The sequence below is a fragment of the Acinetobacter sp. SwsAc5 genome (assembly GCF_013391485.1).
Taxonomy (GTDB): Bacteria; Pseudomonadota; Gammaproteobacteria; order Pseudomonadales; family Moraxellaceae; genus Acinetobacter; species Acinetobacter towneri.
In genome coordinates this window covers 1-57,671 of sequence record NZ_JACAXD010000012.1, presented here as the reverse complement: position 1 = coordinate 57,671, position 57,671 = coordinate 1, and the positions used below count along the sequence as shown (strand labels likewise).

Sequence of the window (57,671 nt, the reverse complement as noted above, 5' to 3'; positions counted from 1 at the left end):
GATGAGCCAGTGTTCAGCATTTGGGTCGATCTGAAATTGAGTGTGGATTTGACGTGCAGCAAGAGTCAAACGCTTTTGTTTACGACGTTTTAAATACAACATCCAGCCTGTGATGAAAAATAGTGGCATCATCAAGGCAGAAAGCATTGCCAAAAATTGATAAACAGGCCCAAAGAAACTACCGCGATGCACAGGCAGCATACTGCTCATGATTTTTTCATTAAGCCGTTTGTCTACATATAATTCAAGTTGAGTAATACGTGCTTGTTGATAATCAAAAGTTGCCCTATTGCGGGCACGTTCATGTTGTGGAATGGCATCGACAAAGTTGATTTCAATTTCACTATTGGCATGTTTAGGCACATTAAAAGTGATGCTGGAATAATCCTGTCCCAATTGCTGCGGGAAATGCTGCCATGCCTGAGTCAATGCAAGATTGATTTGTGCCTGATCCAGTGTATTTTGTTTGGCTGGTTTTGTGGTATTTGGGCGATGTTCCGCAGTCTGCATTTGCGCAGCTTGATGGAGTGCTTGAGCATTTGAATTTACAGGTTTGTTGCGTCCATCTGCTTGCAATTGCGCTTGTGGTCTTTCCACACCCATGACTTTAAACATGCCATTGCGCCACCACTCATACGACCAATACAGTCCTGTGCATGCCAAAACTAGATAGAAAATCACGACCCACGTGCCCACTACGGCATGTAAGTCCCAAATAAAATTACGTCCTTTTAATTGAGGTTTGAGCGCAAACCATTGTTTAAATGAATGGCGTTTCGGCCAGCGTAGGTAAATGCCACTTAACACAAAGAACAACAACATGAGGGTACATGCGGCTGTAATTTGTTTACCAATAGGCCCTACGGTTAAGTTGCGGTGTAATTGCTGAATAAACTGGAAAAATTCACGTCCCCGAATTTCAGGCAACACTGCTGCCGAGTAAGGATTAATCAGGATATTTTGTCCACGTTTTGCACCTTCTTTCGCAATATTGATGGTTGAAGATGCAGCTGGGTCTTTTGCAACGGTGATGCTATTAATTTTATAGTCAGGTTGGGTACGCTGAAAATGTTGATAAATTTCTGCAGGGCTTAGTTTGGCTTTCTGCTCAACTTGTACCTGATAACTGTTCGGATTCATCCATTTTAGAATTTCTTGTTCGTAGGAATAAATCGCACCTGTCACGCCCATGAGTGACAAGATCAGTCCTGCAGTAATACCAAGGAACCAGTGAATTTGGAAAAAGGCTTTCTTCAGCATAAGCGTTGGTTGTTGAGTATGAATTGTGATGCAGAATAATGCAGAGATGAAGTTAATGCAAATGCTATTTATTCTCATTATCGTTCATTGTTTTAATTTTAAGCAAAAAAAACCTCCATCACAGGGGATAGAGGTTTATTTTTAAATAGGGATATTTAGATTTGCTTGGCTTCGCCTGCAGCTTCAGTCAAATGCTTGCGAATGGTGTTGAACGAAAAGTTCTTGCTGTCCATACGCTTAGGCAGAATATAAGCACCTTGCTGACCTTTTACTTTGAAGTTCATCAAGATAAACTCAGGGGTATTGTACCATTCATACACATCTTTCCAGCCAATTGCACCCACGCCTTCTTGAGCGCCCATTTGCTGACGCATCACGATACCGTGCGGCTGTACGCCTAAACGAATCCCTTTAATTTCTTGAACAGGAAATTCATTCATTTTTCGCTTAACGTACCATTCCAAGCCGTATTTACGCACGAGCAGGTAGAGCACCACACAGACAATGGCAACCCAGCAGAAAATTGTCGAATAATTTTTTAATAGCAGAATGCCTAAAATGGAAAGGGCAACAATCACACCCATAATAATCCATGCTTTCATGCCAATTTTATTGGTACTGCGCCAAATTACCAGTTGTGCGTGACGTTGTTCTTCTTCAGAAACTTCGTAGATCACAGGCTGTAGGGTATAGGCGTATAAACTTTTCGCGGTCATAGTGAAACTAACAAATTTAAAACTATAAAAAGTTTAGCATTAATTGCTGTCATGCAGTGAGTATATTGTCGCAAAATCATGCTAAGGTCGGTGAATACTTGTGCAGCTTAGGGCGAATAAGTAGGCACTGACCGTTTGCAGGATTGTTTATAAAGACGCCAGTTCAGTTGCGTCCTGATCATGTTCGTGGCTTAAACTTTGTTTTAAGCGACTTAATTGTTGCAAGATACTCATCATCAAAGATAATTGCTGCAAAATAATTAATGATTTTTGATCTTCTTCTTTGTTTTGGCTTAAACGCTGACGAATGGTTTGCAACATGTTGTGTGCACTTAAATCTGGCGTTTCATCTTTCAGTAAAGCACCTTGAATATCGTCCATTGCTTGATCGAGCAGCTGCAAGACTTCCTGATCGTCAATTTTGTCACGATGCGCACCAAGTGCAGCAATATAGCTAATAAAGGTGTGATTTAGACACAAGAACTCAAAGGCTTGAGCTTTTTGATTGGGGTCAAAATCAGGTTCGGTGGCGAGTGTTGAAATCAGTGAAGCAACTTCTGCATCGGTATTATGAGCAGCACGGCGCACGACACGATAATTCAAACCGTTGTTGCGTCCATTTTTATATTGTTCAATCACTTCTGCCAAATAGCCACATTGCGCGGTGAGTGAGCGGCGAATCGTGCGTGATAAACGACGGAATTTCCAATCGGGGAAGATAAAACTCACGCCAAACCATGCTAGCGCACAACCAATTAAGGTATCGACCATACGTGGCACAGCTGCGGCATAGCCCAAACCTTCTAGGTTAAAATTCATCAGCGCCAAAATGGTCATAAAGGCAGTGGCTTGTGCATATTGTTTACTGCGCAATTCAAAGAACAACATGCCACTAATCACTAAAACCAGTAATTGCCCTTCAACGGACGGTACAAAATATAAAATGGTGTAGCCGACTACAATCCCTGCTAACGTCCCAATAATACGCAAACGTAAACGCCGTTTGGTGGTGTTAAAGTTAGGCTGCATCACAAACAGGGCGGTCAGTAAAATCCAGTAGCCATATTGAATGTTGGTGACTTGCACAAAAATATAGCCAATCAACAGCACAATCGACAAACGAATGGCGTGGCGGAACAAAACCGATTCGGGGGTTAAATGCTGCTTAATCCGAATGACAATATCATCCCAACTTTTTAAGTCATCATCTTTCAGTTGCTGTTCAATATGTTTGGATTTATCCAGTTTAATATTACGTTCGGTTTCAAGGTTACGCAGTTGAGCATCAATTGATTTCAGGTTTTGGTATAAGGCAAACAGTGCATTAATCCAGACTTGGTCATATTGCTGTTCACTGCGCAGTTTTTCTAAAGACTGTTTAAGATTTTCAAAAGCATGTTTAAAACGCTTGTTATGCACATAAGGTTTACGGTGCAAAATGCTTTCGCTTAAATCTTTACAGGCTTTGCCCTGAATCGACAAAATGCGTTGGAAGCGAAATAAAATATCGCTGTGCTGAAATATTTTCGCCAGTTTTTGATAATCAATATGTGCAGAGTCGGCACGTTCGTGAATGTCTTGTGCGACAAAGTAATACTGTAAGCTACGTCGGGTATCTTTTTGCCCGCGGTCACCTTTTAAACGGGTCAGTAAAGCGGTTTTTAAGTCGTTAAAAATCGCAATTAATTTGCCATTTTCAAGTGATAAATCAATGATACTTTGTTGATAACTCGGTGCAGTCATATCCACATCAAATAGATTTGATTTGGCAAATAAAAAATCACCCAAAGAAGAATAACTGAGTGAAAGTTTGTCTTGTAAGGCACGAACAGGGAACAGTAAAAAGCTGATGGTCGAAATTAAGCCGTACCAAATTGCGCCCGAAACCAAAAGCAGCGGCTGCATGTACCAGTCATCAAATAGGTTGACGCCAAGCATGGAATAGACTGACACCACCAAACAGCCATAAGAAATGGTGGCATAACGTCGTCCAAGCGAACCGAGCAAAATTAAGACAATACACGACAGGATTAAGCCTGTAGCAAATAAAATAGGGTGTGGAAATAAAAACTGAATTGAAGTGGCGGTAACAAAGAAACCAATATAAGTATAGAGCTGATTGACAATACGCACCGAAAAACGGTCATCAATATCACTCAAACCTGCGGCAAGCACACCTAAAGTTAAAGGAATAGTGGCAAGCTGCATCCCCATAAAATAGGGAACAAAAGCAGTTCCCGCAAATGCAATGAGCATGCGGATGTTATACATAAATGTGGTGTTATAAGTCGCTTGTTTGAGCTTTATCAGCCAAGGTTTCAACATCGTTCCTTTAAGTAAACTTTTCTGTCTAAACAGAGATTTATGCTGCGAAATGAAAGGTTGCGTACATTGTAACTGTAGATGAGATATTTAGAGTGTTTAATATGTGAAAATTCATCTTTGATCACAACAAATCATACTATGGAGCGTGTAAGCTTGTCTGTACATCTGTCATTTCATCATAAAATATGAGCATATCGAAAACGCTGCCAAGTTCAAGCAGTACGCCACCATCTGCGCAACAACCCAACATGCGGCAATATTCGACTGCGTGGATTTTATTGTTGGCGTTATTGACTTCGCTTGGGCCTTTATCGATTGATATGTATTTGCCTGCCTTGCCCGTTATGGCAAGCGAGTTTGGCGTATCGACCCAAATGGTTGCAAACAGTTTACCAGCCTACTTTTTAGGTTTGGCTTTGGGGCAACTGATTTATGGGCCGCTGAGTGATCGGATTGGGCGTAAGCCGCCTTTATATTTTGGCTTAGCACTGTTTTCACTCGCCAGTATGTTGTGCGTGTTTGCACAAAATGAATGGGGACTGATTGCTGCACGTATTTTGCAGGCTTTGGGTGGCTGTGTAGGTGTGGTAATTGCACGAGCAGCTATTCGTGATCGCTTAGATTTGCAAACATCCGCTCAAGCTTTTTCGAGCATGATGATTGTGATGACCATTGCGCCCATTATCGCGCCTACGCTGGGGGCATGGGTACTTAGATGGATGAATTGGCAAGCTATTTTTGTAGTGCTGACCTGCGTTGGAGTTATTTGCTGTTTATGTGTGCACTTCTTTTTTAAAGAAACTTTGGCCAAAGAACGCCGTTTAAATTTGAATTTTCAGCAAGTCCTGACCTTATATTTCGCAATTTTAAAAGATCGTGATTTTCGTTTTCCAATGTTGGCAGGCTGTCTGACAGGTGGGGCATTGTTTTGTTATATCAGCGGTTCAAGTGCAGTCATGATGGATCAATATGGCTTGAGTGAAACGGCTTTTGCTTATGTGTTTGGTGCCAATGCGATTGGTATTATGTTGTTTTCGGCTTTGAATAAAAAAATCAGTGGCAAATTGGGTGTGCTGCAACGCTTAAAATTAGGCAGCATCATTCAACTGAGTGGTGCGGTCATTCTACTGCTTGCAGGTAGTTTGGGGTATGCACCTTTGGCATTGGTGATGGTCGGTTTATTTCTTGCCGTGTCTGGGATTGGTTTTACAGGCCCGAATGCCATGGCACTAGCTATGGCAAAACAAGGCGCACGTGCAGGAACAGCCAGTGCGGTCATGGGCAGTGTGCAATTCTTTTGTGGCTTGATTGGTGGAGTGTTACTCAACTTTTTAACAGGCAGTGCTTTGCTGAATATGGCTGTATTAATGCTGCTATTTATTGGGTTTGGGATGTTTGCCGTTTTTCATATTTTGCAACCTCAATCAGATTGAGTTGGGGTCAATACTTTTTCAAATGGTGATTTTTTTCGAAAAAATCGGGCTTTTTAACAGAACTGAAATATATACAATAGTCTAATGGTGGTGTAAATACTTGAATAATCAACCTATTTAAGGTGTTGAATTTTATATGGTTTAATTGTTTGAATCTGTAATTATGATTAATTGTGATTTCTTATTCGGGAAAACTGATTTTAATAAACGTCATAACTTGATAGATTGAAGCCTGTAATAAATGACACAAATTGTAATATTTTAAATATTTGGGTGTCTTGGACTATTTGGCAAAAGTGTTTTGATTTTTAAGCCATTTTTATAATTCGATGTGAAATCGATAGATGACGAACAAAATCATCATGCACGGATGCAGCGTTGTTTTATTTTGGAGAGATAAATGAGTCAATTACTCAACGGTCAATTTATGATCAAAGGTTTAGCTATCGCCGTTACAACATTAATGGTAGGTACTGCACACGCAGCAAAAACTGAGCAACAACAAATTCAAGAACTTCGTCAAGAAGTTGAAGCGTTAAAATCGTTAATTCAGCAACAACAGCAAGTACAACAACAGCAGCAAACTCAAATTGCCCAAGTACAACAGGCGAAGCCTGCTGCACCCGCAAGTGCATTAAGCAGCTTAAAGTCTAAATCAGGCGCAGATGTTTCTATTTATGGTTTTGTACGTGGTGATGCAAACTATGTTATTAAAGGTGCGGATAATGACTTTAACTCAGTACATACAAGTAAAGAAGAAGCAAGTGACAAATTACGTGCTACAGCAAAAGTAACCCGCTTAGGTTTAGACTTTAATACACCTGTTGGTGACAACAAAGTAGGCGGTAAAGTTGAGGTTGACTTTGCAAGCGGATCTGACAACTTGCGTATCCGTCATGCTTATTTAACTTTCAATGACTGGTTATTTGGTCAAACGACTTCAAGCTTTGCTTCAGTACATGCGCCAGAAATGATTGACTTTAGTACGAACATTGGTGGATCAGGTGGTTCTGCACGTGTGCCACAAGTACGTTATAGCCAAAAATTAGCGCCAGCAACTCAGTTATTTGTTTCTGCTGAAGAAGGTAATAGTAAGGCGACTAAAGATGGAGATTTGAGCTATCGTTTACCGGTTTTAACAGCAAAAGTGACTCAAGGTTTTGCTGAAGGTAAAGGTTTGGCTTCTGCACGCGCATTGGTTGAACATTATAAATCAGATGAAGCAAATGATGACAAAACAGGTTGGGGTGCAGCTCTAGGTGCGAATTACCAAGTTGCAGAGCCGCTTAAAGTATCTGCTGATGTTGCATATATGAAAGGCAACAGCAACCATCTATATGGCAGTAATTCAGCATATTCAGTTGTAGGTAATAGTATTGAACAAAACGAAGCAGTTGCTGTACAAGTGGGTGCAACCTATAATTTCTCACCTAAACTACGTTCAACTTTAGCCTACGGTGCTTTATTTGCCGATGATGGTACAGACTATGCGCGTATAAATGATGATGCTAATGAGAAAGTACAACAAGCGTGGATTAACTTTATCTATTCACCTGTAAAACCAGTCGATTTAGGTATTGAATATATCAATGGTGAGCGTGAAACTTTCAAAGGTCAAAAATTCAGTGATGACCGTGTAGGCTTTATGGCACGTTATAGCTTCTAAGTCACTCCTTTTGAGTACAATCCAAAACAGAGCTTAATTTTAAGCTCTGTTTTTTTATTTTGAAAATTTATGTTATTCACTCAATAACTTAAATTTTATTCACTTTTATAAAATGCTTTAACTTTCACTTATAGCTGAAAACAATCATTAAAATTTTTAGAAAAAACCGCAGAAAATAGCAGCTTTTTGTCAAAAAAAATGCATAATGATCGACCTTTAATCTTGCTGTTTTTTATCAAGTGGTTGAATATCTTTATCGGAAGGTATTTATCCACCTCAGATATTTTGGAGCTTATACGAGATTACCTCTCAGTGTTAAGCCGATTCAGTTGTTTGCACTCGAAGTCACCCCGAAAGTGAAAATACTGTCTTTTGTCTTTCTTTTCTTCTGTTCTAGGCAAACGCAGATGATAACGCTTGAGTGAAACCAAAGGATGGGTTGGCTGAGCGAAATGCATACCTCTTAAACTTCGGTCAAATACGATACTGTTTACATACTTTGTATTGCGGCATTTTTTAGTTGATTTAGAGTCATAGTGATGCAAATGCTTTGGTTTGCATAGACAGCTCTTCATCATATTAAAAACAATCTGCAATCACTATATGGATATTGCCATGGAATTTACTTTTAATGCGTTTTATACGCTGATTGCTGCGGTCATCGTCCTGCTCTTAGGGCGACTTTTAGTCAATAAAATTGATTTTTTAAAACGCTATAATATTCCTGAACCTGTTGCAGGTGGTTTGGTTGCCGCTATTGTTTCATTGTTGGTGAATCAATTTTGGGGTTATAGCATTACCACCAGTAGCGCATTGCAAACTAGCTTTATGCTTATTTTCTTCGCCTCGATTGGTTTAAGCGCGAACTTCACAAAATTGCGTCAGGGCGGAATCGGTTTAATTATTTTCTTGATTGCAATTTCCACATTTATTGTGTTGCAAAACATTGTCGGCATTAGTCTTGCAACATTGTTAGGTATTGATCCACTAATTGGTTTAATTGCAGGATCGATTACTTTAACTGGCGGTCATGGTACAGCAGGTGCGTGGGGTGAAATTTTAGAAACCCAATATGGTATTCAAGGTGCTTTGGCACTGGGCATGGCAAGTGCGACCTTTGGTTTAATTATTGGTGGTTTAATTGGTGGTCCACTGGCTAAAACTTTAATCAACCGTCATCAATTGGCTGTACCACGTACCGACGAACAAATTGAAAAACGCGATAATACGCCTGCGGATCAAGATTCCAATGAGTTTATTCCATTTGAATATCCGCATCAGGTTCGTTTAATTACAGCAGATAATGCAATTACTACTTTGGGTTTATTTGCTGGATGTTTGGCATTTGCCGAATTTATGACAGGCGCTGCCAAAGGCACGATGTTTGAATTACCAACTTTCGTTTGGGCATTGGCGGGCGGTGTGGTTCTGCGTAATGTCTTAGAAAGTATTTTTAAAGTTAATATTTTTGACCGTGCGATTGATGTGTTTGGGAATGCATCTTTATCGTTATATTTGGCGATGGCGTTGTTGTCACTCAAACTATGGCAATTGGCCGATTTGGCAGGTCCGTTGATGGTGATTTTAGGTGCGCAAGCACTCACAATGGCGTTATATGCAGCTTTTGTGACCTTCCGTCTTATGGGGAAAAACTACGATGCAGCCGTGTTGGCAGCAGGACACTGTGGTTTTGGGATGGGGGCAACGCCAACAGCAGTCGCCAATATGCAGGCCATTACCAATATGTATGGTCCATCTTATAAAGCGTTCTTGATTGTGCCGCTGTGTGGTGCATTCTTTGTCGATTTAATTAACGTTGCGGTGATTCAATCTATTCTAAAATTCTTTGGTGGCTAAGCTCCAAAGCATTCAGGCTTGATTCAGTCATCCACAAAAAATGCCAGTTCAATTGAACTGGCATTTTTATTTGATCTGTAGCATTTTTCATTTAAGCCATGAAATGCAAAAATGCTGTATAGACCAGAAAACTACCAATTAAACTGAGCCAAATAGGTAGTTTGGATTTTAATAATCCAATCACCAAAACAATAAACAGCAGATCAGCAATACTCAAAATATGACGCTGTGCCATTTCGAGCACCATATACAGCAGCAAACCGACTACAGCTGCATTAATACCTGTTACCGCATGACGGATATAGGCTTGCTGCATTAACCAAGACCAATAAGGCAAGGTCGCAAATACCAAAAAGAAAGACGGCAGAAAAATCGCCAACGTGGCTAAAGTCGCATTCAGCAGCGTTGATTCTGTCATTGGAATCAAACTGCCCAAATATGTTGCAAAGCTGAACAGTGGGCCAGGCACCAATTGCGCCATGGCATAACCCAAATCGAACTGTTCTGCACTGACTAAGCCTGTGCTAACAAAATCTTGATGCAATAAAGGCAAAATGACATGCCCACCGCCAAAGACCAAAGATGCGGCTTGATAGAAACTTAAATTAGCTGCATAGAGTAAATGAGGTTGTAGCCAGTTTAGACCTGACAGCACAATAAAGGGTGCAACAAAAAGTACTGCCCAAAATACAGCATAACGACGATGTTTGAGTAAATGTGCCGCAGTAAAATGCGTATCTGTCGCCGTTGTATTGGTGGATGATTGTGCAGCAGTTGGTGCTGCGCGTTTCGCCATCCAAATGCCAAAACAAGCTGCAATCAGAATCACTAAAACTTGATTGAAGCTCAATGGCACCAGATAAATAAATAGGGCAGAAGCAAACATTAAGGCATATTGCCAAACCGTTTTACAAAAACTACGCAACATTTGCCAAAATGCCCAAGCCACCACGGCCAATACGATCAGTTGAATACTGTGAAAGCTATTTGACGACAGTACATCTAAATATTGATGTCCCAAAACTGCAAACAAAGCCATAAACAACGCTGAAGGTAGGGTGAAACCCAACCAAGCTAGGACTGCACCCCAATAGCCTTTTTGCAAATAACCAATCGCTAACCCCACCTGACTACTAGTTGGGCCAGGTAAGAGTTGTGCAAGTGCGACAATTTGTGAATACTGGGATTCATCTAGCCATTTCAGTTGTTGCACAAAACGCTGATGGAAAAACACCAAATGCGCTGCAGGCCCACCAAAAGACAGACAACCTAATTGCAGAAAAATCCAGAATAATAAGGAATAAGAAGGTGGTTGCATATTATTTTAGATAGATTCAAATTGTGCGCCACTGTAGTGGCTAGACGTGACAGTTTAACGAATTACTACAAGGATCGGTTAAAATAATAGATAGACTATGGGCGCTCATGCAAGGTAAAAACAGAGAGCATAACTGTTGACGTTAAGAGGGTTGCTGTATCAAGTAGGCTGATCAACCTTGACACGATTGATGGTGAAATATCGACTGAAACCTATGGATTCAAGAAGGTCATTATGAAAATTGGGTATGTATCTCTTACAGCATTACTGATGGTGGGATGTCAGGTGGTGCCATCGCAGCAGCAATTTTCGACTCAAACTTTGCGTGAGTCGCAGCCCGTGGTTGAAGCAGAGTCGCGCCTGAATCAAATTGATTTTCGTCAGTTAAAACAACAAAAAAAACGTCCAATTGTTGCATTGGTTTTGGGCAGTGGTGGTGCTCGTGGTTATGCACATATTGGAGTAATTGAAGTACTTGAGCAGTACGGTATTCATCCTGATTTTATTGTGGGCAGCAGCGCAGGCAGCATTGTCGGTTCAATTTATGCCAGTGGTAAAAATGCACAGCAATTACGTGAAATTGCCATGAATATGAAAGCCAATGATGTGCGGGATGTGACTTTAGATTTAAAAGGCTTTTTTGATGGTAAAAAAGTTGAAAATTATGTCAATGCACAAGTCGATCAACTCCGTTTGGAGCAATTTAAAATCCCGATGTACGTGGTGGCGACTGAATTAAAAGAAGGCAAAAAAGTCGTATTTAATTATGGCAATACGGGGCAGGCAGTGCGTGCGTCAGTGTCTATCCCAAGTATGTTTGTACCTACTAAAATTGCAGAACATGAATATGTCGATGGTGGTTTAGTGAGCCCTGTACCTGTCAAGGTTGCACGCGATTTAGGGGCAGATATTGTGATTGCCGTGAATATTTTGGCGCAGCCTATTCATACTGAAACCAGTAATGTGTGGGGATTGTTTAACCAAAATATTAATATTATGCAAAAGCATTTGGCCAATGAAGAATTGAAACTGGCAGATGTGGTCATTCAACCCGATTTACGTGAAAAAGCCCATATTTTTGATGTAAAAGGGCGCGAAGCGACTATGCTGGCAGGTGCAGAAGCAACCGCAGCGCAATTAAATAAAATTGATCAGGTCTATCAACAGCATCATTATGCGCATGGGCATAGAATTGTAGACTATAAAGTGAGTAATACTTTTGGGCTTTATGGACAGTTTAAATAGCTGTCCAGATCCTTCATTTAGGTCAATTCAATGAAATCAACAGATTTAACTTAAGTCTAATTAGGTGCTTGATAAAAATAACTTTAATGTTAGATTTCTTAGATTTATTCTTTGTAAGTATTTGATATTATAGTTTAAAAATAAAGATACCCTAAAGATATCTAAATACTGAGATGAGGTATTTAGACTTAAAATCAATTTTTTAGCGTGTTCTTTCGCACTGTTTCCATTTATTCTATGCAGCATTTACTGAATTAGTTTTTTAAGCAGTTTACCAATTGAACATGCTTCCAAGACAGCCTAACTTTTGTGCTTCAGGACTTTAAAACTTTATAAAAAATCGAGGGGATACTTCATGCACGGCTTTGAAATTGGACAGCAGGTGAAACTTGCTACTATGGAGCAAGTTATTTTTACAGTGACGATGATTAATCCAGATGGTTCTTATGTGATTGAAGCTGCACTGAGTACTGAACAAACTTTGACTTATAGCAATGTGTCGCAGGAAATGCTGCGCTTGGCTTAAATGTCGCAGCGAAGTTTGAAAATTTACGGGGAAATTGAACTTTTTTTGTGTAAATTCGCCGAAATTTGCTTGAATAATCCATTGAATAAAAGATTTTAGATTGTTTTTTGAACACTTGAATCAGGGGGATTCACGTAATATTCAATTTGAACAAATATTCTAAAAAATTAGAAATGGATTAAAAAATAACAGCTTGGGAGTCTTAGTGTTAGTCTTATAATTTTAAATAAATGTTATCATAAACAATATAAATAATAATGATGCAGTTGTTGCCGAAATGAACATTCAAACTTTTATAAACGCGATATAATAATACGCTCATATCTTACTGTCTTTAAAAGAGTCTAGAGAACGCGATGTCACCATTAGATCAAATTGCCCCAGTGTTAGATGACCAGTCAGAATTAACCATGACCGTGTTAATGACACCCGACATGGCAAATTTCTCAGGGAATGTACATGGTGGAACAATTTTAAAACTATTAGACCAAGTGGCGTATGCATGTGCGAGCCGCTATTCTGGTAGTTATGTGGTGACCCTTTCGGTTGATAAAGTGAACTTTAAAGAGCCGATTCATGTGGGTGAATTGGTGACTTTCCTTGCTAGTGTGAACCATGTCGGTCGTACTTCAATGGAAATTGGGATTCGTGTAGAAGCACAAAATATTCAAAAGCGTACAGTGCGCCATACCAACAGCTGTTACTTCACTATGGTTGCAGTCGATGAAAATGGTAAACCAAAACAAATCCCTGCGTTGAAATTAGACAATGACTGGAAGCGTTGCCGTTTTGAAGCAGCAGAGCAACGTAAAGTTGCACGTTTGCAAGAAAATCATCATCCATCTTGCAGCATTTATAAGAAAACTGAACAAAACTAAGTTTTCATCAAATTTAGCTGAAAACCTGTTTGCAATTGTAGACAGGTTTTTTTGTGCCTATTTTTTAATTTTGTCCAAGGCAATATTGATTAGTTATGCAGATAAACAAAAACTGAGTAAACCGAGAGAGTGGCGGAAAACTCAGTTTTTGTATTCGATTTACATTTTTAAATGTATCTAAGTTTTAAGGCTGTTGCGTCGATGCAGCAGGGGTTTCAGTGCTTGCTTCAGATGCAGGTTGTGCAGCAGCTTGTTCTGAAGCTGGTTCAGCCACAGTTTCCTGCGTTGAAACAACCACTTTTTCCTGTTCTGTTGCTGTCGATTCAGCCTTTGCAGCAAAAGTAGTTGCAGTGGCAAAAGCAAAAGTTGAAGCGAGTAAAATTTGTGTCAATTTCATGGTTTGGCACCCTTATTTAAAGTTTTTCATGAGTAGTAGGGAGTGCTCAGCACAAGCATTAAGTAAAAAAACTTATTGCGGCTAAAGTGTTCAAGTCAGTCATCACCTGATTTGAACGGGCTGAACAGGAACTCATGCTAAAGAGCCAAAGCTATGGGATCAATGCTTGCAACAAAGCAAAACAATGACGGTTACTTGAACCGCACAATGATGATGAATAGGTCGTAGTTTGGTAATTTTTGTTTTAAATATGCAGTCAAATCCAATCAAAATGGCTGTGTTTTTCGCAATAAAATTGCGTGGTTGGCAATAAAACATAACATCAAGCGGCTAAAACTCGTGTATTTCCCCAAATAAGTTGCAGATCATCACGTAATAAATGTAAGCGAATTTTTCAAATCATGATGGTGATAGATGTGCTGAAATGAATAAATTTCAGTGTGTTTAGATTCAGATTGAACTAATCGCTAAACTTGCTTAGCATGCTTGAGTTGTTTGAAATTCAATAAAGTGAGCTTATTTTGAAATTAATTGCACCACAAAAAGCAGTCCCGACGCATATTATTTCTGGTTTTCTCGGTGCAGGAAAAACCACCTTATTGAAACAGTTACTCAGCCAAAAACCAGAACATGAAGTTTGGGCGGTGCTGATGAATGAATTTGGACAAATCGGGGTCGATCAACAACTCTTACCTCAGCAACAGGGTTATCAAGTCAAAGAATTATTGGGCGGTTGCTTATGTTGTAGCAGCCAATTGCCTATGCAAATTGCTTTGTCGCGTTTATTGTCCGAAGCGAAGCCTGACCGTTTATTCATCGAGCCGACAGGTTTGGGGCATCCTGCGCAACTCTTGGAACAACTGACCGAACCACATTGGCATACGCATTTATCGATGCGCGCCTTGGTGACGGTAGTAGATGGTTCGCGTTTGCATGATCAGGCGTGGACGCAGCAAAACCTGTATGCCGATCAGCTCAAAGCTGCACAAATTATTGTGGTGTCACATGCAGACCAAATGCAGGCGGCAGATGAGCAAGCCCTCATACAACTACAACAGGAATATCAAGCCTACGCGCAAAAATGGTTGAAAGCAGAACAGGGTCATCTGGCTTTGACCGAAATGGATATACCGTATGTCGGTACACAGCGTAAAATTCAGCCGTTGCTAAAATTGCAACAGAAGGTCAGCTCTACAAATCTGCAAGAGTCTGCAGAAATCAAACAATTGCCATATCACTATGTCGAAACTGCACAAGGATATGCAGTCGCAGGTTGGAAATTGCCTAAACGTTGGCAATTCGACTTTTATCCCTTATTAGATTTACTCTGTGAACAGCAAAATTGGCTGCGTATTAAAGGAATTTTTTATACCAATCAGGGTTGGAAAAGTTTCAACTTCAATCCGCAGCAATTTAATTATCAATCTACCGATGAAGGCATAGACAATCGGTTGGAAATTATTTATCAAAGCGAGCGTGATTGGGAAAAATTTGAGGCTGAACTATTGGCGTATCGGGTCGATGCTGCTGCGGTTCTAGACTGAAATCTATACGTTATCGGGCAAACGATACAGCAAAATCACAGAAAATCCATTATGCTTAGTGGCAAATTTAAACATAGTTTTAGGAATAGACAATGGCGCTGAAAGCGACAATTTATAAGGCAGATTTGAACATTGCCAATATGGATGTGCATCAATACGGTGACTATCAGCTCACCATGGCATTGCATCCTTCTGAAACTATTGAGCGATTGATGGTGCGTATTTTGGCATTCGCACGTTATGCAGATGAAGCTTTGGAATTTACCAAAGATTTATTTGAAACCGATGAGCCTGCTTTGTGGGAAAAAGACTTAACAGGGCAGTTAATTAAGTGGATTGAAGTCGGTTGCCCAGATGAAGACAAAGTCAAAAAAGCCAGTTCGCGTTGTAAGCAAGTTGCGATTATTGCTTATGGTTCATCGGTAGATGAATGGTACAAACGTAACAGTAAAATCAAAACTTTAAATAATGTTGAAGTGTGGCAACTATCGCCAGCGAGTATCGAAGCCGTTCAAGCTTTATGCGAACGTACCATGCAATTGCAGTTGAATGTAATGGATGGCGAATGGACATTGATTGGCGATCAGGCACAGGCTCAGATTGAGTGGACACAGTTGCAATAACACTTGCACGAGCTGGAAATTATCTTAAACATCGAAGTGTAAATATTTGGAGATGAACATGAGTGCAGAATTAGAAATTATTGATTTGGTGGTGGGTGAGGGGAAAGAAGCGGTTAAAGGCGCTTTAATTACTACGCATTACACAGGCTGGTTGGAAGATGGCACCAAGTTTGATTCATCCTTAGACCGTGGTAACTATTTTGAAACCGTGATTGGTACAGGTCGTGTCATTAAAGGCTGGGATCAAGGCATCATGGGGATGAAAGTGGGTGGTAAACGCAAACTGATCGTACCTGCGCATTTGGCTTATGGTGAGCGCAAAATGGGCAATATCATTCCTGCTAATTCTAATTTGATTTTTGAAATTGAATTGTATGATGTGAAAACACGCGATCAATAAACACCTTTCAACTTAGCCAAACCGCTAGAATTTAAGTCATTCATCCGATGCCGATGCCAGTAAGGTCTAGCATAAATGACTTAATTTTTTACTTCAAATTTAGTGCAAGAACGATTAGATTAAAAAACAAGCACAATAGGACTTTTGCATTTTTGAATTTCACTCGGATGTGGCACAAGTGTGCATTACTCTTCTTAATTTTACTGTGCAGTGTACTCACACCACCGCGTGTGTTGGCGCAGTATGAGTCTGCACCTGAATCTTACTATCTACATCAACAACTGCTCAATTCTGTTCAATTTACTGAAGATCAATCGAGTATTTTGACTGGGCGATGGTTGTTTTATCCGCAACAATTGATTCAAGAACCCAGTGCGGTACTGGCATCGAATACCGTTGAATTGCCTGCTTCATTTGAAGATTTAATGGGCAATGCCAATACTTACGGCACTTTTATTGGGCACTTTCAAATTCCAAAAGAATTTCTAGGCAGACGTATTGCGATTTGGATTCCCAACCAATATGGCGCCTATCGGGTATTTTTAAATGGCGATCCACTGGTGCGTGTTGGCACAGTCGGTGCAGATGCGAGTAGTCACCAAACCGAAAATGCCCCACGAATTGCATATTTTGTTCCTGAAAGTGAATATTTTACCCTGACCATTCAAGCGTCTAGCTTTCAGAGCTTGCAAGGTGGTTTAAAAAATCCAATGAAAATTGGTTTAAGTCGCACCATCAATCAACAGTATCAGCGTTTGATGATGAGTATTGCCGTGATTTGTGGGGCAGTACTTGGTATTGGTTTGTTTACCTTGATGTTTTCGGCATTTAGTCTTGCAAATGGTGGAAAGACCAAGCGTATTTTTATTTTCGGCATTTTTATTGTTTTTCTGGCATTACACAATTTATTTTCTGCACCCTATGCCTATACCACTTTCCTGAATTTAAGTTGGTCTTGGGGAATAAGACTCGAATATTTATTTAGTTTTTTAGCGATTTTATTTTTCCTGAGTTATATGTTTTTGCTCAGTTCGCGCTATTTGCATCGTTGGGTATATAGCGCGGCAATGCTGTTATTGAGCTTTAATATTGGGGTGACGCTGTGGGCAGAACCCACTATTTTTCAGCAATTGGCATTTTATAGTTCATTTTTCTTTGTTTTGATTTTGGCAAATTTTGCTTATGGATTTTATCAAACCCTGCGTTCAGGAGAGGATTATTCCAAAATTAATTTTTGGGCAGTAATTATTCTATGTGGCACATTTATTCATGATTTTTTATTAATGCTGAATCTGGTCAATTCCATTCATTTATCTTTTATTTCGACCAGTGTTTATGCATTGCTTATCATGTTTCAGCAGGCACGAAATTATGCCTACCATAACTTGCGCATTGAACGCTTGAACCAAAAACTGATTCATTTAAACAGCTCGTTAGATTTAAAAGTGCAGGAACGCACTGAACAACTCAGTCTTTTGAATGAAAAACTGGAAATACAGATTAAAACCGATGCATTAACAGGGGCATATAATCGCCGTGCATTAAATGAAGAAATTCAGCGTTTGTATTTTGAAACCTTGCAAAATAAGCGACATATTTTGGTCTTTGCGATGCTCGATGTCGATTATTTTAAAAAATACAATGATCATTATGGGCACTTAAAAGGCGATCAAATTCTGCAAAACCTAGTTAAAGTTTTACAAGATACTTTGCCTAAAAATGCGTTTGTGGCACGTTATGGGGGTGAAGAATTTGCCATTTTACTGCACGATATTCCGCAACCTGCGATTGCACCACTCATGCAAAAGGTCTTGCAGGCTGTGCGTGATGCAGCTTTTGAGCATGTAGCACGAGAAGACCATAAACAATATGTGACTTTAAGTATCGGTGTAGCGTGGATGACTCGCGCACAAGCGTATACGCACGTGGATGATTTTATGAAAGCTGCAGATGCGCATTTGTATCAAGCCAAACATGCAGGACGCGATCAGGTAGTAATTCAAACTTAATATGTTGACGCTACTCTACATGGCTTAAAGATAGCTCTGAATTTTTTGTTGAAGTTGTACGACAGAAACATTGCCCGACAGTCGTTCAACAATTTGCCCATCTTTAAAAATCAGAGTGGTCGGTAAACCAAAGACTTGATAACGCAAAGTTAAAATTGGAGATTGATCGACATTCACTTTGCCAAATTTTACCGAAGCATCAAAAAGTTGGGCAAGCTGCTCAAAAAATGGTGCATTTTGAACACAAGGCGTACACCACGTCGCATAAAAACGAATCACCGCAACGCCTGTTTCATATTCAAACTCACGGTAATTATTTTCGTTGTATTCCACAATTTCTGACATCACATACTCTTTAATCATAAATAAAAATTTAATCACGCATGAAACACCACGGCATGCGAATTATACCTAAGTTAATCTGGGTTTTAATGCTTTGCTGTTTTATGTTCAAATAGTCAGAATTCATATCAGCATCAAACAATCAGGGATTTGCCATGACACAAAACACAATGCAGCAGATTATTATTACAGAACCAGGTGGCCCAGAAAAATTAGCCTATGAAATGGTTGCAATACCTGAGCCACAAGCCAATGAGGTTTTGGTCAAAGTACATGCTTTTGGTTTGAATCGTCCTGATATTTTACAGCGTCAGGGTCTGTATCCTATGCCTAAAGGCGTGACGCCAGTGCCAGGTTTAGAAGTAGCAGGTGAAGTAGTTGCTGTGGGTGCAGATGTTAGCCAATTTAAAGTTGGTGATGCAGTGTGTGGCTTAACCAATGGTGGTGGTTATGCAGAATATTGTGTTGTACCAGAAAGCCAGACTTTGACAATTCCAACAGGTGTCAGTTTTGTACAAGCCGCTGCGATACCTGAAACATTTTTTACTGTGTGGGCCAATGTATTCCAAATGGGTAAAGCCAAAGCAGGTGAAACGGCGCTGATTCATGGTGGAACCAGTGGTATTGGTACAACTGCTTTAATGCTGTGCAATGCCTTAGGTTTAAAAACCTTTGCAACCGTAGGCTCAGATGAAAAAGTACAGGCAATTTCACACCTCACCACAGCGATTAATTACAAGACACAAGATTTTGAACAAGTGATTAATGCAGCGACAGACAATGCCGGGGTCGATATCATTTTAGATATTGTTGGTGCGCCGTATTTGGAACGTAATTTAAACTTATTACGTCGTGATGGTCGCTTGGTGTATATCGCATTCTTAGGTGGTGCAAAAGCCAAAGAAGTAAAACTTGGTCAAATTATGATGAAGCGTCTTACCATTACGGGTTCGACCATGCGCGCCCGCAATACTGCAGAAAAAGCTGAAATTACCAAAGGCTTGCAAGAGATTGTTTGGCCATTGTTAGCAAAAGGCGAATGTTTGCCAATGATTTATAAAACTTTCCAGTTTGATCAAATTCAACAAGCACATGCCGAAATGGATACAGGTGAGCATGTGGGCAAAGTAGTGGTGGAAGTGATTTAAAAACTCAAAATTTTAAATCAGCCCGCATAAAAAACTGACCGAGTGTCAGTTTTTTTATGCATATTTTTATAGAAGATTTTAACAAAGATTTTTTGAATCTTTTTTAGCAATTATTTTAATCATAATTACATAAATATTCCTTTAAACTACAATTTAACACAATAAAATTTTTCCAAATAGTCAAATATTAAGGAGGTGTAGGACACACCCTGTCAATAATAGAGCTTATCTTTATATTCATTGAATTCATTCTCAAGATAACAAAACGGTTCATGTAAAATAATTTGATAGAGAGAGCAGGCTTATGAAAATTTTATCTGCATATACGCCAAAACACAGTCTACGTGCATTAAAACGGTTACACAAAAATATTGTTCGTCAGCAAATCAATGTTCGGAACTTAAATAAAATGTATCATGCGATGCTACATTTAGAACGCTATATTGACCGCCTCGATCATGATAAACGCGAAAACTTGTATTAAGTGTAAAGAGCAACCTGTTAATTATTTTTTACTAAAAAGTACAAGTGAGTTGAAAAGTTAAACCTGTTATTTATTGGATTATTCATTTGAAATAACGGGTTTTAAATAGACGGTAAAATTCAGGAGAAAAACTAAGGGAACAATAAGAAATTTAAAATAAACAAGGATGATCAAAGCTGAAAGATCAATTTTAAACTGCTGCACTGTAATAGGTGCAGCACTGCCTTGTGTGAACAATTGCTTCGGAATGTGTCGAGCTTTTAGCTAAATTGTGCGAAAATAGCGTTTTGCTATTTTTGTCCAAGGGCAGTACATGATTGACCAATCTCCTGAATCATTAAGTGATATCGAAATACTCGACATTTTGCAGTCTATGAAAAGTGATGAGCTAGACACAGAGGCAAAAGAAATTATCCGTAATGGTGGGAAAGCAGGTCGTCAGGAAGCGCATAAAGCAGCGTTGGTGGCACTGAATCAGTCATTCGAAAGCAAATTTGTAGAAGCAGTAAGTTTGGCTTTGCAGTTAAACGAAGCGCAAATGAAAAAAATCCGTTATAAAAAAGACCGTGTACGTATTTTAAAAGCACGTGGCATTGATTATTTAGCCATTGATGGCACAGAAACTGCACAAGTATTGGCTCAGGTTGCACAAGCGATTGTGCGTGAAGATGCTGTGGTAACGCATGATTTGCACAATATTTTCCCTTTCTGGAAAGAAGGTTGGCCAATGGTGCAATTCGACAATGTCTATAAAATTTTAGCTGAAGATATTGCGATTCATTATCAAGCAGTATTGGATGAGTTGATCAGTAAGTATTAAGTAAATACTCAGCTAAATTTCAGAAGTATCAGTTCAGATTTAAAAAAAGCACCACTTCATTTTGATGTGGTGCTTTTTTGTGAATGCGAGAAAATGTAGATGCAATCAGGCTGAACGAATACAAGGAATCTCACTATCCATCTGCTTCAGTGTTGTTTTGTATTTCCTGCGTTTCTACAATTCGTGTCACTAAAAGTTGGTCAATTTTAAAATGATCGACGTCGACCACTTCAAATTTATAACCATCAAAAAGTACAGAGTCGGCAGGACGCGGGATTTTACGTAGCTTATACATCATAAAACCTGCAATGGTTTCATAATTTTCATCATCTGGCATTTCATCAATTTGCAGCGCGTGTTTAATGTCTTCAATTGGTGTACTGCCATCAATCAGCCAAGAATTGTTATCACGTTTAATGATTTGCTGATCTTCTTCAATAGGTGTTACCCAATCGCCCATCACAGTAATCATAATATCAGACAGGGTAATTACGCCCACAACCAACGCATATTCATTAATGACTACGGCAAATTTTTCTTTGGTAGAGCGGAAACGGTCTAAGACTTCAGACAGCGTGAGTGTATCTGGAATGGTTAATACATTACGGATGGTGCTTTCATTTAGTTGTAGTAAAGATTGATTATTGAGGATTCTGACCAAAATATCTTTGGCATCAACATAGCCAATAACATCATCAATATTTTCGCTACAGACCAAAAATTTGGAATAAGGATATTCTGCAAGTTTTTGACGAATACTGGCTTCAGATTCCTTTAGGGTAAAAAACACCACATTTTCACGTGTAGTCATACTCGAAGGCACGTTACGTTCTTCAAGTTCAAACACGTTTTCAATAAAGTGATGTTCCTGCTTTTGTAAAACACCTGCTTGAGCGCCTGCATCCATGACTGCAGAAATATCATCAAATGTAATATTGTCTTCGCGCGTGGTATTTACTTTAAATAAACGGAACAGCACGTTGGCAATCGCATTAATCATCCATGCCAAAGGCTTGCATATCCGAATAAAAATTTGAATCGGATTAATCACCGATACCGCAATTTTTTCAGGTGCGATCATTGCCAAACGCTTAGGCATTAGGTCGGCAAATAAAATAAACAGCGAAGTCACTAAGGTAAATGACAAGGCAAAACTAAGCGTTTCAGCCCATGGTCCTTGATAGAAGCGCACAACTAAGTTGTAAAAATAAGGACGGAATGCGCCTTCACCTAAAATACCACCTAAAATGGCAACTGCATTTAAGCCAATTTGTGAGGCAGCAAAAAAATCAGCTGAGTTTTCTTGTAGGTCTAAAACTTTTTGGGCACGTTCATCGCCTGATTCGGCTAGAATTTTCAGTTTAACTTTACGTGCACCAGCCAACGCAATTTCAGTCAGCGATAAAAAACCAGCTCCGACAATGAGGATGAGGATAATAACAATATTCTGGAAGAGGCTCACGAATCCACCTGTGGATTATATTATTTTAAATATAACAATTTGAATCTTTATTAAATCATGATTAAACAATGAGGAATATCGAAATATTCCTCATCTGAGTATAAGCGTTTGTGCCAATAAGTTCAGTGAATTTTTAATTAATAGGCTGAAAATTGAGAGTTATTCAGTAAAAACTCACGGTTTTCTTCTTCAATCATTTGGCGCGCTACATATAAAATCAATTGGCGTAACCAACGGTGTGCAGGGTGATGATGTAACAACGGACACCATGCCATCTTTAATTCAAATTCTGGAATATAAAATGGTGGGTCTTTAATCAGTAAACTTTGGCTTTTGGCTTGTAAGCGCGCAATACGTGTAGGTAAGGTTGCGACTAAATCTACATTAGACGCGAGTAGTGCAGGCATTTGATAATGACGGGTAAACACCGAAATTTTACGTTTTTGTCCAATACGCTCTAAAGCTTGATCAATCCAACCCAGTCCCGCTTGTTTCTCTGGATTCACACCAAAACCAACGCCCATACCTGTTTTAGAAACCCAAATATGTTGTGCATCTAAGTAGCTTTTTAAATTCAGGTTATTGGCAGCAGGGTGTTTGTGATTGAGCAGGCAAGAAAAACTATCACGCCAAACTAAAACCTGATGGAAACTTTGTGGAATTTCATTAAAACGGTTAATCGCCAAATCGACTTTACCTTGTTCCATGTCGCGATAAGACACATCACTCGGGGTTAAAAAGTCTAATACCACATTAGGTGCTTCAGAGCGTAAAGCTTTAACCAAGCGTGGGACTAATGTGGCTTCTGCGTAATCGGAGGTCATAATCCGAAATACACGATTTGAAGTATAAGGGCGGAACTCAGTACGCGGCTCCAAAATCATAGAAAGGTCAGATAAGGCATCGCGGATACGCGGTTGTAATTCTAAGGCACGTTCAGTTGGCGTCATGCCTTCAGAAGAACGAATCAGCAGGGGATCATTAAATAAATTGCGCAAACGACGTAAAATGTTACTCATCGCAGGTTGGGTAACGCCCAATTGTTCTGCAGCACGGGTTACATTTTTTTCACGAAGTAAGACGTCAAGATAAATTAATAGATTAAGATCAACCCGCTCCAGATTCATAAAATAAATACCGAAAATAAAATCACTAAATTATTGGAATTATGCCATAAGCCGTAAGGCTTGTGTATAAATTATGATGAAAAAATCGACGAGATAAATAGCAAAAAATCTGAATAAAAACAGCCAGCCCCATCATTATTTCCTAAAGAAATGTAGGTTGCCTAGTACTGCATCTATACTTTTTAATCTTAAATGCAAAAACACTTAAAAGCATTGGCAGAACTGATAGCACATTCTATTTTGTATGAAACTTATGCACTTACATTGCGCTGAAAAGCAGCAAAATTTTGCTAAAAAATGGCAGAAATCGCCAATGCAAGCATTTTTTATGAAATGCAAGACTTAAGTCTAATGCAGAAAATATCGGCACAGAGATGAATTTGTAAGCAAAGATATTTGATTAATTTTCTAAATAAGGTTTTTAAAATCAATATGTTGTGTTTTTATTGTTTTTGTGAATTAAGACTTTGATCTATACATTTTTTTAAAAAATACCGAGAATTACACGAGAATATTGGATTAATTCATTCAGTCACTCTACTCTGTATTCATCGTAACGAAGTGCTCTAAATCTGAGCAATCAAGCATAAGCGCGATTTAGCCTTCGATTGATAAATCCTAAATAATATTACAGGGTACAATATCATGACTACATACCAAACAGCGATTGATGCAATCCGCGAATTAAAAGCAAAATTCGGCAACACTTGGGCAGACATCAGTCCTGAAGATGCTGCGCGTATGCAAATGCAAAACCGTTTCAAAACTGGTTTAGATATTGCTAAATATACAGCTGCGATTATGCGTCGTGATATGGCTGCTTATGATGCTGATTCAAGCAAATACACTCAATCTTTAGGTTGCTGGCACGGTTTTGTTGCGCAACAAAAAATGATTGCGAACAAAAAATACTTCGGTACTACTGAACGCCGTTATATCTACCTTTCTGGTTGGATGGTTGCTGCACTTCGTTCAGAATTCGGTCCACTTCCTGACCAATCTATGCACGAAAAAACTTCTGTTCCTGCATTGATCGAAGAAATCTACACATTCTTACGTCAAGCTGACGCGAAAGAATTAAACGATTTGTTCCGCGCACTTAAAAAAGCACAAGACGCTGGTGATACTGCTAAAGCTGCTGAAATCACTGCTCAAATCGACAACTTTGAAACTCACGTTGTGCCAATCATTGCGGACATCGACGCTGGTTTCGGTAACGAAGAAGCAACTTACTTATTAGCTAAGAAAATGATCGAAGCGGGTGCATGTGCACTTCAAATCGAAAACCAAGTTTCTGACGCGAAACAATGTGGTCACCAAGCTGGTAAAGTAACTGTTCCACACGAAGACTTCATCGCTAAAATCCACGCGTTACGTTATGCGTTCTTAGAAATGGGTCTTGACGACGGTATCATCGTTGCACGTACTGACTCTGAAGGTGCTGACTTAACTCAAAAAATCCCAGTAGTTAAAGAGCCAGGCGACATCGCTTCTCAATACATCAGCTACTTAGACACTCAAGAAATTGACATCTCTGAAGCGAAAGAAGACGAAATCCTAATCAAGCGTGATGGTAAATTACATCGTCCTAAGCGTTTAGCTTCTGGTTTGTACCAGTTCCGTGAAGGCACTCAAATTGACCGCGTGGTACTTGACTGTGTAACTAGCTTACAAAACGGTGCTGACCTTCTTTGGATCGAAACTGCGACTCCAAACGTAGCTGAAATCGCTCACATGGTTAACCGTGTTAAAGAAGTTGTTCCAAATGCGAAACTTGTTTATAACAACTCTCCATCGTTCAACTGGACTTTAAACTTCCGTCAACAAGCTTACGACCGTTGGGTTGCTGAAGGTAAAGACGTTTCTGCATACGACCGTGCTAAGTTAATGAGCGCTGAGTACGACAACACTGAATTAGCTGCTGAAGCTGACGAAAAAGTACGTACATTCCAAGCAGACGCTTCTCGTGAAGCAGGTGTGTTCCACCACTTGATCACACTTCCGACTTACCACACTGCTGCGCTTTCTACTCATGAGCTTGCAGAAGGTTACTTCGGTTCTGAAGGTATGTTGGCTTATGTTGCTGGTGTACAACGTAAAGAAATCCGTGGTGGTATCGCTTGCGTTAAACACCAAGCAATGGCTGGTTCTGACATCGGTGACGATCACAAAGAAATCTTCTCTGGTGACAACGCGCTTAAAGCAGCGGACGAAGCTAAAAACACAATGAACCAATTCAACGCGTAATCGCTTGATGGTTTAAAAGAAAACCCTGCATCTGCAGGGTTTTTTTATGGCGATAAAAATAATCAAAGAATGCTGAAACACTTTTAAGAAACATCTTTAAAGAGATGTTTCTTTATTTATGAACAGTCAGCAGTTTGAACTTATTTAATTTTGATCACATCTGCCTGTACAGAAGTAGGGTAATGGAAAGACACCTTAATCCATTGTTTTTGTTGTGCGGGAATAGGCTCTAAAAACTGTCGATCGACTACCGCAGTATATTCCTGATACTGCTGATCGACCAAAATTAAATCATTGGCATGTAATTGCAATGCTTGATTAGATTGATTGTGAATTGCTAGAAAATAATCGTGTGCCATCACAGGGTCGTTTAACTCTTTGACCTCAACATTTTGTACGTGTTCGGCCTGAATATCGACATGCTTCAGCGCATTACTGACTTTTATACTTTCTACAGGATGTAGGAAAACCTGGGTTTCAATTTTCGGCTGATTTTTTATATTTCTTTGTTTGTATAAATTGAATTTAAGCCCGTGAGTTGTAAGCTGAATGCGCGCGTAAGCTTCTACATTTTCTGTGTGGAGCAACCATTCATCAATAGTAGTTTGAGATGGATGTTGATTCTGTTTTTCTCGCTGTTTGTTGTCTTGAGCAGCTTGAATCGTTCCCGCCACTTGGTTTTCGCGCTGGCGCTGTTTCGAGCGTTTAATGTCGCTGAGTTGAAAGGTTTGATCATCATTCAGGCGTAAATGAATCACATGCTGTTCACAGTTGTCACAAGGCAATAAGGCTCTAAAGTTACCTGTAGCTTGTCCTGTCCATGAAGTTGCTGAATTTTGAACTTCAGTTTTGGGCGTAATTTGTGGCTCAGAAGGCAAAGCGGATTGATATTCCCTGCTTGGATCAGTTGATCCGCAAGCTACTAAAAATAAGCTAAGTGTACTGAGTGCAATCGGATAACGATTCAGCATAAATGTTCTAAACTTCAAACTTGTCTTGCTGCCACCTTAAGCTTTCACCTTGTATCTGAAAAGCTAATTCGCCTTATATTTAATGAAAATTTGTAGCAAATCATAACAAGTTCGTGTTTTAACGTTTTAAATTTTACTTCAAGGATTACATCGGATTAGACCTTGAAACTCATCAAACTACGCGTAAATTCATATATTTACAATTTTTAAATCTGCTTAAATCTGGTAATAAATGGATGTAAAAACAGTATGATGTTGCATGGAATAAGAAAATTGAGATGAGTGCAGGGAATTTTTATACATTTATAAAGTATTTGTTTATTTATTAATCGTTTTAGACTTTTATATTTGGTGATGCTTGCTAGAATTCGCACACTTTATTTGGGGTATGCGGTTGTGTTTGAAAAGTTAGCTGAGCGAAGCTTAAATTTAATGGGTTGGGAAATCGACAATCATTGTCCGTTGGAATTAGACCAATATGTGATGATTGCAGCACCGCATACCAGTAATTGGGATGCCTTATATGCACGCTTAGGGCTTAAAGCTTTGGGCGTCAATGTTCGCCTGACCATTAAAGACAGCTATATGAAATTGCCGTTTGGGCCGTTTGTCCGTGCCATGGGTGGTATTGGTATCGACCGTCGTCCGAAAGCACCAGGCGAACCACGACCAAGTATGGTTCAGCTCATGACGGACTTATTTAAAACCCATCCTAAATTGGTGATGTTGGTGACGCCAGAAGCCACACGTGCGCGTCAAGAACAATGGAAAACAGGTTTTTATCATGTTGCGCTAAATGCAGGTGTGCCAATTGCTTTGGCGTATATGGATTACGCAAAAAAGAAAACGGGTGTGGGAAAAATTGTGCATCCAACCGGCGATTTTGAAAAAGATATGGCTGAAATCATGGCATTTTATGCGCAGGTTCAAGCAAAATTTCCTGAAAGTTTTAGTGTCGATACACGTTACTATTCAGAATAAGCACACTATTTCAGTGTAATAATCTATCAAAACTAAAAGACAGGGGATTATCCCTGTCTTGCTTTAAAACGTGGATTGGATTTGCAAATCACAAATAATTTGCCACGACGTTTCACAATTTGACAATCGGCACGCGATTTTGCACTTTTTAAAGATGAACGAACTTTCATGAAGATAAACACTACAATATGTAATGTTATAATATTACATTAATAGATGACTCTTGAAAAGTGTCGATAGTCATAAAATTACCGCGTATCTTTTAAGGAGAAAATTTAAACAACAATCTTTTGGTATAAGCCCGCACGTACAGTTCCCGCTTTGCTCTCTTTAACTTTTTGCCAAGTCTGCGGTAATTTTAACAGGTTTAAATCACGATCTGCTTCAACATAAATCAGACCTTGTGCCGCAATGAGTGGATCAGCCAACCCTGCCAATTCTTCCCATAAATCTAAACTATAAGGCGGGTCTAAAAATACCAAATCAAACTGATCTTTTAGTGTCGCCAAAGCATGTTGTGCGGTAGAAACTTTTAATTGTGCTTTGCTTTTATTGACGCGTAATAATTCTAAATTTTGCTGTAAAAACTGTGCTTGTGTACGGTTTGGCTCAATCATGACCACGTGTGCCGCACCGCGAGACAGGGCTTCAAAAGCTAAAGCGCCCGAACCTGAACAGAGGTCTAACACTTTGGCGTTTTGCACATCCCACATTAGCCAGTTGAATAAGGTTTCGCGCACTCGGTCGGGCGTAGGGCGTAATCCCTCAATTGAAGCAAAAGCCAACTGACGACGTTTCCATTCTCCACCAATAATGCGTAGTTGATTTTTCATGGCTTAGTCGCTCTCAATTGGGTTAGTGGGTACAACTGCTGTTGGCGCAGTTGCAGGTGGATTGGTTGGAGCTGAACTCGGAGTAGTTTGCGAAGGATTTGGGTTGAGCGCAGGGTGATTGGTTGCTGTATTCGGATTATTCACGTTATTCGTATTTGGTGCAGTAGATGAAGGGACTTCACCACTTGGCAATTCACTTGGTTTTAAACCTGCAGTCATTAAGCCACCACTCACTTGTGCGGCAGATGGACGAATTGGCTTTTTATTTTTATTCAGTAACCAATAGTCTAAAATTGGACGCGCCAAAGCCGTTGCTGCAGAACCACCGCGACCATTTTCTAGAATGATGGCAATTGCGATTTCAGGGTTTTCGGCAGGAGCGAAGCCAACAAATAAACCGTGGTCAAGCTGACGGTCGGTCAATAAGGCTTCGTTATAGCGTTTACCTTGCGCAATACTTTTAACCTGTGCTGTACCTGTTTTACCTGCAACTGAATATTGCAAGCCGCCTTTAATCCCTTTACCTGTACCTGATTGAATCACATCAACCATGGCATCACGCATTTTAATCCAGTCTTCTTCTGTGCCGTTAAAGTCAATTTTTCCGTTGGTACCATTGTGAACTTTAAATGGTTTCGCGCCACGACTTTCACGTAACACGTGCGGTGTGACTTTAAATCCTTTGTTGGCGGTGATGGCGGTGGCCATTGCTAATTGCAATGGTGTCGAGGTAAATGCACCCTGACCAATACTGACGGAAATTGTTTCACCTTTCATCCATTTGGCTTTGCGCGTACGCATTTTCCAGTCCGGGTTTGGGTAGAGTCCTGTGCTTTCACTTGGTAAATCGACCCCAGTTTTTTCACTAAAGCCAAATTGACGCATCCAGTCGTTCATTTTTTCAATGCCCATGCGATACGACAATACATAGAAGTAGGTATCACACGACACGACTTGAGCTTTGTGCATATCGACAATGCCATGCCCAGTTTTTTTATGGTCACGGAAACGGTGGCTGTCGCCTGGTAAAGTGAAATAACCATAATCCTGAATGGCGGTTTTCCAGTCGACATAGCCATAATGAATACCGCCTAAACCAAACATCGGCTTAATGGTAGAACCCGGTGGATAAACACCTTGTACTGCACGGTTATAGAGTGGTTGATCTAAATTATCGCGTAAGGCAGAGTAGTCGGTATGGCTAATACCTGTGACAAATAAGTTAGGGTTAAAACTCGGACTGGAGACTAAAGCTAAAATTTCACCTGTACGTGGGTCAAGTGCCACAATTGCACCACGGCGTTCTGCCAGTTGTTCAGAGGCGACCACTTGCAAGCCATAATCCAATGACAAAAACAAATCATTGCCACGTACAGGGTCTTTACGTCCTAAATTGCGCAGCACATTACCATGTGCATCGGCTTCTACAGATTCGTTGCCGGGTACGCCATGTAGCAAGTGCTCATACGATTTCTCCACCCCAATTTTGCCAATCAAGTTGGTGCCTGCATAAGCATCTTTGTCAATTTCTTTCAGTTCTTTGTCGTTAATGCGCCCGACATAACCAATCACGTGCGCAAATAAGTCACCATGCGGATAGTAACGTGTCATCTGGGTTTCAATATTGACCCCAGGGAACTGAAATTTAACTTCACTAAAACGGGCAATATCCGATTCATTTAAATTCAGCTTGATCGATACACGTTCAGTTTTACGTGAAGTTTTAATCCGACTTTTAAAGCGATCGATATCTTCTTCTGTCAGTTGTAAAACAGGTGTCAGTCGCGCAATGGTATCGTCAATATCTTCAACATCTGCACGGCTTAAAGTGGCTGAGAACACAGGGTAGTTATCTGCCAATAACACACCATTGCGGTCATAAATATAACCACGTGCAGGTGCGAGTGGTTGTAGCCGAATTCGGTTTTTATCTGATGCAGTCGCAAATTCATCGTAGCCGCTAATTTGTAAAAAGGCATAACGAGCCACCAACAGCAGCAAGAAAAAAACCACAACACCCACCGAAAAAAAGATGCGATTGCGAAAAATACGCTTCTCTTGCTGAGCATTTTTTAACGGATAGTGTTGTTTCATACAAAAATTGGCTTAACAAAAATGAGGGAGAACGAATTTGGACTATTCTAACGCATCTATTGGCAATTTTGAGTAACCATGTTTGACTGAATTGCCCGATTTAACCTAGAAGATGGGCGCAATCTTAATTTTTGACTTTAGCGACATCAAAATTGTAATTTGCTGTATATAAGAATCCTGACAATTCTGCTAGAGTCAAAACACGAAAACAGGATTGTTTTTAAAATTAAAACAAATGGACACTGGTGACAATAATGACAAAAGTCTATTCTTTCGTGGCATTACTTGCCTTTTCAAGTTTTAGCTTTGCTGGGAACACTACTTTTTTACCTGAAGCAAAAATTAGCGCAGATAGCGCAAAAACCTGGAATGTAGGGGCGGGTATTACCCAAAAATTACTGCATTTGAATGGTGAATGGGTCAATCCTTATGGCATTGCCTATCTAAAAGCGGGGGCTTTTTTAAATGGTGACCATGAAGTCGGTGGGCAAACAGGTTTTCGTTACCCATACCACCTCACAGGTAAAGACAAAAATGGTTATTATATTGGCGCTTACGCAGGACACCTAGAATCTAAATGGGTGGATGGTGAAGAAAAAGCGCGTTTAGGTGCAGGCATTGATCTGGCTTATGTATTACTGAGCCCTGAACGCATCAGTAGCTTTAGTGTTGGCATTGGCGCAGGTGAAAAATTGGAAGATCGACAAGGGCGAGTGATTGCGGAAACTGAGCCTAGACTACAATTTTCCTATACGCTCAGTATGGGATTGTAGTCAGAATAGTGACTTTTAACTACTTTAGAATCTTGTAATTAGAACTAAATATGGAAAAAATGCATGCTTGAGTACGTCAATCAGTTGTGGCAAACCTTTTTGAATCGTCCAGATTTTTGGGCCGTGCTCAGTATTATTCCTGTGACTGCTTTTGTGACTTGGGCGCACGTGTGGATGGCACTAAAAATGGTGTTCTATCCAATTAGCTTTTGGGGCTTTCACCTTGGGCCTATTCCTGTGGGATGGCAGGGGATTGTACCGCGTAAAGCAGGGCGTATTTCAGGCATCATTACCGATAACACATTGTCAAAATTAGGTTCATTGCGTGAGTTTCTCAATGCTATGGACCCTGACGATATGGCGCGTATTATTGGTGAGCAAGTGGGTTTTGAACTTGAGCACTTAATTGATGAGGTCATGTTAGACCGCAATGCTGTGCTTTGGGAAAACCTACCGTATTCGATTAAACGCCGTATTTACGCACAGGCGCATAAACAATTGCCAGGTGTGCTGCGTGAATTGGTGACTGAACTGACCTTGAATGTTGAATCCTTGGTGGATATGCGTGAAATGGTGGTCAGCCAAATGGAAGGTGATCGCCGCTTAATGGTGCGTATGTTCCTAAAAGTCGGTCAAAAAGAAATTAACTTTATTTGGCATATCAGTGCATTGATTGGGATGTTCTTTGGTATTTTCCAAATGATTGTTTGGTTTCTTGTACCATGGCACTGGACGGTTCCATTTTGGGCGGCAATTTGGGGCTTCTTGACCAACTGGATTGCGATTTGGATGGTATTTAACCCAGTCGAACCACATTACGTGAAATATCCGCAGTTCTTTAAATTGACTGAAAATCGTCAATTTCCATGGATTAAGCCAGTGATTCCACGCATTGGGACTTATAATATTCAGGGTGCGTTCATGAAACGCCAAGAAGAAGTCTCGGATGTGTTTGCAACGGTAGTCACAGAAGATCTGATTACGTTAAAATCGATTATGACTGAAATGATGTATGGCAGTAAAAAAGACAAAACCCGCCGTATTGTCAAACGCCACATCAACGAAATTATGGAAACACCATTGGTTCGTACCTCTTTACAGTTGTCTTTGGGGCCAAAAGAGTATGCCAAACTCAAGACTGACTTGATTGATCGTTCGATTGAAATTACGATGGTGCCTGTATGCGACCCTGCCTTTAATGCGAGCCGTGCACAGAAAATTTATCAAATGTTCAGAGATCGTATTCGTGAACTGACGCCAAAAGAATTCCAGAATCTCTTGCGTCCTGCCTTTCAGGAAGATGAGTGGATTTTAATTGTCTTGGGTGGTGTAACTGGTTTTATTGCTGGTTTAATACATTTGTTTGTCGCTTTCTTATAAGAGGATGCTGGCTGCGTAAAGGGCGATGGCTCTGATATGCAACGAGTGTCAAATACATTGTTAAAATGAGGATGTTTTTTTATGCGCATTATCTTACTCGGACCACCTGGAGCAGGTAAAGGTACACAAGCTCAGTTGATCTGTAAGCGCTACAATATCCCACAAATTTCAACCGGTGATATGCTCCGTGCTGCAATTCGTGAAGGTACTGAATTAGGTCTACAAGCCAAAAGCGTCATGGACGGTGGCGGTTTGGTATCTGATGAACTGATCATTGGCTTAGTGAAAGAGCGTATTGCGCAGCCAGATTGCGTGAATGGTTGTATTTTTGATGGTTTCCCTCGCACTATTCCACAAGCTGAAGCCTTGGAAAGCGAAGGCATCAATATCGACCACGTGATTGAAATTGATGTTGCAGACGAAGAAATCGTACAACGTTTGTCTGGTCGTCGTCAGCACCCTGCATCTGGTCGTATTTATCACCTTGTTTACAATCCACCAAAAGTGGAAGGTAAAGATGACGAAACTGGCGAAGATTTGGTTCAACGTCCAGATGACCAAGAAGAAACTATTCGTAAACGTTTAAAAGCGTATCACTCAGAAACTGAGCAATTGGTTGGCTTCTATCAAGGTCGTGCTGCTTCTGGTGAAAATGCACCAAGCTATAACAAATTGAATGGTCTTCGTCCAATTGAAGAAGTTCAAGCAGATTTGTTTACTATTTTAGACCAAGCAAAATAAGTCTAGGTCTTAGACCAAGTCTGTTTAAAAGAAAATAAAATCGTTTAAACAGGCTGCTTGTTTTGACTTTAAAAGAGTCCTGATTCATATTAGGGCTCTTTTTATTTGTTTCAGTTTGGGAGAGTGCTTTGCAACATGCTGCTGTGATCATCATGTTATTGGCAAGTATTGCCGTTTTAGGCTTTCTTGTTTTTGTGAGCTATAAGTTGTTGCGCAACACACAAGCTCAGAATTCGGCTGAAAAAAAATCAGGCAAGCACTATCAATTGCATCCGAAACTTAAACAACAGCAAGAGCAACAACGTCAGTCTGAAGATTCTCAGGATAAATAAATCATCTCTGCACAATCTTGTGCATAGATTGCACAGTTATCCACACGATTTTGGATAATCCACATTGCTTTGATGATCTAGCTTGTCTTCAATAAGTTTAGATCACTTTGCAAAACTCTACCGAAGCACTTACTTAGATATGGGCGCGTGATGAATTTCATGCAGCGTAGTATGACGATGTGCACCAAATTCAAAGCGATCAGGCCAGTTACACACATCTGACACCACACATTCAGCGCATTTAGGCTTACGCGCAATACAACAATAACGGCCATGTAAAATTAGCCAGTGATGCGAGTCAATTAAAAATTCTTTAGGAATGACTTTAATTAAACGGTGTTCGACTTCTAAAACATTTTTACCTACAGCTAAACCTGTACGGTTACCTAAGCGGAAAATATGCGTATCGACCGCCATAGTAGGCTGTCCAAATGCGGTATTTAACACTACATTGGCCGTTTTGCGTCCCACGCCGGGCAAGGCTTCTAAATCGGCACGATTATCAGGCACGATGCTGCCGTGTTTTTCGATGAGAATTTTGCAGGTTTTAATGACATTTTCTGCTTTGGAATTATACAGCCCGATGGTTTTAATATATTCTTTTAAACCTTCCACACCTAAGGCATAAATCGCTTCGGGAGTATTGGCAACAGGAAACAGTTTGTCGGTGGCTTTATTGACGCTGACATCGGTCGCTTGTGCAGATAAGGTCACCGCTATCAGCAATTCAAATGGATTGGAAAAATTCAGTTCAGTGGTCGGATTTGGGCGTTGTTCACGTAAGCGCTCAAAAAAAGTCTGAATTTGCTTTTTGGTCATATTTTTAGACGGCTTTTCTTTGAGCGTGGTGCTTTTGGCAGTCGTTGTTTTAACCGCTTTATTGGTCAGACGTGTATTTCTTTCGGGCATGTTTATGCTCCTAATTCACGTAACTGTTGTTGTAAATTGGTTAGTAATAGCCGTTTTTTCTCATCGTCACGCACACTGAGTTGTTTTTCGAGTTTTTTAATTTGTGTGCGTAATTTTGCCAGTTCGATGGTGGTTTGTGCATCGGCAGTGGAAATCTGTTCATTTTTTTGCACAGGCAATTCAATCACAGGCACAGCAGCATCGGCTTGTGCAGAAAATTGAGCAAACAGTTCGGTATCAATTTCTGCACGTACCACAGGGCCTTTACGGTGCAGACGACGTTGTTCTTCACGTTGTATGTGGGCGTAGTAGCGTTGGCGTAAATCATTCTGTTCTGCCACTCGTGCGCTATCAGAAAGCAGGGGTTGTGTATCTTCTACCAAGTCAATGCAATCGACAGGGCAAGGTGGAATACACAATTCACAGCCAGTACATAAATCAGTCAAAATGCTGTGCATGAGTTTGCCTGAGCCTAAAATGGCATCGACAGGGCAGGCATTAATACATTTGGTACAACCAATGCACTCATCTTCACGAATTAGCGCTTTCATACGCTGTGGGCGTCCATCTGCCTGCACAGGCCAAACACTGGCTTCTGCGGTCAATACAGGGCGTTGCAGTAAGTTTGCTAGTGCATCTGCAACAGGTTGTCCACCGGGTACGCATTTATTGGCCGCTTCGCCTTCTGCAATCGCTTTGGCGTAGGGTAAACAGCCATCACGGTGACCACATAAGCCACATTGAGTTTGAGGGAGTAGCGCATCAATATTTTGAATCAGAGCAATTTGCGAATTCATGGACAAACCAATGCCACTTTAAACAGCAGCAGAAAAACGGAAGATAAGGCTAGGGGGAAATTCTAGGTCGATGATTTTAGCACGATTTTTGCTTTTAGGCTTGTGCGCAAATTAAGAACAACAATTGCTAGCTTTTTGGGCAAAAATGCTCAAAACTATGAATTAATTTGTTACATTAACTTATAGGCTTAACACGCTAAAAAATAAGTTAAATTTATGAAAATACAAATGTTTTAAAGTTTTTTGAAAAAAACTATTGTAGATTGTTAACAAAAGATATTTAATATTTTGCGCCAAAATATATCATTGATTGAAATTTTGACCAATTTTGATCCATTTTCTGCTGAGGATTAAGCGTTGAAATACAACAGCCTTAACGAATTCCTAGATTACGTTAAAACACGTGATGCACATCAACCAGAGTTTCTACAAGCTGTAGAAGAAGTAATGACCAGCCTTTGGCCGTTCATTGAAAAGAACCCTCAATATGCAGCACATGGTTTGCTTGAGCGTTTGGTTGAGCCTGAGCGTGCAATTCAGTTCCGCGTTTCTTGGGTAGATGACCAAGGTCAAACCCACGTAAACCGTGCATTCCGTGTACAGTACAACTCAGCAATTGGTCCATTTAAAGGTGGTATGCGTTTCCACCCATCAGTGAACCTTTCAATTTTAAAATTCTTAGGTTTTGAACAAACCTTTAAAAATGCTTTGACCACATTGCCAATGGGCGGTGGTAAAGGTGGTTCAGACTTTGACCCTAAAGGTAAGTCTGAAGGCGAAATTATGCGTTTCTGCCAAGCCTTAATGATCGAGTTATATCGTCATTTAGGTTCTAACACGGATATTCCTGCGGGTGATATTGGTGTAGGCGGTCGTGAAGTGGGTTACATGGCGGGTATGATGAAGAAGCTCAGCAATGACACTTCATGTGTATTCACAGGTAAAGGCTTGTCTTTCGGTGGTTCTTTGGCGCGTCCAGAAGCTACAGGTTACGGTACTGTGTATTTCGCTGAGGAAATGCTCAAGACTCGTGGCGATTGCTTTAAAGATAAAGTCGTTGCGATTTCTGGTTCAGGCAACGTTGCACAATTTGCTGCAGACAAAGCAATGTACTTGGGTGCGAAAGTAGTTTCACTTTCTGACTCGAATGGTACTGTGTACGTGAAAGAAGGTTTCACGCCAGAATTACTTGCTGAAGTGATGGAACTTAAAAACGTAAAACGTGGTCGTATTTCTGAATTTGCGTCTAAGCACGGTTTTGAATACCTTGAAGGTCAACGTCCTTGGGGTATTAAATGTGATATCGCGCTTCCATGTGCGACTCAAAACGAACTTGATGCGAATGATGCAGCAGCGCTTCTTGCAAACGGCGTAATCTGTGTTGCTGAAGGTGCGAACATGCCTTCTACACTTGAAGCAGTTGAGAAATTCGTTGAAGCGAAAATTCTTTATGCGCCAGGTAAAGCATCTAACGCTGGTGGTGTAGCAACTTCTGGTCTGGAAATGTCTCAAAACGCATTGCGTTTAGGCTGGACTTTCGAAGAAGTTGATGAGCGCTTACACGCAATCATGAAAGAAATTCACCGCAACTGCGTAAAATTCGGTACGAAAGAAGACGGTACCGTGAACTATGTAGACGGCGCAAACATCGCTGGCTTCGTAAAAGTTGCTGATGCAATGCTTTCTCAAGGCGTATTCTAAGTCTGACTGAGTTTAAGCTTGAAAAAAAACCGAGGTGAATGCCTCGGTTTTTTTATATTGCGATTTTATCGTTATAGAGTGCCTTTGACTGCTTCACGCTCTACGGTCATGTCGAATACATAGGCATATTTAGACTGGTCAGCTGCCGGATTTTTAATTTCATAACGTTTTACCCGAATAATCTGACGCTCATTCGATGAATGCTGAAAACCTTCGATCTGATCGTAAAATAAAGTCCAGTCTTTATCGACCTGAGTCTTTAAGCCTTTTTCATCATATTTGATTTCTTTCACCTGTAAGCAGGTTTGCTGAGCTACACCCGTACAGGCTTTAGTCTGTGACGAAACTTCCAGGAAAATGGTTTCTGCCTGACCTTGGTATTTGGTTTCCGGTGTCATTTTTCCGGTAAAGACATATTTTTGACCATCAGCTGCAGTAATACTCAGTTTTGGCTGATTGGCATCATTTAGATCCAGACTAAACGGAATATTACGCTTTTGCAGAAGCTGGCTGATAAAACGTTCCTGTTCCATTAATGGTGCATCACATGCCATCATGGTGCCCATCATGTCACCCGTACTCAGGGTATTATCTTTAACAGTCCAGCTCGTGCCAAGGCCATTACAGCCAGAAGCTACACTTAGTCTGCCTCGTTGATCAAAGCTCAGAACAATCGGGCGTTGCAGCCCACGATCAAGTTCCCAGGTATAAGCGGGCAAAATTTGTGTAGGCGTTTTTAATGTGGTGGATAGAGTAGAAATAGCCGGATCTCCTGAAGTGGCAGGAAGATGTGAAGATTGACATGCAGTTAAAGCCAAAGGGAGCAGGGCAAGCGCAAAAATACTGAATTTCATTGGTTTATATTCTATGTGCTAAAGTTTCAACGTGATTATAATCAAGAGATTAACAAAAAATATGGATACAAATCGTAGCTTTTGCTAACAAAATGTATCCAAATTAAAAAGTCAGATTTTAAATAAGCGGAGCTATCGGTTAGTCAAAACGATAAATATCCATACCGAGTGAACCCATGCTAAAGCTGCTATGTACAATGTTAAATCGATCTCCCGTACCCATTGCAAAAAACAGCGGTGCAAAGTGTTCTAGGGTTGGGTGATTACGTGCTACATGTGGCAATTGTTGCCAATCTAGTACTGCATCATAATTGCGATGACTTAAATGCTGCACCACACGATTACGGAAACTAAATGCCCATTTAGGCACAGCCGCATTGGGTGTATTCCATGATAATTCACGTAAGTTATGGGTGATACTGCCTGAGCCAATCAGTAAAATTTGCTGTTCACGTAATGGCGCTAAACTTTGCCCAATGTGATAAATCTGTTCGGCGCTCATATTCATGGGCAAAGAAATGGTAATCACTGGAATATTGGCATCGGGATACATGTGTAGTAATGGCATCCATACGCCATGATCATGCGGGCGTGTGCTGTTGGCATGGGCAGCAAAGCCCGCATCAGCCAAACGCTGCAAAATATCTTCTGCCAGTTCAGGTAAGCCAGGTGCAGGGTAGCGCAGGGCGTACAAGGCTTCAGGAAAACCACGGAAGTCATGCCATGTTTCAGGGCGAATACCTGTGTTGACCTCCAGTGCATTACTTTCCCAATGCGCCGACATCACCACAATGGCTTGCGGTGTTGGCAAATTTTCACTTAAACGGCTGAGTGCAGGCCCGACCTGTTCAGGATTGAGTGCCAACATGGGCGAACCATGTGAGATAAATAAACCGGGTAATGTCTGTAAGTTCATGCCTAGATCCCTAAAGCCTGCTGTTCTACAGCATCGCAAAAAAGTGTGTATAGCGAAATGTACTTTTGTTCAACGCTATGTTGCAGCTTTGCAACGTCGTTTGAGTTGAAGATATTTTGATAACTCAACGTACAAATTGAATAAGTTGATTTAACCTGCACGATGATAAGGATGGTTGTGGTTGATGCTCATAGCACGGTATAGCTGCTCAATCAGCATCACGCGAACTAAAGGGTGTGGCAAAGTTAGTTTGGATAATGACCAATGCCATGCTGCTGCTTTACGTACTGCTTCAGAGTGACCATCTGGTCCACCAATCGCAAGCACGACATCATTGCCTTCTAGCATCCAGCCTTTCATGGTTTCTGCAAGTTTTTCGGTGCTGAACTCTTTGCCGCCCACTTCCAAGGCAATTAACAGCTCATTGTTTTTCATGGCATTTAAAATGCTATCACCTTCAATTTGGCGATATTTTAGAATATCGGCCTCAGAATCATTTTTGCCACGTTTCGCCATTGGCAGTTCGACAATTTGAGTCTGCACAAAAGGCTGAATCCGTTTGAAATAATCTTCAAAACCAGTCAGCACCCAAGCAGGCATTTTTTGTCCAATGGTCAGAATGCGAATTTTCATAGGCGAGTTCATGTAGCGATCAATCAGAATCTCGCATTATAACCATGATTCAACACAAGCGCTGTGTAACGACACAATTTGCAATTGAATTTGCCAACAGGCTGTTGCTTTAATACTCAGCAATCTTATTGGTCTTTTTTGTCTTGGAATTATCAGCATGCGCGCGTTTCAAAGTCAGCAGTTATATTCATGGATATTGGGCGCGGGTATGGGATTGATGACCACTGCTACATTTGCTGTGCCTGAGGCTCAATGGGCAGAACCAAACAATTTGCAAGTCTATATGCAGCAAGTGATTGGGCAGCAGGGTTTGGGTAATTCCGAACAGTATCGTCATTATAAAAATGTGATTGAACTGAATCGGGTTTCGGCATGGATTCGGGAACAAATGCGAGTATTTGGAATTCCGTGTCAATTTCAAAATTATGTGGTCAATCAGCAAAGCTACCGCAATGTGGTGTGCAAATTGAATATCGGTGCTGCGCAAAAAACGATTTTTGGTGCGCATTACGATGTTTATGGGCAGCAGCAGGGGGCAAATGACAACGCTTCTGGCGTTGCAGGTGTAATCGAAACAGCACGAATTTTGGCGCAGGAAAAGAATAAACTTAGTCAAAATGTTGAATTTGTTTTTTATACCTTGGCAGAGCCACCATTTTTTAAAACCGAGTCGATGGGCAGTTTTATACATGCCAAATCTGTGCAGGCTGAAAAGGAAAAAATCCGTGCGGTGTATGTGCTGGATATGATTGGTTATTACGATAAAAATTTGGTGCAAAATTACCCAATCGGTTTAAAGTGGATTTACCCAAGTCATGGCAATTTTATTGCGGCATTGAGCAATATGCAGTCACGTGAAATGAGTGCAAGCTATTGCAATACAATGCAGCGTTTGAACCAGTTGCAATGTGAGCGCGTGGTGGCACCGACTTTCATCAAGGGTATAGATTTTTCAGATCATTTAAATTATTGGAAATATGATATTCCAGCTATTTTAATTACCGATACGGGCAGTTATCGCAGCTCACTTCGCCACACCACAGGTGATACTTTAAAAACAGTAAATTTTGAAAAAATGGCACATGTCGTGAATGGCTTGGTTGCACAGATTTTATCACCTTGATGATTGATCGCAGCGCATAAAAAACGCAGCCCTGAATTGAAATAGGACTGCGGTTAAAAGGTCATCCACCTGGAGATATGGATGACCAGACCATGAAGCACGCTTCAATCAAAAGCGTCTGATCAATTTATCGGTCTAAATAGACCAAACAAGAAACATACAGCGCGATGTATCTTAAATTTATATATGTGGATGGTTTGCCTATTTTTCAAGGAAATTGAATTAAAAACAGACTATTCATTTTAAAAATAATTAAAAAATTATTCAATTATTTTAAATCCAGAATCTAAATACAACAAAAGAGCACCGAAGTGCTCTTTTGAGATGTTCTATGCTTAAAGCAGAGTAACTTGCTTAATGACGTGCGGCTTTGCCTGCTGCTACTGGCTTCACAATCGGTGCCTTGGTTAAAGGCTTAGGCATACTGGTCAGTGCCAAAGGCAAGATTTCATCAATGCTTTTCACAGCCTTGATTTCCAAACCTTCTTTGACATTGTCTGGAATTTCAGACAAGTCACGCACGTTTTCCTGTGGGATAAATACCAGTTTGATACCACCACGATGTGCCGCAAGAAGTTTCTCTTTCAAGCCACCAATGCGCATTGCACGACCACGTAAGCTGGTTTCGCCTGTCATGGCAATATCAGGACGAATTGGAATATCTGTAAATGCAGATACCAATGCCGTAGTCAATGCCAAACCTGCAGATGGACCATCTTTAGGTGTTGCACCTTCTGGCAAGTGTACGTGTACATCGGTTTCGGCAAATACATTGGCTTCAATGCCTAAACTGTCGGCACGGGTACGCACAACGGTCATCGCGGCTTTGATTGACTCTTGCATCACATCACCCAATGAACCTGTGGTGATGAAATTACCTTTGCCTTTCATGGTTGCCACTTCAATGGTGAGTAATTCACCACCCACTGAAGTCCAAGCCAAGCCATTTACACGACCCACTTCGGCTTCTTCTTCTGCCATACCATAGTCAAATTTGTGTGGACCAAGGTAGTCAGGCAAGTTTTGTGAAGTCACATCTACCTGTAGGTTTTTGGCTTTTTTGCTGACTGCTTCTTTCACCACCTTACGGGCAATTTTTGACACTTCACGTTCCAGACTACGCACACCTGCTTCACGTGTATAGCGCTGCACAATGTCACGAATCGCTTCTTCATGAACCGTCAATTCTTTAGCACGCAAGCCATTATTTTTGATGGCTTTAGGGACAAGATAGCGTTCTGCAATATTCACTTTTTCATCTTCGGTATAACCCGGTAGACGAATTACTTCCATACGATCTAACAGAGCTTCTGGAATATTCATGCTGTTGGCAGTACAAATGAACATCACTTCAGACAAGTCTAAGTCTAGATCTAAATAGTGATCATTAAACTTGTTGTTTTGTGATGGATCAAGTACTTCTAACAAAGCAGATGCAGGGTCGCCACGGTAATCCTGTGCCATTTTGTCAATTTCATCGAGCAAGAACAGTGGGTTCTTCACACCAACTTTAGTCAATGACTGCACAATTTTACCCGGCATCGCACCAATATAGGTACGGCGGTGACCGCGAATTTCCGCTTCATCACGTACGCCGCCTAGCGCCATGCGCACGAACTCACGTCCAGTGGCTTTTGCAACCGATTCACCCAGTGAGGTTTTACCTACACCCGGAGGACCGACTAAGCACAGAATTGGACCTTTGAGTTTTTTCACGCGCGACTGCACAGCAAGGTATTCCACAATACGGTCTTTGACTTCATCTAAACCGTAATGGTCGGCATCTAAAATTTCTTGTGCTTTCGCCAAGTTAATGCTGACTTTGCTGGCTTTGTTCCATGGCGTATCTAAAATTACTTCCAGATAGTTACGTACCACAGCCGCTTCGCTAGATGCAGGTTGCATGGCTTTTAGCTTACGGAACTCAGCTTCTGCTTTTTTGCGGACATGTTCTGGCAAGTCTGCTTCGGCCAGACGTTTTTCAATTTCAGCGACATCATCTTCCGCACCGCCGTTCATATCGGACAGTTCGCGTTGAATAACTTTCATCTTCTCATTCAAGAAGTATTCACGCTGATTTTTTTCCATCTGGCGTTTAACAGAGTCATGCAAGGTTTGCTCAATCTGCTGTTCTTCAGACTGTTGCAATAAATAAGTCATTAACTCGGTCAAGTGAGCTTCAAACTCATCGTGCTCAAGGAATTTTTGTTTGACATCAATATTCAATGGCACACGGGTTGCAACAAAGAACAACAACTGCAATAAATCTTCAATTTTATTGGCAGCAGCAATCAGTTCACGTGCATTGCGTAATTTTGCTTCTGCATATTGCGCAAATAAGGCACGTAATTCTTGCAAACGTGTTGCTTGGGTATTTTCATCCATCGCAACAGTCATTGGGCTCAAGCTGTGTTCTGCAGTCAAATACGCGTCTTCATCAATAATTTTTTCGAGTTTGGCGCGGTATAAGCCTTCAATCAGAACTTTGATACAGTTTTCATCATTTTCGTGATTCACAACTTGCACAATCTTCGCGACAGTACCGTATTGATATAAATTGTCGTGATCAATTTCTTCTGTAAGCGAATCTTTTTGCGCAACTACAAATACTAGATTGTCACTGTTACGAGCCACATCAACTGCATTGATCGATTTTTCACGACCTACAAATAGCGCGATTTGCATGTGTGGATAAACCACCACATCACGTAGCGCTAAAAGCGGTAATACACTTGGAACCTGAGGCTCTAAGGTTTCTTGATTCATAATAATTTCAGACATGGGCACTCCTAATGAGTGACAACGGTGTTGCCATGTTTTTAATAGTGATGGGTATTTTTTAAAATACAAGGGTAGGTCAACACAAATTGTTTAAAAAGTAGCTAAATATGTGATTTTAAATTGATCTATTCAGTCAAAATGATCAATTTAGCGTTTCAAGGTGCGTTTAAACTGTAAAAAATGTTGTGGAGTTAGTAAGGCATCTACAGGTTGATCCCAATTTTCACGTGGCAAGCGTGTATGAATTAGCTGAAAATCATGTGCAATCCCTAAGCGATAAGGATGCTGCGGGGCAGAGGCTAAAGTGCGGTCATAATAACCACCGCCCATTCCAATGCGGGTGCCATGCGTATCGCAAGCCAATAAGGGCATCAAGACTAAATCTAAATGGGAGATGTGTTTTCCGCGACTTGTTCTTGGTTCTTGCATCCCCAAACGATGATGGGCAAAGCGACGCTGACGATATTGTTGTGGGGTGATTTGTACCCACACCAAGTGTTGATTCATATTGCAAATCATGGGCAAATACACTTGTTTGCTATGCGCGAAGCAATATTCAATGATGCGGTGTGTATGAATTTCACCAAAAGCATGTAAATACATACCCACTTTTTTTGCGTACTGAAATTTTGGCAGTCGTATTAGCCGCTGCAAAACAGCTTGCTGTGCGTGTTGCTGTTGGGTGCGCGTGACCGCTCTGCGCTGTTGTCGAAGCTGTTTACGCAAGGTTTTAAGTTCCAACAACTGCATCTCGGCACATCCTTATATTCTTGAGTTTAAATGCTTGAATGGGTATGGGATTACTGTCATTTCATCGACAAAAACAAGCTTTTATCATACTTGGCATTTTAACAGGATGTGATGCTGTATTTCTGTTTATCTGAAAATTGACCTGCTATCGGATAGTCTAGCTCGAACCCTAGACGCAAAATTACAAAAACTCTTATGCTATTGCCCAATCAATGCCACGCCAACAATCTTCAAGATCGCTTCAAGATGGATTAGGCAGGCTTCAGTTAAAAACAACAAATATGTAAAAACACAAGCCAAAACAAAAACAACACTTTCATTTTGCTGTTCAGGGAGAACAAGAACATGAATTATTCCAACAAGGTGTTTAAACATCTACTTCAAGGCGTGCTGGCTTTAGGAAGTTGTGTCAGCGCACAAAGTTATGCAGATTCGACCTATTTACCGCAGCCACCGAATACCCAACAAGTCTTTTTTGTCGGCAATAACTGGGATGGCACAGTGACGGTGATTCACCCTTCACAAGACTTTGGCAAAGTGGGTGTGGTCAATATGATTCCTGACCGCAAAGAGCGTTTATTAGAAATTCATTTAAATCCAGTGAAATTGATTGCCTACACTTACATTCAACAAACTGCAGGTGAGGGCAATGACCAGTTGGTGGATGATATGTATTCCACGCCAGATGGACAGTCGATTGTGGCTTCACGTCCAAGTTTTGCCGATGTGGTATCCATCAACATTAAAACGGGCAAAATTAATTGGCGTACGCCAGTCGAAGGTTTCCGCGCAGACCACATGGCGGTTTCACCAGATGGACAACGTGTTGCTGTGTCGGCATCGTCAGGTAGTGTGGTGCATGTTTTAGATATTCATACAGGTAAAGAATTGGGGCGTTTTGCAACAGGGGATAAGCCGCACGAAAATATTTACTTTGCAGGTGGAACGAAAATCTTAAACTCTGCGATTGGTAACGTAGAAACTTCGATGGATGCACAGTGGCAAGATTTTACCAAAGGTAAGCGCTTTATTACCATTGCCGATGCCAACAATTATAAAGTTCTGAAAAAAATTGATTTCCGACCTGCGTTAGATGCCTTTGGACGTAAAGATTTATCCAACTCAGTGCGTCCTATGGTGCTAAGTAAAGATGAAAGCAAACTTTATGCGCAGGTTTCATTTTTTAATGGTTTGGTGGAATACGACTTAAAAACCGATAAAGTCACGCGTATTGGACAATTACCGGGCAGCAGTACAATTCCAAAAGACCGCAGCAAATGGGTAAATGATTCACGTCATCATGGTTTATCCATCAGCGCAGATGGCGAAAAACTCTGTGTGGCAGGCACGATGGATGATTACGCGACCATTGTAGACCGTCAGAGTTTAAAAGCAGGCAAACTGATTCCTGCAGGTAAACCATATTGGGCAACCCGTAGCCCAGATGGAAAAAGCTGTGTGATTTCAGAAAGTGAAACCGATGTGGTAACGGTGATTGACTTTGCTACGGGAGAAAAAGTCCGCAGTGTGCCAGTGGGGAATCACCCACAGCGAGTGCGTTTGGGTTATGCACCAAGCGATTGGTCGACGCCGTAATTTTTAGGCCGATCATAACAGGCAAAGCATGCTAAGGCGCTCAAGACGATATTTGAATTGAGCGCATTTTAGGATGGTTTGCTTATGGAGCATGCACATGAATGGGACTCGATGGCTCGGTATTGGCTTTTTTGTTTTGGCGGTCGCGGTGTTGTTTACCGTGGTGTATGTATTTCAACCACCGAATAAGACTGTTTCGGAAACAGTGTGGGTGAAACCGAACACGGCTTCCACAGAGATAGAAACAACGCAAAGTCTATATTCAGATGAATCTGAAAATGTACTGGAAACAAACGCTATGCTAGAGCGTGCTGCGGTATCTGCAGTTGAAATGCAGCAATTAATCCAGCAACGTGATCAGTTGTATTTAGGCTTTAAGCAAATTAGTACAGGTTTAAGCCAAGGGCAAAAGCCTGATTTAAACCGTGTACAAAGTATGTTGCTACAGCAGGAACAATTGGTACAAGCAGGCGTATTAAGAGCAGAAGATGCAATGAACTATAGCCAGTTTTTAAAGCAAATTTTACCTGAAATTGCAGGGCAAATTGATTTGCATATTTCGCGTTTAAAGCGCCTGAACGTGGTGACAGGTTAAGCCACAGTAAGGTGTGAGTTGCTGTTATAAATACACGATGACGCCATTGTTGCAGTCAATAATGGCGTTATTTTTTTGTCTAAAAAATTCTTTTAATCCACATGTTTTTAAGCCGAATAGCGGCCACTTGAGCTGAATTTATCCATGATTCCTTTGATCAAGCGTTCAATTCATCTTAGAAGAAAGCACACGTATTTTACTGTATTAGACGAAAGTTGTATAAGGCTGTGCCGAATAAATTTGGTTTTTCCTTCCTCTTAAAAACTACAGAAAAAACAAAGTTTAAATTTTTCTTCACCGTATTTTTTATGCTGCGAACAAAGATCATCTTTATTTAAATTGGTATGACCATATGAATAAACAATCCAACCAATATTGACATTTATTTGTATAAAACTATTATTTGTTGCAAATGTTAAGAGTATTTTGATTTTTATCTTAATATTGGTCAGACCAAAATTAGAATTTTATCTATATGCTTAGACCTATGTTTACGTTTGAGTGAGCATTTCAAGGAGATGACAATGCTTCAACATTGGCAACAGATCTACAATCCAATGGCAAATATTTGGATTTCGAGTCTTATTGCATTAATCCCGATTATCTTTTTCTTTCTGGCATTGGCTGTATTTCGCTTAAAAGGAAGTGTTGCGGGAACAATTACGGTTATTTTGGCGTTATTAGTGTCGTTATTTGCCTATGGCATGCCTGCACCAATGGCTTTTGCTTCATTGATCTATGGCTTTTTCTACGGTTTATGGCCAATCGCATGGATTATTATTGGCGCATTATTTTTATATAAAATCTCTGTAAAAACAGGGCAGTTTAACATTATTCGCTCATCTATTCTGTCAATTACAGAAGATCAGCGTCTCCAGATGCTACTAGTGGGCTTCGCGTTTGGCACATTTTTAGAAGGTGCAGCGGGCTTTGGGGCGCCAGTGGCAATTACTGCTGCTTTATTGGTGGGTTTGGGTTTTAAACCTTTATACGCTGCGGGTTTATGTTTGATTGTGAACACCGCACCTGTTGCGTTTGGCGCAATGGGGATTCCAATTATTGTGGCGGGTCAGGTTTCGGGTGTAGAAACCATGGAAATTAGCCAGATGGTTGGGCGTCAGTTGCCATTTATGGTGCCTATTGTGCTGTTCTGGATTATGGCAATTATGGATGGCTGGCGCGGTGTGAAAGAAACTTGGCCTGCAGTGTTGGTGGGTGGTGGTGCTTTTGCGATTGCACAATACTTGACCTCTAACTTTGTTGGACCTGAGTTACCTGACATTACAGCCGCAATTGCCTCTTTGATTAGTTTAACGGTCTTATTTAAATTCTGGCAGCCAAAACACATTTTCCGTTTTAGCGATGCAGACACCAAAGTGGATGCCAACTTAGTTGCAGAACAACAGCAAAAATACAGCATCGGGCAGATTGTTAAAGCATGGTCACCTTTTGCAGTGTTAACGGTGATGGTCACTATTTGGAGCATCAAGCCGTTTAAAGATTTATTTGCCAAAGATGGCGCAATGCACGACTGGGTAATTTCCATCAAAGTGCCATTTTTACACCAACTGGTGCAAAAGATGCCGCCTGTGGTCGCTGATGTTAAAGACTATGATGCGATCTTTAAGTTCGATTGGCTTAGCGCAACTGGGACTGCGATTATGATTGCGGCCATCATCACCATCATTTATTTAAAAATGAAACCGCGTGAAGCTGTTAAAACTTTTGCTGAAACCATCAACGAGCTAAAAACACCAATTTATTCTATTGGGATGGTGTTGGCGTTTGCATTTATTGCCAATTATTCAGGTATGTCTGCGACTTTGGCACTGGCTTTGTCACACACAGGCAATGCTTTCACATTCTTCTCGCCATTTTTAGGCTGGATTGGGGTGTTCTTGACAGGTTCAGATACTTCAGCCAACGCCTTGTTTGCTGCCTTGCAAGCCACAACCGCACAGCAAATTGGTGTACCAGAAGTTCTGTTGGTTGCTGCCAATACCAGTGGTGGGGTAACAGGCAAAATGATTTCACCGCAATCTATTGCAATTGCCTGTGCGGCTGTTGGTTTAGTCGGTAAAGAATCGGATTTATTCCGCTTTACCGTGAAACACAGTATCACGTTCACCGTAATGATCGGTATTATTATCACTCTACAAGCTTATGTGTTCCCATGGATGATTCCATAACCACATGCACAAGAGGATAGCCGCATGAAAGTTTCCGACAAAGTTGTTCAAGACCTGCGCACACTGGTTGAAAAAAATCAGATGCAAGTCGGAGACCGATTGCCTGCCGAAAGAAAGTTATGTGAACAACTCGGGGTTTCCCGTTCCTCTTTGCGTGAGGCTATTCAGCAATTGACCAGTCAGGGCATGCTGGTCAGCAAAGTTGGAGCGGGTACTTTTTTGCAACAACTGCCTACCAATTGGTCGCAATATCAAATTGTGCAGCCTTTAAGTAACCTGATTGATGAAGACCCTGCTTATCGTTTTGATGTGCAGGAAGCTCGAATGGTGCTTGAAGGTGGTACGGCATGGTATGCCGCACAGCGAGCAACCGCAGAAGATTTGCAAAACATCCGTGCCTGTTATGAGCAAATTGCTCATTTTCAGATTTTGGGTGATGACGATCAGGCGGCAATTGCCGATGCCAAGTTTCATTTGGCAATTGCCGAGGCATCGCACAATTTGGTGCTCATTCAAATGATGCGCGGCTTATTTGATTTGTTGCAATACAACGTAGTTTTGGGCAGACGTAAAGTTTATACCGAAGCTCACCGTTTCGATCAGTTGCATGATCAGCACTTTCAAGTGATGGATGCAATTGAACGTCAGGATCCAGAAGCTGCCCGTACGGCAGTGTGTGGACATATTGAATTTGTAGTTCAACAAGTACGCATGATAGACGAGGAAGATGCGCGTCGTCAGCGTGCGAGTCGATTAAACAGGATAGCGCCATGATTATTTCTTCTGCGAATGATTACCGCGAAGCAGCCAAACGCCGTTTACCGCCATTTTTATTTCACTATATTGATGGGGGTGCGTACGCGGAACAAACGCTGAAAAGAAATGTAGAAGACCTTTCACAAATTGCCTTGCGCCAACGTGTATTGAATGACATGTCGGCTTTGAGTTTAGAAACCACCTTATTTAATGAAACTCTGTCGATGCCTGTCGCGTTGGCACCTGTGGGTTTAACAGGCATGTATGCGCGCCGTGGTGAAGTACAAGCCGCAGTTGCAGCTGACAAAAAAGGTATTCCGTTTACTTTATCTACCGTGTCGGTGTGTCCAATTGAAGAAGTGGTGCCTGCCATTTCACGCCCAATGTGGTTTCAATTATATGTATTACGTGACCGTGGTTTTATGCGCAATGCCTTGGAACGTGCCAAAGCAGCAGGCTGTTCAACCTTAGTCTTTACGGTAGATATGCCTGTGCCTGGCGCACGTTATCGTGATGCACATTCGGGCATGAGTGGTCCAAATGCTGCTATGCGCCGCTATATGCAGGCAGTGATGCATCCAAACTGGGCATGGGATGTTGGCTTACTAGGTCGTCCGCATGACTTGGGCAATATCTCTAAATACTTAGGCAAACCAACAGGACTTGAAGATTATATTGGCTGGTTAGGCAATAACTTTGACCCATCTATTTCATGGAAAGACTTGGAGTGGATTCGTGAATTCTGGGATGGCCCAATGGTCATTAAAGGCATTTTAGACCCAGAAGATGCTAAAGATGCTGTGCGTTTTGGCGCTGATGGAATTGTGGTGTCTAACCACGGTGGTCGTCAGTTAGATGGTGTACTTTCAACTGCACGTGCTTTACCGCCAATTGCCGATGCAGTGAAAGGGGAACTAAAAATTCTAGTGGATTCAGGTATTCGTAATGGCCTAGACGTGGTGCGCATGTTGGCGATGGGTGCGGATACTTGTATGCTCGGACGTGCCTTTATTTATGCACTAGGCGCTGCAGGTGGGGCGGGTGTGAGTAATTTACTCGAATTGATTGATAAAGAAATGCGAGTCGCAATGACCTTAACGGGTGCTAAAAACATTCAAGCGATTAACTCAGATTGTTTGGTACAACTTGAGCGTGAACTGAAAGGCTAAATTGCCAGCAAGAGCGATCAATCCATCAACCGATGTGTTTGGCTGAATCGCTCAATTGTATTTTTCACCTTGTTTCAGGACTTGTACACTATGCCACAGACAATTTCTTCTGCAGCACAATTTGATGCTGCCGCAACCCTCAAAAACTTGGTTGATATTGTGGGAAAAGCGCATGTATTGACCCATGAATCGGATACTCGTTTATATCGTCAAGGGCGACGTTTTGGCGAGGGACAGGTTTTTGCCGTGGTCACGCCAGGTTCTTTGTTGCAGCAGTGGCAAGTGTTACAAGTGGCTGTGGCGGCAGATTGCATTATTATCATGCAAGCCGCCAATACAGGGCTTACGGGTGGTTCTACACCATTTGGTGATGACTATGACCGTCCTGTAATTTTGATTAATACCCAACGTTTAAAAGGTATTCAGCTCATCAATGATGCCAAGCAAGTGATTTGCTTACCTGGTGCAACGCTAGATGCTTTGGAACAACAACTGGCGCCGCATCAACGTGAGCCACATTCAGTCATTGGTTCATCTTGTATTGGTGCTTCGGTGTTGGGTGGGGTGTGCAATAATTCAGGCGGTGCATTGGTCAGACGCGGCCCTGCCTATACTGAGTTGGCCTTATATGCACAAGTCAATGAACTGGGCGAGTTGCAACTCATCAATCATTTGGGGGTAAATTTAGGAAGCTCGCCAGAAGAAATTTTAACCAAACTTGAGCAACAACAATATCGTCCTGAAGATATTGAATATTCAGAACATTGCTGTGCTTCAGATCAGCGTTATGTACATGATGTTGCGCAAGTCGATGCCGATACTCCTGCACGTTTCAATGCAGACCCGAGTCGTTTGTTTGAAGCTTCGGGTTCTGCAGGTAAAGTCTGTGTGTTTGCGGTGCGTTTGGATACGTTTGAGAAAATTCCGAGTCAGGTGTTTTATATCGGCAGCAATCAGCAAGAGGATTTAACCGCAATCCGCCGTTTTTTATTGCGTGATTTGCCGCGTGTACCGATTGCAGGCGAGTATATTCATCGAGATGCCTATGACATTGGTGCAGAATACGGCAAAGACAGTTTCTTGTTTATTGAGAAATTTGGCACCAGTAAAGTACCTGCCGCTTTTGCCATGAAAGACAAAGTCGATGGTTTTCTGACACGTTGGGGTATGCGTGGCTTGTCAGATAAAGTTTTGCAAATGTTCACGAAACTGTTGCCAAATCATTTACCTGAACGCATGAATCAATTTCGTGATTTGTATGAGCATCATTTAATTTTGCGGATTGAGCAGCAAGATGTTGCGACAGTGCAGCAGTTTTTACTGGATTATTTTATCACGCGAAGTTCAGGCAGTTTTTTCCTGTGTAATGAAGATGAAGGACGCAAGGCATTTTTGCATCGTTTTGCTGTGGCAGGTGCTGCAATCCGTTATCGTGATACACATCGAAATGAAGTGGAAGACATTGTTGCTTTAGATATTGCGTTAAGACGTAATGATCAGCAATGGGTTGAAACCTTGCCCGAAGAGTTGGAGCAGGCGATTATACATAAGTTGTATTATGGTCATTTTTTATGTCATGTCTTTCATCAGGACTATATTATTAAAAAAGGCGTAGACCCGTTGGCGATGGAACATCAAATGTGGTCATTGCTTGATGCACGTGGGGCAGAGTATCCTGCAGAGCATAATGTTGGGCATTTATATGTGGCGAAGCCTGCCTTAAAGCAGCATTATCAAAAATTGGATCCGACCAATTGTTTTAATGTGGGCATTGGGCATAGCTCTAAATTAAAAGCTTGGCGTTAAATAAGGATGAAAACTGAGCAGTGAAACTGATTCTAAGGAAAGATGGATATGTTTAAGTTAGATAGCAAACTGCTACAGATTTTTTACTATGTATATAAATTAAAAAATGTGTCTGCAGCAGCAGATGCATTGGGCATGAGTCAGCCTGCGGTTAGTAACTGTTTAAATAAAATTCGTCAGCATTTTAATGACCCATTATTTTTAAGGGTTGGCAATGAAATGTTGCCTACAGAGTTGGCGAAACAGATTTTTTCACCGATTAGTGAAATTATTAATAAAATTGAAACGGTCAATAATTTTAAAGTCGATTTTGATCCGACACATTCCGATCAATTATTTACCTTGGCAATGACCGATGTTTCGCATTTGGTTTTATTGCCAAAACTGACCAAGTTTTTAAAAAAATATGCACCTTCAGTGCGGATTAAAATTCGTCCTATTACCCGTGAAACCAGTTATCAAATGGCAAATGGTGAAATTGATTTTGCGATTGGTTTTTTACCTGAGTTAGAGCAGGGTTTTTATCAGCAGCAATTATTTTTACAATATTATGTGGTGATTAGTCGTAAAGATCATCCACGTATTTGTGAAAAAAGTTTAGATGTTGAAGCTTATATTCGTGAATCGCATGTCGATGTAGATACCAGTATAGGTCACTACCATATTGAAAATGAATTAAGCAATCGTGGTTTAAGACGTAATATTCTAATGAGTATCCCAAGTTATTTAGGGGTCGGTTTAATTGTGCAAGAAACCGATATGATTGCGACAGTGCCTTATTATTTAAGTGAGGTGTTATTGGCACGCGGGAATTTACAAGTAGTGAGTGCGCCTTTGAATTTTCCAACCTATCCTGTACGACAATATTGGCATACGTCTTGTCATCACCAAACCAGTCATCAGTGGTTAAGAAAAGTGATTTTTGATTTGTTTAGTCAGCATCCTTAATTAATCGTATTTAAAGTAAAATTTTTATAATTTTTTAAATTATCATTCGCTAATTCCCTCATCTTCAAAAGAGCAGGCTAGGCTGAGGGAATTAGTGATTCTTTTTATAAGGCAATAAAACTAAATTTCTGCCCACGATTTTGATTGCAGCTATACATTTTCATTTTTCCATTATAAATATCTAAACATTTGCCTGTATCTGCACTACGAATACGCTGACCATCGAGATACCATTTTTGGTTACTTTGTCCATTACAGGTATAAGCAATTACTTCAGCACCATCATGTTTCTGTTTTCCTGCTACATCTAGACATTTACCTTGCACGGTAATGCTTTGATCAGGATGGAAAATAAAATGCTGATTGGTACCATCATGACAATGTGAAGTCTGAATGGAACGTTGATTACTGCGACTAAAATCTACGCAGCGACCATCATAGGTTTTAATTTTGACTTTTTGTTGCCATGTTTGTGCAGGATAAGGCATAGGTGTTGGCATATAAATGGTTTGTTGTGCAGGACGTTCTACAGGTGTACTTGCTGGAATTTGAGGTTGAATGACGATATTGGGAATCTGCCCCGATGCTGTTCCGTCAACTACAATACATGCTGTTAAAAGTGAGCAACTGCTTATAGTGAAAAGTGTCTTAAACATAAGAGAAAACAATTTATTTATTAGGTGGATAGGATAAATTTAAAGCATGGAATAAATATTTATTTTTTGTAATTTTATGAGTAATTGACCCTAAAAATTTATCGAATAGACAAGGTTTTCAGCAAAAAATAAGAACGAAAAAATTCAAGTTGTCTTTATTTGTTATTAGTCGGTGCATTCTTAGGAAGTGTGTGGTAGAAATTGTATTTAGAGGATATATTTCTGATTTAGTTTGTGGTCAGCAACAAGCGAATTATCCAATTTGTTGAATTGAACATCAAAAATTCAACTATATTGCTTTAAAATTATGTGATTGAGTTGTAAAATTATGTGTTAAAATTGGCAATTGTCACAGTTTTTGATTTTTTGGGGTAAGAACTGTTGAAACATTTTTTACTACGACTTGGATTGGATCTGCGTAAACTTATTTTAATTTCCACAATTTTAAGTGTATCAGGCTTATTTGTCGTAAGTATTTTTATTTTAAATTATGTAATTAAACAACAATTAATTCAAAATTCACTTTCGATCAATGAAAAATATGCAGAAAAAATTGCCACCAGTGCCAATCAACATTTTTCAGATATGCTGCAAGAGTTGGATTATAGTGCACGTTTATTAGAAAAAAATTTTTATAATACACAAGTTAGAAAAGAAGAAGTAAAACGCTTAAAAAATCAATCGAATAATTTTAATAGTGTTTTATTGGTAGAGCAGAATAAACATATTTTAGCTTATGCACCTAATACATTAAAACTTAATTTTAATCAGGCTTATAGTACCATTGGTATTGATGGATCTATTGAAAAAAAGAAAACTTATATTTCATCTCCCTATTGGTCTATAAGTAATAATTTAATCGTCATGATGTCACAACCTATTTATAATAAAACACATCAATATTTAGGCTTAATCAGTGGTACGATTTATTTACAGGAGCAGAACTTGATTAATACCATGCTCAATACTCAGTATGATTATAAAAAAAGTTATATGTATGTGATTGATCAACATAATCGTATTATTTTTCATCCAGATAAAAAGCGAATTGGTGAAAAAATTATCAATAATACAGGTTTGGATTATATTAATAAGAATACAAAGGGATCAATTCGTTTAAAGAATAGTTTAGGTATAGATAATTTGGCGGGTTTTGCACATATTCCAAGTGTAAATTGGATTGTAGTTTCTCAGCAGCCCACAGATGATTTACTTGCACAAGCTAATACGCTGATTTTTAAAGTATCGATTGGAATCTTCATTTTTTACTTTTTCATTTTTTTATTGATTTGGTATATCTCAAGCTTTATTTCTTCACCTTTGAACCGCTTGGCACGTATGGCAAGTATGCTCAATCATGCGGACATTGAAAATAAAATTAAAGAAGTTGATCCGTGGTATTTCGAGGTTTTAAAGTTTAGAACCTCATTATTAATGAGTTCGGAAACCTTTAGTGATCGGATTGCGGAGTTAAAACATCGTGTCAATACGGACCCATTAACAGGTTTATATAACCGTCGTGGTATGCAATTATTTTTAAATGAACTGCTAGAGACTCGTACCGAATTTGCAGTATTAGCCATTGATATAGATTTTTTTAAGCAAATTAATGATCAGTATGGGCATGATCAAGGTGATGTGGTACTTAAAACGCTCGCGCAAATAATGCTAACTAATTTTAGGGAACATGATATTTGTTGCCGTTCTGGGGGCGAAGAGTTTTTAGTGCTGATGACGACTGCCGACCCAAGTGTGGCATATAAAGCTGCGGAGCGTTTAAGAACGACCATGCAACAAACCAATATTAATGGTATGGGTGAAATTACCATCTCAATTGGTATCGCATTTTGGTTTAAAGATGCAGAGGATATTTCTGAAGTGCTTAAACTTGCAGATAATAAATTGTATGAGGCCAAACATGCTGGGCGGAATTGCACAAAGTCTACGGCTACATGAGAATTTGGATAGATTCCTATTCAGCTAACACAGAGGCATGCGATGGAAAAAGATCAAGATCCAACGATTGTGGTTGAAGACAGTCCTGAACAAGAAAAATATGAACTTCTGAAAGAAAAGCTGAAATACAAACAAGCGGAGCGCGAAAACTCTAAAAAGATTGATCATAAACAAGTACGGCTGAATATTCAGGCCGATGCCTTGCCAAGCAAAACCTTTTTTATAATGAATGCTTTGGCAGCTATTATTGCAGGCTATGGTTTATTGTCTAATTCAGCTGCAGTGGTGATTGGTGCAATGCTGGTTGCGATGATGCTTGGTCCTATTTCAGGTATGGCTTTAGCATTTATTGATAATCGATGGTTGTTTTTTAAAACAGCATTTAAAACCTTAGTTTTAGGTGTGTCGATGATTGTCAGTATTGGCATCATTTTAGGTCTTATCAATATTAACTTACCTATCACCCATGAAATTCTGTCTAGAACTCAGCCTACCATTATGGATTTAATGATTGCACTTGCGGGTGGTGCAGCAGGGGCATTTGCAGCCGTTTCACCACGTCTGTCTGTGGCTGTTGTTGGCGTTGCAGTTGCGACTGCTTTGGTACCGCCGCTGGTTGCAAGTGGCATATTAATTGCGCATCTGGAATGGAAACATGCAGCAAATGCTCTGCTGTTGGCACTGACCAATATTGTTGCTATTCAAATTAGTTCTTCACTGGTGTTATGGGCAGCTGGTTTTAGACGCGGTTCAGATGAAGAAGTAAATAGCACAGTAATTGAATTTATTAAAAGAAATATCGTGAGTCTTTTAGTACTTTTTGCGCTGGGTATCTATTTAAGCTTTAACTTTATGATGATGTTAAATAAACAGATGTATGAACATCAGGTAGAAAGCTTGATTGAAAGTCAATTTAATCAACATAATAATTTGATTGATACGGTGCAGTTTGATCGGCGTAAAGAGATGACTTTAATTCGCGTAGTCTTGCGTGGAGATATAGCGCCAAAACCTCAACAGATTTCTGCATTGAATCAAAAATTAGCACAAGACCCACGTGGAAAACCAAGTGTGGTTCAAGTGCGCTTTATTCCTGTGCAAATTATTCAAGCCAAAGAAAGTCCTGATTTTGATATTAAGCAAGTTGAAGCCGAGCAATTGATACAACCTTAGATTCAACAATAAGAAATTGATGGTATTTACAGCTTACTTTAGATGGAGTCTTATTATTCAATAGGGCACTCATAATGTTACATATTACACCGATTTAATTTAATAGTCTCAAAAGGTTATAGTTAAGCCAATTTTAAGCTAAACCACTTAACATCCGATTTATTTCAAATCAGATTCACTATGCTTCCACGCTCTCCTTACAAAGGCACTTCTGGTTTACAACGGATTTTGAATGCCACAGGCTATTCTTTGGCAGGCTTTAAAGCCGCCTTTCAAAATGAAGCGGCATTTCGGCAAATCATTCGTAAGCGTCCGCTGAACCCCATGCCTATTTTTTAATTCGATTTAGGTTTCCAGCAGTGCGGCAGCAATTCTTCAATCTGGGTCACTTTATGTGTCGGCAGCCTTTTCAGCACATCACTTAAATAGGC

At 40.4% G+C, this 57,671-nt stretch carries 51 protein-coding genes and 1 pseudogene (1 of these 52 running past the window's edge); 31 read left to right on the top strand and 21 right to left on the bottom strand.

Annotated elements, in window-relative coordinates; genetic code table 11:
- The 3 genes from HYG89_RS08820 to yccS form a co-directional block, all read right to left on the bottom strand.
- Positions 1-1,260, bottom strand: the 5' end (the start) of a protein-coding gene (locus HYG89_RS08820; protein WP_178867178.1) for a sulfite reductase flavoprotein subunit alpha. 1,359 nt of this gene lie to the left of the window's left edge; the window shows 1,260 of its 2,619 coding nt (coding positions 1-1,260); its start codon is at positions 1,258-1,260; its stop codon lies beyond the left edge, outside the window.
- A 155-nt stretch (positions 1,261-1,415) separates the two neighbouring features.
- A complete protein-coding gene (locus tag HYG89_RS08815; protein ID WP_004977388.1) occupies positions 1,416-1,976 on the bottom strand; it encodes a YcxB family protein in 561 nt (186 codons plus the stop codon).
- A gap of 147 nt (positions 1,977-2,123) precedes the next feature.
- Positions 2,124-4,298, bottom strand: coding sequence for a YccS family putative transporter (yccS, locus tag HYG89_RS08810; protein WP_131261543.1), 2,175 nt, complete (start codon positions 4,296-4,298; stop codon positions 2,124-2,126).
- Positions 4,299-4,549: 251 nt separating this feature from the next.
- On the opposite strand from yccS, the gene HYG89_RS08805 reads away from it, so the two are divergent.
- The 3 genes from HYG89_RS08805 (at position 4,550) to gltS (ending at position 9,257) form a co-directional block, all read left to right on the top strand.
- On the top strand, positions 4,550-5,734 hold the full coding sequence (locus HYG89_RS08805; protein WP_178867177.1) for a multidrug effflux MFS transporter: 1,185 nt from the start codon (positions 4,550-4,552) through the stop codon (positions 5,732-5,734).
- 400 nt (positions 5,735-6,134) lie between these two features.
- Positions 6,135-7,400: a DcaP family trimeric outer membrane transporter gene (locus tag HYG89_RS08800; protein ID WP_178867145.1), complete on the top strand. Its 1,266-nt coding sequence runs from the start codon at positions 6,135-6,137 to the stop codon at positions 7,398-7,400.
- Between the two features lie 615 nt (positions 7,401-8,015).
- Positions 8,016-9,257, top strand: coding sequence for a sodium/glutamate symporter (gltS, locus tag HYG89_RS08795; protein ID WP_131261496.1), 1,242 nt, complete (start codon positions 8,016-8,018; stop codon positions 9,255-9,257).
- A 91-nt stretch (positions 9,258-9,348) separates the two neighbouring features.
- On the opposite strand, the gene chrA is transcribed toward gltS, so the two are convergent.
- Positions 9,349-10,575: a chromate efflux transporter gene (chrA, locus tag HYG89_RS08790; RefSeq protein WP_178867143.1), complete on the bottom strand. Its 1,227-nt coding sequence runs from the start codon at positions 10,573-10,575 to the stop codon at positions 9,349-9,351.
- A 270-nt stretch (positions 10,576-10,845) separates the two neighbouring features.
- Between chrA and HYG89_RS08785 the strand changes: the two genes are divergently transcribed.
- The 3 genes from HYG89_RS08785 to HYG89_RS08775 all read left to right on the top strand — a co-directional run bounded on the left by HYG89_RS08785 (position 10,846) and on the right by HYG89_RS08775 (position 13,224).
- Positions 10,846-11,820 carry a patatin-like phospholipase family protein gene (locus HYG89_RS08785; protein WP_171501123.1) on the top strand — a complete coding sequence of 325 codons (975 nt, stop codon included), beginning with the start codon at positions 10,846-10,848 and terminating at the stop codon, positions 11,818-11,820.
- Positions 11,821-12,175: 355 nt separating this feature from the next.
- Complete coding sequence (locus HYG89_RS08780) at positions 12,176-12,346, top strand: hypothetical protein (RefSeq protein WP_165492551.1); 171 nt, start codon at positions 12,176-12,178, stop codon at positions 12,344-12,346.
- A 356-nt stretch (positions 12,347-12,702) separates the two neighbouring features.
- A complete protein-coding gene (locus HYG89_RS08775) occupies positions 12,703-13,224 on the top strand; it encodes an acyl-CoA thioesterase (protein ID WP_004977311.1) in 522 nt (173 codons plus the stop codon).
- Between the two features lie 184 nt (positions 13,225-13,408).
- On the opposite strand, the gene HYG89_RS08770 is transcribed toward HYG89_RS08775, so the two are convergent.
- A complete protein-coding gene (locus HYG89_RS08770) occupies positions 13,409-13,621 on the bottom strand; it encodes a hypothetical protein (RefSeq protein ID WP_004977309.1) in 213 nt (70 codons plus the stop codon).
- 521 nt (positions 13,622-14,142) lie between these two features.
- On the opposite strand from HYG89_RS08770, the gene HYG89_RS08765 reads away from it, so the two are divergent.
- The 4 genes from HYG89_RS08765 (at position 14,143) to HYG89_RS08750 (ending at position 18,197) form a co-directional block, all read left to right on the top strand.
- Positions 14,143-15,165 (top strand): GTP-binding protein, encoded by a 1,023-nt coding sequence (locus tag HYG89_RS08765; protein ID WP_178867141.1) that lies wholly within the window; start codon positions 14,143-14,145, stop codon positions 15,163-15,165.
- Positions 15,166-15,257: 92 nt separating this feature from the next.
- The gene (locus HYG89_RS08760; RefSeq protein ID WP_178867139.1) at positions 15,258-15,788 is read left to right on the top strand and encodes a YaeQ family protein; all 531 of its coding nucleotides are present in this window, start codon (positions 15,258-15,260) and stop codon (positions 15,786-15,788) included.
- A gap of 58 nt (positions 15,789-15,846) precedes the next feature.
- On the top strand, positions 15,847-16,188 hold the full coding sequence (locus HYG89_RS08755) for an FKBP-type peptidyl-prolyl cis-trans isomerase (RefSeq protein WP_004977304.1): 342 nt from the start codon (positions 15,847-15,849) through the stop codon (positions 16,186-16,188).
- 167 nt (positions 16,189-16,355) lie between these two features.
- Positions 16,356-18,197, top strand: coding sequence for a diguanylate cyclase domain-containing protein (locus tag HYG89_RS08750; RefSeq protein WP_372595707.1), 1,842 nt, complete (start codon positions 16,356-16,358; stop codon positions 18,195-18,197).
- Positions 18,198-18,221: 24 nt separating this feature from the next.
- Here HYG89_RS08750 and HYG89_RS08745 read toward each other — a convergent pair whose 3' ends face one another.
- Positions 18,222-18,542 (bottom strand): co-chaperone YbbN, encoded by a 321-nt coding sequence (locus HYG89_RS08745; RefSeq protein WP_004977299.1) that lies wholly within the window; start codon positions 18,540-18,542, stop codon positions 18,222-18,224.
- 152 nt (positions 18,543-18,694) lie between these two features.
- On the opposite strand from HYG89_RS08745, the gene HYG89_RS08740 reads away from it, so the two are divergent.
- The 3 genes from HYG89_RS08740 to HYG89_RS08730 all read left to right on the top strand — a co-directional run bounded on the left by HYG89_RS08740 (position 18,695) and on the right by HYG89_RS08730 (position 20,991).
- Positions 18,695-19,687 carry an NAD(P)H-quinone oxidoreductase gene (locus HYG89_RS08740; protein ID WP_178867137.1) on the top strand — a complete coding sequence of 331 codons (993 nt, stop codon included), beginning with the start codon at positions 18,695-18,697 and terminating at the stop codon, positions 19,685-19,687.
- Between the two features lie 304 nt (positions 19,688-19,991).
- The gene (locus tag HYG89_RS08735) at positions 19,992-20,171 is read left to right on the top strand and encodes a hypothetical protein (RefSeq protein ID WP_096901477.1); all 180 of its coding nucleotides are present in this window, start codon (positions 19,992-19,994) and stop codon (positions 20,169-20,171) included.
- A gap of 313 nt (positions 20,172-20,484) precedes the next feature.
- The gene (locus HYG89_RS08730; RefSeq protein WP_004977287.1) at positions 20,485-20,991 is read left to right on the top strand and encodes a hypothetical protein; all 507 of its coding nucleotides are present in this window, start codon (positions 20,485-20,487) and stop codon (positions 20,989-20,991) included.
- A gap of 133 nt (positions 20,992-21,124) precedes the next feature.
- Here HYG89_RS08730 and HYG89_RS08725 read toward each other — a convergent pair whose 3' ends face one another.
- Together HYG89_RS08725 and HYG89_RS08720 are read right to left on the bottom strand one after the other, a co-directional pair.
- The gene (locus HYG89_RS08725) at positions 21,125-22,453 is read right to left on the bottom strand and encodes a hemolysin family protein (RefSeq protein WP_104852324.1); all 1,329 of its coding nucleotides are present in this window, start codon (positions 22,451-22,453) and stop codon (positions 21,125-21,127) included.
- 137 nt (positions 22,454-22,590) lie between these two features.
- A complete protein-coding gene (locus tag HYG89_RS08720; RefSeq protein ID WP_004977282.1) occupies positions 22,591-23,580 on the bottom strand; it encodes a LysR family transcriptional regulator in 990 nt (329 codons plus the stop codon).
- A gap of 645 nt (positions 23,581-24,225) precedes the next feature.
- Here HYG89_RS08720 and HYG89_RS08715 point away from each other — a divergent pair.
- A complete protein-coding gene (locus HYG89_RS08715) occupies positions 24,226-25,827 on the top strand; it encodes an isocitrate lyase (protein WP_104852323.1) in 1,602 nt (533 codons plus the stop codon).
- Positions 25,828-25,967: 140 nt separating this feature from the next.
- Here HYG89_RS08715 and HYG89_RS08710 read toward each other — a convergent pair whose 3' ends face one another.
- Positions 25,968-26,798 carry a copper resistance protein NlpE N-terminal domain-containing protein gene (locus HYG89_RS08710; RefSeq protein ID WP_178867135.1) on the bottom strand — a complete coding sequence of 277 codons (831 nt, stop codon included), beginning with the start codon at positions 26,796-26,798 and terminating at the stop codon, positions 25,968-25,970.
- Between the two features lie 432 nt (positions 26,799-27,230).
- Here HYG89_RS08710 and HYG89_RS08705 point away from each other — a divergent pair, with 432 nt between their 5' ends.
- A complete protein-coding gene (locus tag HYG89_RS08705) occupies positions 27,231-27,779 on the top strand; it encodes a 1-acyl-sn-glycerol-3-phosphate acyltransferase (protein ID WP_256733971.1) in 549 nt (182 codons plus the stop codon).
- Positions 27,780-27,826: 47 nt separating this feature from the next.
- Here the strand turns inward: HYG89_RS08705 and ykgO are convergent, their stop codons facing one another.
- The 3 genes from ykgO to mrdA all read right to left on the bottom strand — a co-directional run bounded on the left by ykgO (position 27,827) and on the right by mrdA (position 30,706).
- Positions 27,827-27,949 (bottom strand): type B 50S ribosomal protein L36, encoded by a 123-nt coding sequence (gene ykgO / locus HYG89_RS08700; RefSeq protein ID WP_026438469.1) that lies wholly within the window; start codon positions 27,947-27,949, stop codon positions 27,827-27,829.
- A gap of 105 nt (positions 27,950-28,054) precedes the next feature.
- Positions 28,055-28,612 carry a 16S rRNA (guanine(966)-N(2))-methyltransferase RsmD gene (gene rsmD, locus HYG89_RS08695; protein ID WP_004970724.1) on the bottom strand — a complete coding sequence of 186 codons (558 nt, stop codon included), beginning with the start codon at positions 28,610-28,612 and terminating at the stop codon, positions 28,055-28,057.
- 3 nt (positions 28,613-28,615) lie between these two features.
- Positions 28,616-30,706, bottom strand: a complete 2,091-nt coding sequence (gene mrdA, locus HYG89_RS08690) for a penicillin-binding protein 2 (protein WP_096901482.1) — start codon at positions 30,704-30,706, stop codon at positions 28,616-28,618.
- Between the two features lie 254 nt (positions 30,707-30,960).
- Here mrdA and HYG89_RS08685 point away from each other — a divergent pair, with 254 nt between their 5' ends.
- The 4 genes from HYG89_RS08685 (at position 30,961) to HYG89_RS08670 (ending at position 33,932) form a co-directional block, all read left to right on the top strand.
- Positions 30,961-31,479 carry a hypothetical protein gene (locus tag HYG89_RS08685; RefSeq protein ID WP_004970721.1) on the top strand — a complete coding sequence of 173 codons (519 nt, stop codon included), beginning with the start codon at positions 30,961-30,963 and terminating at the stop codon, positions 31,477-31,479.
- 63 nt (positions 31,480-31,542) lie between these two features.
- Complete coding sequence (locus HYG89_RS08680) at positions 31,543-32,859, top strand: hypothetical protein (protein ID WP_167846149.1); 1,317 nt, start codon at positions 31,543-31,545, stop codon at positions 32,857-32,859.
- Between the two features lie 81 nt (positions 32,860-32,940).
- Positions 32,941-33,600, top strand: coding sequence for an adenylate kinase (gene adk / locus HYG89_RS08675; RefSeq protein ID WP_178867131.1), 660 nt, complete (start codon positions 32,941-32,943; stop codon positions 33,598-33,600).
- Between the two features lie 128 nt (positions 33,601-33,728).
- Positions 33,729-33,932 carry a hypothetical protein gene (locus HYG89_RS08670; RefSeq protein WP_004970716.1) on the top strand — a complete coding sequence of 68 codons (204 nt, stop codon included), beginning with the start codon at positions 33,729-33,731 and terminating at the stop codon, positions 33,930-33,932.
- Between the two features lie 129 nt (positions 33,933-34,061).
- Here the strand turns inward: HYG89_RS08670 and nth are convergent, their stop codons facing one another.
- Positions 34,062-34,751, bottom strand: a complete 690-nt coding sequence (gene nth, locus HYG89_RS08665; RefSeq protein ID WP_178867175.1) for an endonuclease III — start codon at positions 34,749-34,751, stop codon at positions 34,062-34,064.
- Between the two features lie 92 nt (positions 34,752-34,843).
- Positions 34,844-35,638 (bottom strand): RnfABCDGE type electron transport complex subunit B, encoded by a 795-nt coding sequence (locus tag HYG89_RS08660; protein ID WP_004970712.1) that lies wholly within the window; start codon positions 35,636-35,638, stop codon positions 34,844-34,846.
- Between the two features lie 357 nt (positions 35,639-35,995).
- On the opposite strand from HYG89_RS08660, the gene gdhA reads away from it, so the two are divergent.
- Complete coding sequence (gene gdhA / locus HYG89_RS08655; RefSeq protein WP_004970711.1) at positions 35,996-37,339, top strand: NADP-specific glutamate dehydrogenase; 1,344 nt, start codon at positions 35,996-35,998, stop codon at positions 37,337-37,339.
- A 71-nt stretch (positions 37,340-37,410) separates the two neighbouring features.
- On the opposite strand, the gene HYG89_RS08650 is transcribed toward gdhA, so the two are convergent.
- The 3 genes from HYG89_RS08650 to rlmH all read right to left on the bottom strand — a co-directional run bounded on the left by HYG89_RS08650 (position 37,411) and on the right by rlmH (position 39,742).
- A complete protein-coding gene (locus HYG89_RS08650; protein ID WP_004970709.1) occupies positions 37,411-38,193 on the bottom strand; it encodes an META and DUF4377 domain-containing protein in 783 nt (260 codons plus the stop codon).
- Between the two features lie 139 nt (positions 38,194-38,332).
- On the bottom strand, positions 38,333-39,109 hold the full coding sequence (locus tag HYG89_RS08645) for a class III extradiol ring-cleavage dioxygenase (protein ID WP_178867129.1): 777 nt from the start codon (positions 39,107-39,109) through the stop codon (positions 38,333-38,335).
- A gap of 150 nt (positions 39,110-39,259) precedes the next feature.
- Entirely contained in the window at positions 39,260-39,742 is a 483-nt protein-coding gene (rlmH, locus tag HYG89_RS08640) for a 23S rRNA (pseudouridine(1915)-N(3))-methyltransferase RlmH (protein ID WP_026438445.1), read from the bottom strand.
- A 157-nt stretch (positions 39,743-39,899) separates the two neighbouring features.
- Between rlmH and HYG89_RS08635 the strand changes: the two genes are divergently transcribed.
- Entirely contained in the window at positions 39,900-40,865 is a 966-nt protein-coding gene (locus HYG89_RS08635; RefSeq protein WP_372595706.1) for a M28 family peptidase, read from the top strand.
- Positions 40,866-41,219: 354 nt separating this feature from the next.
- On the opposite strand, the gene lon is transcribed toward HYG89_RS08635, so the two are convergent.
- Positions 41,220-43,646 carry an endopeptidase La gene (lon, locus tag HYG89_RS08630; protein ID WP_131260796.1) on the bottom strand — a complete coding sequence of 809 codons (2,427 nt, stop codon included), beginning with the start codon at positions 43,644-43,646 and terminating at the stop codon, positions 41,220-41,222.
- Positions 43,647-43,793: 147 nt separating this feature from the next.
- Positions 43,794-44,390, bottom strand: a complete 597-nt coding sequence (locus HYG89_RS08625; RefSeq protein ID WP_026438444.1) for a 5-formyltetrahydrofolate cyclo-ligase — start codon at positions 44,388-44,390, stop codon at positions 43,794-43,796.
- A gap of 351 nt (positions 44,391-44,741) precedes the next feature.
- Between HYG89_RS08625 and HYG89_RS08620 the strand changes: the two genes are divergently transcribed.
- The 7 genes from HYG89_RS08620 (at position 44,742) to HYG89_RS08590 (ending at position 53,455) form a co-directional block, all read left to right on the top strand.
- The gene (locus tag HYG89_RS08620) at positions 44,742-45,992 is read left to right on the top strand and encodes a YncE family protein (protein WP_178867127.1); all 1,251 of its coding nucleotides are present in this window, start codon (positions 44,742-44,744) and stop codon (positions 45,990-45,992) included.
- A gap of 97 nt (positions 45,993-46,089) precedes the next feature.
- The gene (locus HYG89_RS08615; RefSeq protein ID WP_004970693.1) at positions 46,090-46,587 is read left to right on the top strand and encodes a hypothetical protein; all 498 of its coding nucleotides are present in this window, start codon (positions 46,090-46,092) and stop codon (positions 46,585-46,587) included.
- Between the two features lie 518 nt (positions 46,588-47,105).
- Complete coding sequence (gene lldP, locus HYG89_RS08610) at positions 47,106-48,776, top strand: L-lactate permease (RefSeq protein ID WP_178867125.1); 1,671 nt, start codon at positions 47,106-47,108, stop codon at positions 48,774-48,776.
- Positions 48,777-48,800: 24 nt separating this feature from the next.
- Positions 48,801-49,550 (top strand): transcriptional regulator LldR, encoded by a 750-nt coding sequence (gene lldR, locus HYG89_RS08605; RefSeq protein ID WP_045795925.1) that lies wholly within the window; start codon positions 48,801-48,803, stop codon positions 49,548-49,550.
- Complete coding sequence (gene lldD, locus HYG89_RS08600; RefSeq protein ID WP_178319514.1) at positions 49,547-50,701, top strand: FMN-dependent L-lactate dehydrogenase LldD; 1,155 nt, start codon at positions 49,547-49,549, stop codon at positions 50,699-50,701. Before lldR ends, lldD begins: the two co-directional genes overlap by 4 nt.
- Before the next feature lie 90 nt (positions 50,702-50,791).
- A complete protein-coding gene (gene dld / locus HYG89_RS08595) occupies positions 50,792-52,507 on the top strand; it encodes a D-lactate dehydrogenase (protein ID WP_178867123.1) in 1,716 nt (571 codons plus the stop codon).
- A 48-nt stretch (positions 52,508-52,555) separates the two neighbouring features.
- Complete coding sequence (locus tag HYG89_RS08590; protein ID WP_004970549.1) at positions 52,556-53,455, top strand: LysR family transcriptional regulator; 900 nt, start codon at positions 52,556-52,558, stop codon at positions 53,453-53,455.
- 104 nt (positions 53,456-53,559) lie between these two features.
- Here the strand turns inward: HYG89_RS08590 and HYG89_RS08585 are convergent, their stop codons facing one another.
- Positions 53,560-54,111: a ricin-type beta-trefoil lectin domain protein gene (locus HYG89_RS08585; protein WP_019837853.1), complete on the bottom strand. Its 552-nt coding sequence runs from the start codon at positions 54,109-54,111 to the stop codon at positions 53,560-53,562.
- A gap of 381 nt (positions 54,112-54,492) precedes the next feature.
- Between HYG89_RS08585 and HYG89_RS08580 the strand changes: the two genes are divergently transcribed.
- The 3 genes and pseudogenes from HYG89_RS08580 to HYG89_RS08570 form a co-directional block, all read left to right on the top strand.
- Positions 54,493-56,067, top strand: a complete 1,575-nt coding sequence (locus HYG89_RS08580; protein WP_178867121.1) for a sensor domain-containing diguanylate cyclase — start codon at positions 54,493-54,495, stop codon at positions 56,065-56,067.
- Positions 56,068-56,109: 42 nt separating this feature from the next.
- Positions 56,110-57,240 carry a TIGR00341 family protein gene (locus HYG89_RS08575; RefSeq protein ID WP_004970544.1) on the top strand — a complete coding sequence of 377 codons (1,131 nt, stop codon included), beginning with the start codon at positions 56,110-56,112 and terminating at the stop codon, positions 57,238-57,240.
- A gap of 180 nt (positions 57,241-57,420) precedes the next feature.
- A pseudogene (locus tag HYG89_RS08570) lies at positions 57,421-57,543 on the top strand (diacylglycerol kinase); the annotation flags it as partial.
- A 32-nt stretch (positions 57,544-57,575) separates the two neighbouring features.
- On the opposite strand, the gene HYG89_RS08565 reads toward HYG89_RS08570, so the two are convergent.
- On the bottom strand, positions 57,576-57,671 hold a 96-nt coding region (locus HYG89_RS08565; protein WP_004785112.1), incomplete at its 5' end, for a transposase domain-containing protein.

Coding starts and splice junctions, on each gene's coding strand:
- HYG89_RS08815 (WP_004977388.1), bottom strand. CDS start 1,976: ATGACCGCGAAAAGTTTATACGCCTATACCCTACAGCCTGTGATCTAC.
- HYG89_RS08805 (WP_178867177.1), top strand. CDS start 4,550: ATGCGGCAATATTCGACTGCGTGGATTTTATTGTTGGCGTTATTGACT.
- HYG89_RS08800 (WP_178867145.1), top strand. CDS start 6,135: ATGAGTCAATTACTCAACGGTCAATTTATGATCAAAGGTTTAGCTATC.
- gltS (WP_131261496.1), top strand. CDS start 8,016: ATGGAATTTACTTTTAATGCGTTTTATACGCTGATTGCTGCGGTCATC.
- chrA (WP_178867143.1), bottom strand. CDS start 10,575: ATGCAACCACCTTCTTATTCCTTATTATTCTGGATTTTTCTGCAATTA.
- HYG89_RS08785 (WP_171501123.1), top strand. CDS start 10,846: ATGGTGGGATGTCAGGTGGTGCCATCGCAGCAGCAATTTTCGACTCAA.
- HYG89_RS08780 (WP_165492551.1), top strand. CDS start 12,176: ATGCACGGCTTTGAAATTGGACAGCAGGTGAAACTTGCTACTATGGAG.
- HYG89_RS08775 (WP_004977311.1), top strand. CDS start 12,703: ATGTCACCATTAGATCAAATTGCCCCAGTGTTAGATGACCAGTCAGAA.
- HYG89_RS08770 (WP_004977309.1), bottom strand. CDS start 13,621: ATGAAATTGACACAAATTTTACTCGCTTCAACTTTTGCTTTTGCCACT.
- HYG89_RS08760 (WP_178867139.1), top strand. CDS start 15,258: ATGGCGCTGAAAGCGACAATTTATAAGGCAGATTTGAACATTGCCAAT.
- HYG89_RS08755 (WP_004977304.1), top strand. CDS start 15,847: ATGAGTGCAGAATTAGAAATTATTGATTTGGTGGTGGGTGAGGGGAAA.
- HYG89_RS08750 (WP_372595707.1), top strand. CDS start 16,356: ATGTGGCACAAGTGTGCATTACTCTTCTTAATTTTACTGTGCAGTGTA.
- HYG89_RS08745 (WP_004977299.1), bottom strand. CDS start 18,542: ATGTCAGAAATTGTGGAATACAACGAAAATAATTACCGTGAGTTTGAA.
- HYG89_RS08740 (WP_178867137.1), top strand. CDS start 18,695: ATGACACAAAACACAATGCAGCAGATTATTATTACAGAACCAGGTGGC.
- HYG89_RS08735 (WP_096901477.1), top strand. CDS start 19,992: ATGAAAATTTTATCTGCATATACGCCAAAACACAGTCTACGTGCATTA.
- HYG89_RS08730 (WP_004977287.1), top strand. CDS start 20,485: ATGATTGACCAATCTCCTGAATCATTAAGTGATATCGAAATACTCGAC.
- HYG89_RS08720 (WP_004977282.1), bottom strand. CDS start 23,580: ATGAATCTGGAGCGGGTTGATCTTAATCTATTAATTTATCTTGACGTC.
- HYG89_RS08715 (WP_104852323.1), top strand. CDS start 24,226: ATGACTACATACCAAACAGCGATTGATGCAATCCGCGAATTAAAAGCA.
- HYG89_RS08710 (WP_178867135.1), bottom strand. CDS start 26,798: ATGCTGAATCGTTATCCGATTGCACTCAGTACACTTAGCTTATTTTTA.
- HYG89_RS08705 (WP_256733971.1), top strand. CDS start 27,231: ATGGGTTGGGAAATCGACAATCATTGTCCGTTGGAATTAGACCAATAT.
- ykgO (WP_026438469.1), bottom strand. CDS start 27,949: ATGAAAGTTCGTTCATCTTTAAAAAGTGCAAAATCGCGTGCCGATTGT.
- rsmD (WP_004970724.1), bottom strand. CDS start 28,612: ATGAAAAATCAACTACGCATTATTGGTGGAGAATGGAAACGTCGTCAG.
- mrdA (WP_096901482.1), bottom strand. CDS start 30,706: ATGAAACAACACTATCCGTTAAAAAATGCTCAGCAAGAGAAGCGTATT.
- HYG89_RS08685 (WP_004970721.1), top strand. CDS start 30,961: ATGACAAAAGTCTATTCTTTCGTGGCATTACTTGCCTTTTCAAGTTTT.
- HYG89_RS08680 (WP_167846149.1), top strand. CDS start 31,543: ATGCTTGAGTACGTCAATCAGTTGTGGCAAACCTTTTTGAATCGTCCA.
- adk (WP_178867131.1), top strand. CDS start 32,941: ATGCGCATTATCTTACTCGGACCACCTGGAGCAGGTAAAGGTACACAA.
- nth (WP_178867175.1), bottom strand. CDS start 34,751: ATGACCAAAAAGCAAATTCAGACTTTTTTTGAGCGCTTACGTGAACAA.
- HYG89_RS08660 (WP_004970712.1), bottom strand. CDS start 35,638: ATGAATTCGCAAATTGCTCTGATTCAAAATATTGATGCGCTACTCCCT.
- HYG89_RS08650 (WP_004970709.1), bottom strand. CDS start 38,193: ATGAAATTCAGTATTTTTGCGCTTGCCCTGCTCCCTTTGGCTTTAACT.
- HYG89_RS08645 (WP_178867129.1), bottom strand. CDS start 39,109: ATGAACTTACAGACATTACCCGGTTTATTTATCTCACATGGTTCGCCC.
- rlmH (WP_026438445.1), bottom strand. CDS start 39,742: ATGAAAATTCGCATTCTGACCATTGGACAAAAAATGCCTGCTTGGGTG.
- HYG89_RS08635 (WP_372595706.1), top strand. CDS start 39,900: ATGCGCGCGTTTCAAAGTCAGCAGTTATATTCATGGATATTGGGCGCG.
- lon (WP_131260796.1), bottom strand. CDS start 43,646: ATGTCTGAAATTATTATGAATCAAGAAACCTTAGAGCCTCAGGTTCCA.
- HYG89_RS08620 (WP_178867127.1), top strand. CDS start 44,742: ATGAATTATTCCAACAAGGTGTTTAAACATCTACTTCAAGGCGTGCTG.
- HYG89_RS08615 (WP_004970693.1), top strand. CDS start 46,090: ATGAATGGGACTCGATGGCTCGGTATTGGCTTTTTTGTTTTGGCGGTC.
- lldP (WP_178867125.1), top strand. CDS start 47,106: ATGACAATGCTTCAACATTGGCAACAGATCTACAATCCAATGGCAAAT.
- lldR (WP_045795925.1), top strand. CDS start 48,801: ATGAAAGTTTCCGACAAAGTTGTTCAAGACCTGCGCACACTGGTTGAA.
- lldD (WP_178319514.1), top strand. CDS start 49,547: ATGATTATTTCTTCTGCGAATGATTACCGCGAAGCAGCCAAACGCCGT.
- dld (WP_178867123.1), top strand. CDS start 50,792: ATGCCACAGACAATTTCTTCTGCAGCACAATTTGATGCTGCCGCAACC.
- HYG89_RS08590 (WP_004970549.1), top strand. CDS start 52,556: ATGTTTAAGTTAGATAGCAAACTGCTACAGATTTTTTACTATGTATAT.
- HYG89_RS08585 (WP_019837853.1), bottom strand. CDS start 54,111: ATGTTTAAGACACTTTTCACTATAAGCAGTTGCTCACTTTTAACAGCA.
- HYG89_RS08575 (WP_004970544.1), top strand. CDS start 56,110: ATGGAAAAAGATCAAGATCCAACGATTGTGGTTGAAGACAGTCCTGAA.